Below are 57671 nucleotides of genomic sequence, written 5' to 3' on the forward strand. Positions count from 1 at the left end.
GTATTAGGCACGCCGCCAGCGTTCATCCTGAGCCAGGATCAAACTCTCCAATAAAGTTAGTTTGTCTAGCATCTAAAATAAAAATTGACGTTTCACGTTGTTTGTTTCGTTCAGTTTTCAAAGAACTTGTTTGCCGCTCATTTGCGACTTCCTTATGTTAACATCTTCGTTTTTCGATGTCAACTAAGTTTTTTAATTTCTTTTTTCGCTTTCTGCTGTTTCGCATCAGCGACGGTTATTAATATAGCATGTAGAAAAATGAAATGCAACACCCTTTTAAAACTTTTTATAAAAAATAGCCAAGTTTCTCTATTTACGTCATATAATTAATATAATATATATCCATTTTGATTTTCTAACATATAAATCATTGCTATTACAGAACAAGAAGTGACCTGCATTCGGTTCCTCTCTTTACTTTCACTTGGCATGGGGTTGGAAGAGGGGCTGACCGCTTCTATGCATGGATGGATTCTCTCTCCCGCCTAAAAAAGGTTTGTGTAAGTTTTTCAATTTGTATTTATATAGAATATTCTTCTTTACATACAGCCCATCTTCCATCAACACAGTTTTTCTCTACATTTCAATTCGTCTCAACGCGTTTATAACTTCTTATCCATATTCTTTACAAAGATACAATTCACAACTTTATAAGATGAACTTTCTATTGATAGATTGTCATCACCACTACATCGAACAAACTTACAAGGAGGAATATACATATGGACTATACCGATTTACTAATCAAGTTAGGTCTCTCTGCTATTTTAGGATTTGCTATCGGTTTAGAACGTGAATTGAAAAGAAAACCACTTGGTTTAAAAACGTGCTTAGTCATTTCAATTATTAGCTGTCTCCTCACGATTGTTTCTATTAAATCAGCTTATAACTTACCTCATACAGATCATATCAACATGGATCCCCTTCGCCTTGCAGCTCAAATTGTATCTGGAATTGGTTTTTTAGGCGCCGGTGTTATTTTAAGAAGAGGAAATGACAGTATCGCAGGCTTAACTACCGCCGCTATGATTTGGGGAGCTTCCGGTATTGGAATCGCTGTGGGGGCTGGTTTTTATCTTGAAGCAATTTTCGGCATGTGTTTTCTTATGATTAGCGTCGAACTCATTCCATTAACAATGAAAGTTTTAGGTCCTAGGTCACTCCGGCAACGAGATATCGCTGTCAAACTTGTTGTAAGCAATATGAACAATATCCCTATTGTTATTGAAGAAATAAAAGCAATGGACATAAAAGTAAAAAACATGAAACTCAAAACATTAGAAAATGGTTCACACTTTTTACAACTAAAATTGTCTGTCGATCAAAAAAGACATACAGCTGACGTCTATTATGCGCTGCAACATTTAGAGAGTGTACAGCAAACGGAAGTTGAAAGTATGTAGTATTCCTTATGAACTACTGAAAAAACTCTCTTACAAAACAGAGAGTTTTTCTTTTTTTCATAATGGTAACAATGTAGCTATACAAAATGAGGAGGAATATAAGTTTGAAATCACGAGCTAACCTAGTAGATGTATTTCGCGACTCCATTATTTTCCGCTTAATTAGCTTCATTGTTGTACTTATTACTGTTTTTGGTTTTCTAATATATAAATTAGAACCCACTTACTTTTCTACATGGTTTGATGGAATCTGGTGGGCGCTTGTTACAACCTTTACTGTCGGTTACGGTGATTACGTTCCACATACACCTGCAGGAAAACTTACAGGCATGATTCTCATTTTATTAGGCACAGGTTTCTGCTCCTATTATATGGTATTATTCGCTACCGAAATGATTAGTAAGCAATATATGAAAATTAAAGGCGAAGAAGCTGCTTCTTGTCATGGTCATATGATTATTGTCGGCTGGAATGAGCGTGCAAAACAAGTCGTGAGCCAAATGCATGTGTTACAACCAGACCTTGATATCGTACTCATCGATGCAACCCTTTCCTTGCTTCCAAAACCTTTCCATCACTTAGAGTTTATTAAAGGATGTCCACACCATGATCAAACTTTATTAAAAGCAAATATCAAAACAGCCCATACGATTTTAATAACGGCAGATAAAGAAAAAAATGAAAGCTTAGCTGACACACAATCAATTTTAAACATTTTAACTGCTAAAGGACTGAATCCAAATATTCACTGTATCGCTGAACTACTCACTTCTGAACAAGTTCAAAATGCAACTAGAGCGGGAGCGACAGAAATTATAGAAGGAAATAAATTAACAAGCTACGTCTTTACTGCATCTCTTTTATTCCCTTCTATTTCAGGTGTATTATTTACACTTTATAATGAAATCTCGGAAAGTAAATTGCAGCTGATGACTGTTCCTACATCTTATAGCGGAAAAACTTTCGAAGCTTGCAGTAGCCTCCTTTTAAAACAAGGCACCCTACTGCTAGGTGTACAGCGGAATGAACAATATCACATCAATCCCATTCATTCCTTCGTTACTATTGAAAGCGACGTATTTATCGTAATTAAACATTAATGAGATGCTTTTCCAACTCTTTTACTAATGCCTTTCCAATATCAATATATTTTCTTTTTATATTCCCATCTGCATCTTGTGGCTCTGCAAATTGATCTAACCCACTTGCTCCAGCTGCTAATGTATTTACCTGATCATCCAGTTCGTCTTGGTATACATGTGAAAGAAGATACGGTGTATCAAGGCGAACAACTACTCCTGGTACATCCAGCTCTCCTTCAACTGCTGTAAATGGTACTCTTAAAAATTGATACCCATCTTCCTCATCTACTTTATAATCGAAGCATCCTTTGTCGTAATCCCAATTGCCGCCGATACTATAACCAAGCGGTTTTAATACTTCTTCTAATTTAAAAAGGGCATATGTATGGCCTTCTAAATTTGATTGAATTGGAATCAAGCTATTCATCCTTCCTAGACTTTTTCCTTAGCATGCCCGATTCGTATTTGTTCTAATATCGATATATCGGTGATTCGACACAACTTATCGACTATTCAGTAACATTCGACAAGTCTCATCCCAATCTTTCCAATAAAAAAAGCTATCGGGACTATCCCGATAGCTTTCTCCGCTTTTCTTTTATCCAGCTACAGCGGCTAGAACCTTCGGTCATTTCGCTCTCTCGGTCGAAGTAAAAAACACTTCTTCGTCGAGAACTCCAATGCCTTGCGGTTCTTAGCAAGCCGCTTCCGCTTTTCTTTTATCCAGCTACAACGGCTAGAATCTTCGGTCATTTCGCTCTCTCGGTCGAAGTAAAAAACACTTCTTCGTCGAGAACTCCAATGCCTTGCGGTTCTTAGCAAGCCGCTTCCGCTTTTCTTTTATCCAGCTACAACGGCTAGAACCTTCGGTCATTTCGCTCTCTCGGTCGAAGTAAAAAACACTTCTTCGTCGAGAACTCCAATGCCTTGCGGTTCTGAGCAAGCCGCTTCCGCTTTTCTTACTTCAAACGTTCTTCTAATTCTGCTTTTAATTCTTCGAATCCTGGTTTTCCAAGAAGAGCAAACATGTTTTTCTTGTATGCTTCTACACCTGGTTGGTCAAATGGATTTACACCTAATAGGTAACCGCTCATCGCACATGCCTTTTCAAAGAAGTATACAAGGTAACCGAATGTGTATTCATTTAATTCTGGAATGTTTACGATTAAGTTTGGTACCCCGCCATCACTATGAGCTAGTAATGTACCTTCGTATGCTTTTGTGTTTACGAAGTCTACTGTTTCACCAGCAAGGTAGTTCAGACCATCTAAATCGTTCTCATCTAATTCAATTTTTAGTTCATGTGTAGATTTTCCTACTTTAAGAACTGTTTCAAATAAGTCACGACGTCCTTCTTGAATATATTGACCTAATGAATGTAAATCAGTAGAGAAGTTTGCTGAAGATGGGAAAATTCCTTTTTGATCTTTCCCTTCACTTTCGCCAAATAGTTGTTTCCACCACTCAGCAAAATATTGAAGTGCTGGCTCATAGTTAACAAGCATTTCAATCGTTTTTCCTTTATTATATAGAGCATTACGTACAACTGCATATTGGTAAGCAGGGTTTTCTTCCAGCTCAGATTTTGCAAAGTCATCATGTCCGGCAGCTGCACCTTGCATCATCTCTTCAATATTTAAACCACTCACTGCAATTGGTAATAAACCAACTGGTGTTAATACAGAGAAACGACCGCCAACATCATCTGGAATTACGAATGTTTCGTATCCTTCTTCGTCAGCTAATGTTTTTAAAGCACCACGCGCTTTATCAGTTGTTGCATAAATACGTCTACGCGCTTCTTCTTTTCCATATTTCTCTTCTAACAATTTACGGAAAATACGGAATGCAATTGCAGGTTCTGTTGTTGTACCTGATTTGGAAATAACGTTAATGGAGAAATCTTTACCTTCTAATACATCCATTAAATCTTTCATATAAGTGGAGCTAATGTTTTGTCCAACAAATAGCACTTGTGGAGTTTTGCGTTGTTCTTTAGAAAGCGTATTGTAGAAAGAATGGTTTAACATTTCAATTGCTGCACGTGCTCCTAAGTAAGAACCACCAATACCTATAACAAGTAAAATGTCAGAGTCATTTTTAATTTTCTCTGCACTTTTTTGAATGCGAGCAAATTCTTCTTTATCATATTGAAGCGGAAGCTCTACCCACCCAAGGAAATCGTTCCCAGCTCCAGTTTTTTCATGGATTGCATGGTGTGATACTTTTACTGCATCACGTAAATAAGTTAGTTCTTGTTCACTGATGAACGATAACGCTTTAGAATAATCGAACGTCACATGTGTGCTCATTTTTTTCCCTCCAATTATGTATATGTATTTCTGTATTCACTTTAGCGAAACTGGGATTGTAAATCAAGCAATTGGAGAATTGTAAACGTAACCAATATGTATTTTTTAAAAAAAGTTCATTTTTTGCATAAAAATTCGCATTTTTAAGTATAGATGTATATACATCCTGTAATGAATATTTTTTGTGTATAAAAACAACAAAGGAGAGTCATTCTATAAGAGAGTTAAGTTGTAGAAGGCGCACTTCCATTTTCGGATTTCGCTTTATACCCACCAACCTCATATAGGTGGATTCTTACTACTCACGAAAACTAAAGGCTTGCTTATGCTTCAAATTTAAGGAGGGTTACTCAAGATGAGTACTTTACAACGTATTGCTTTAGTATTCACTGTAATTGGTGCCGTCAACTGGGGACTAATTGGATTCTTTCAATTTGATTTAGTAGCAGCTATCTTCGGTGGGCAAAGTTCAGCACTTGCACGAATCATTTACGGTATCGTTGGTATTTCTGGGCTGATTAACCTTGGTTTATTATTTAAACCATCCGAAAATCTCGGAACACACCCAGAAACACGCGAAGTTCGATAATAAGCGAAGCACGGACTTCGCACTTCCCATCCGACATACGAATATGATTGCATGCAATCATATTTGCTAATATATATCATAATAAAATAAAAGAGAATCGCTAATTTAGCGACTCTCTTTTATTTTGTTAACTGTGATTCTTCAATCCACTCTGTTAACTTCTCGCGAAGCGTATTGAATCCTTTATCAGATGGATTTGGTACGATAATTCTTCCTTGCTTACGCTTTGCTGCTTTTAACGATAAACTCATTTTTCTGTGTTCTTCATCAATTGAAAGTACCTTTACTTCTACTATATCTCCAACCTTTAAAAAATCATGAATATCTTTTACATACCCATTTGTAATTTCAGATATATGCACAAGTCCTTGTGTTTCTTGATCCAATGCTACAAATGCACCGTAATCTTGAATTCCAGTTACTTTCCCTTTTACAACCACTCCTGTTGTGTATTGTTCTGACATATGAAACACTCCCATACGTTTACCAGTTTCCCTGCTATTTGCAGGTTGCAGTAAAAGTACCCACCTTAACATTTAAACGCATGTATACGCAAAGTGAGTAACTGCTCATAAATATCCAATTGGTGAAGACTCATTCTCAAGCGGAAAGAAATATCCCACTTGAGAAAAACTTCACTCTATATTAGTAAATTATACCACCAGCTCCCATTTCATTCAAAATTCATGAAAAAGTTTCCTTTAGTAAGTATAATTTTCAAATATTGGGATAGAATACTAACACATGGCTTTCTAGTATTCCCCCCCTTTTATGGACAAAACGTATTCTGTTTTGTCCTTTTTTTATTTTCTACAAATCGTTTCATTCGCTTCATGGCTTCCATTAATTGTTCAAGCGAAGTTGCATATGAACATCGAATAAACCCTTCACCGCTCTCACCAAACACACTTCCAGGTACAACTGCAACTTTTTCTTCTAGCAATAATTGTTCCGCAAATTCTGCTGAGGATAATCCTGTTGAAGAAATCGAAGGAAACACATAGAATGCTCCGCCTGGCACATGACACGTTAAGCCCATTTCATTAAACGATGTCGTCATAAAATTACGGCGCTTTTTATAACTTTCTCTCATTCGAATGACTTCATCATTTCCAAAACGAAGCGCTTCTAATGCTGCAAATTGTGACATCGTTGGTGCGCACATCATTGAATATTGATGAATTTTCAGCATCAACTCTGAAAATTGGACAGGAGCCGCAATCATTCCAAGGCGCCATCCAGTCATCGCAAATCCTTTTGAAAATCCTGAAATTAAAATCGTATGATCACGCATATTTTTAATGCTCGCAAAACTCGTATAAGCCTCGTCATATACAAGCTCCGCATAAATTTCATCAGATAATACAATGAGATTATACTTTTCAACGATTACTGCTAACTTTTCTAATTCAGACTTGTTTAAAAGTGCTCCTGTTGGATTATTTGGAGAACAAAGTAAAATTGCTTTTGTTTTTGTTGTAATCGCTGCTTCAATTTGCTCCGGCTGTACTTTAAATGCATTCTCTAATGAAGTTGCTACCGGAACTGGCACTCCTCCAGCTAATGTAACAAGTGGGCCATATGATACAAAGCTCGGTTCAATGATGATCACTTCATCGCCAGGATTTACAATAGCGCGCATCGCAACATCTAACGCTTGGCTCGCTCCAACTGTAACAATAATTTCTTCATCTGCATTATAGGAAACATGAAATTGCTTTTGAAGATACTTTGCTATTTCTTGACGTAATTCCAATAATCCTGCATTCGCAGTATATGCTGTGTATCCTTCTTCTAACGAACGAATACATGCCTGTCTCACATGCCATGGTGTAACAAAATCCGGCTCTCCCACCCCTAGTGAAATAACACCTTTCATACCTGCCGCTAAGTCAAAAAACTTACGGATACCGGATGGTTGTAAAGATTCTGCTGCTCTTGATAGTTCAAACTGCTTCATGGTGCCACCACAATCCGTTTATCATCATCAGTTTTGTCATAAATAAGTCCCTCATGTTTATATTTTTTCAAAATAAAATGTGTTGTTGTTGACACAACTGATTCAATTGTTGCTAACTTTTCAGAAACAAAACTTGCCACTTCACTCATACTTTTTCCTTCCAACGTAATAGAAAGGTCGTATGTCCCTGACATTAAATAAACCGATTTCACTTCTGAATAACGGTAAATTTGTTCTGCAACAGAATCAAAGCCAACACCGTGCTTCGGTGTAACTTTCACATCAATCATAGCTGTTAAACCGCTATGTTCTTTTACTTTTGTCCAATCTATATGTGTAACATAATCAACAATGATTTTTTCTCTTTCTAATTTCTCAACCATTTCTTTTACTGCTTCTACTTTTATATTTAACATTTTTGCTAAAGTTTCTACGGATAAACGACTACTTTTTTCAAGACAAGCTAATAATTCTAATTCTTTTTCAGTCACCATATTCTTCATCCTTCCTTTTGTTTGTTTTTAAATTATACAGACACCTTTTTATGTTTGAAAAGAAGATTTTTTTAGAGAATTATGTGAAAATGAAAAAGAAAGGGGCGGAAACCGTGAAACCAAAAGTATATATCGCTGAACGCGTTCCAAAATTTGTAGAAACATATCTCTCCGAGCATTGTGAATATGAAAAATGGGATAGTAGTGAAAAGATTCCTCGTGAAGTTCTATTAGAAAAAATAAAAGATAAACATGGCTTGCTTAACTTTGGGACAAAAATCGACGAAGAGTTATTGCGAGCAGCTCCTCACTTAAAAATTGTGAGCAACATTTCTGTTGGCTATGATAACTTTGATTTAGAAGCGATGCAGGGCAGAAACGTGATTGGAACAAATACTCCATATGTATTAGATGATACAGTGGCCGATCTTGTTTTCGCTCTTATGCTATCAGCCGGACGACGCGTATGTGAGCTTGATTCTTATGTAAAAGACGGTAATTGGAATGCCGAAATTACAAAAAAGCACTTCGGACTGGATGTACATCATAGTACAATTGGGATTATTGGAATGGGGCGAATTGGAGAAGCTGTTGCCAAGCGCGCAAAATTTGGATTTGATATGAATGTCCTTTATTATAATCGGCGTCGTAAGGAAGAGGCCGAACAAAAATTTGATGCCGCGTACTGTGATTTACACACACTACTAAAGCAATCTGATTTCATTGTTCTTTTAACACCATTAACAGAAGAAACATATCAGCTCATTGGAGAAAAGGAATTTTCATTAATGAAAGAAACAGCTATTTTCATTAATGCTTCCCGCGGGAAAACAGTTGATGAACCTGCATTAATCGACGCACTGAAACAAAAGAAAATCTTTGCAGCAGGTATCGATACATTTACACAGGAACCGGTCGAAAAAGATAATCCGTTATTATCTTTAACAAACGTCGTTACGCTGCCGCACATCGGATCTGCGACATTAAAGACAAGACACCAAATGGCAATGACTGCTGCAGAAAATTTAGTTGCAGGGTTACAAGGAAAAACACCGCCTAATATTGTACGAGGATAACACTTAGCACTGAAAAAGGTAGGATGGACCCCATCTTGCCTTTTTTTGTTAACATAAATCTTTTTCTACTAGGAGATGATATGAAAAAAATCAATGGAGTGAAAGAAAATGAAACATGAGCTAGAGCATCCCTACTTCACTTTTTCCACTCGCGGCACTACTGTTCATTACGAATTGTATGAACACCAGAGTAATGAGGAAAAACCAACTTTTGTACTCGTTCACGGTTTTCTCTCATCCTCATTTAGTTACCGACGACTTATCCCACTGCTTGCAAAAGAAGGAACGGTTGTCGCACTTGATTTACCACCGTTCGGAAAAAGTGATAAGTCCAACCAATTTATATATTCCTATCATAATTTAGCAACTATAATTATCGATTTAATGGAACACTTAGCACTCCAAAACATTGTGCTAGTCGGTCATTCAATGGGCGGACAAATCTCACTCTATGTGAATCGCATACGTCCTGATTTAATTACAAAAACAATCTTACTATGTAGCTCAAGCTACTTAACACGAGCAAAGTTTCCGCTCATCTACTCTTCCTATTTACCGTTCTTTCATTTATACGTAAAAAATTGGATTATAAGAAGAGGCATCGTTCATAATTTAATGAATGTCGTTCATGACCACTCTTTAATTGATGATGAAATGATGGAAGGGTACGCTGCTCCCTTTTATGATAACCGCATTTTCCCTGCTTTAACGCGAATGATCCGGGACCGAGAAGGAGATTTATCATCAGCTGAATTACGAAAGATCGAGACCCCAACCTTACTCATTTGGGGTGAAAAAGACCGCGTTGTTCCTGTTCATGTCGGGCACCGGCTACACAAAGACTTGCCAAACTCTACATTTATTTCATACGAAAATACAGGACACTTGCTACCAGAGGAAAAGCCAGAACATGTATATGAAGAAATCATAGCATTTTCAGCACAATAGTATTCATATACACATCAGCGCTTTTTAAAATATATCGGCGCTTCGACACAACATATCAACCATTCTAAAAGGTACGATATAAAGTGAAACTTTATTCAGTGGAAGGTCTTCATCCCCGATCTAATTTCTTTGCTTTCGCTGAATTTTGAGGTGGGAGTGCTACTGCCAGTTAATGCGGGATAAACTTCCTACTAAAAAAGCTGTCGGAACTTCCGACAGCCTACAATGAACAACTTCCGCCTTCTTTTAATACGAGTAATTCCTGTGCTAATTTCTCGCATTTTTCAATAGCGGGTACTTCTTCAAACGACATAAAATAAATATGCTGTATTTTTTTTGCAATATATTTCGGATCGTCAAACGCACTTACCACGTACACAACATCGCTTGCTTCTGTTTCATAAAATTCCGGTCCCATTTGAAAAGGATCCCAATTCTTCACCATTTCCACCATCTTTTCATATGCGCCCATCTACTTCCCGCCTTTTCCTATTTTTCACTCTTTTCTTTATCGTATCACATCAGCTATTCTAGAAGAAGGGAGGAACTTTCACAAAATTATAGATTCAAGTAGAAGGGAGCAAAAAAGATGCAGCAATTTCATAAAACTGTAAACCGCCGGGGAACACATAGTGTAAAGTGGGATACATATAAGAATGAAGAATTGTTACACGCATGGATTGCAGATATGGATTTCCCTATTCCACAGCCAATTCAATCTGCACTGCAAAAACGCCTTGGGCATCCTATTTTCGGATATACAATGCCACCTGAAGAAATAACAGATATTATTTGTCGTTGGACAAAAAGTGCATACAATTGGGATATAAAAGAAGAATGGATTGTATTTAGTTCAGGTATCGTTCCTGCTCTTAGCACTAGTGTACAGGCTTTCACAACTGAAAATGATACCGTACTTGTACAACCACCTATTTATCCCCCATTCTTTGACATGGTCACAAAAAATAACCGTCATGTATGGGAAAGTCCATTACTTTTACAGGGCGGCACATACACAATGGATTTTGAACATTTGGAAACACAGTTTCAGCAAGGTGTAAAACTTATGTTTCTTTGTAGTCCACACAACCCGGTTGGTCGCGTTTGGACAAAAGACGAGCTTACAAAACTCGGCACGCTATGTGAACAATATAATGTAACCGTTATCTCAGATGAAATTCATGCAGACCTTATTTTCTCAGGTCATACACACACGCCATTTGCTTCATTGTCAAAACAATTAGCAGCGCGTACAATCACTTGCATGGCGCCAAGTAAAACATTTAATATCGCAGGCTTACAGGCATCTATTATTATTATTCCTGACAAAAAACTTCGAAATGCCTTTACAGCTGTGCAACACCGTCAAGGCTTTCATGGGTTAAATACATTTGCTTATGTAGCAATGCAAAGCGCCTATACAGAGTGTAACGATTGGCTAGCAGAAATGCGTTTATATATAGAAGAAAATGCCCGATTTGCTTGTGAATTTATCAAGCAGCATATCCCTACCCTTTCCGTTATTCAATCAGAAGGTACTTTTTTACTATGGGTCGACTGTTCTCGCCTTGACCTATCTCAAAAAGAACGAACAAAACAGCTTGAAGAAAACGGGAAAATTATCGTTGAACCAGGTGAAAAATACGGAGCAGGTGGAGAACAACATATTCGGATTAACATCGGCTGTTCAAGAAGACAACTTGAAGAAATACTACATAGACTTAAGTGTGCATTTTCATAATTAACTGAAAAAAGCTACCCTTTCAAAGGTAGCTTCTACTTTTTCTTAGCGGCTGCCTTTTCTACAATGACGCCACAAGCAATTCGATTCCCTGAATTTCCAGCAGGTTGCGTCATACCATCATCAGGCTTTTCCGTAATAATGATAGACGCACCATCTTTTCGATGCAGCGTTGTTTTCCCTTCTTGAAGTGATACATTAGGCGCTTCAATCTCCGCCTTAATCTTTCCTGTATCATCCGCAATAACATTCGGCAAATCACCATTCTCTGCACCTTTTGGATTCATAAGTCCATGTTTCTTTTTCTTCTCTAAATTAAAATGATTACCAGCTGATATAAAACGTGGTGCTTTACACTCTCCAATTTCATGAATATGTAATCCATGTACACCTGGCGAAAATCCTTCTGCCTTAATGGATATTTTCACACCACTTGTTTGCTGCTTCACTTTTGCTGTTCCAACTTTATCACCAGAAGCATTATATAATTTCACATCGATTTCTTTCGGATTTCCTTTATCACAACCTGCCATAAGAAACAGCAAACAACACCCGAATAAAAGCTGCTTTTTCATCACAATTCCCTCCAGAATACATTCTGCCCTTAGATTGTCCGAGCATAGAGGGAAACATACAAAAACGAATTAGTGTTTCTTTTCCGCTAACAGCTTTCGCTCCACTTTCTCCAAACGTTCCGCCTCTCTCTTTGATACGCGAATAAACATGCGCCATGTTGCAATCGCACCGATTATAAATAAAACACAAACAATCCCTGGAATAATATATTCTGTTTTATCTTCTGGAAAATATAAAGGCATCATGAAGATCACTCCTCCCTACAAGTTTAACGTCCCAATTTTTTATTCTTCCAATCGAGTTTACTCTATTCAGTAAATCCCACGGCAAAAATACATCTATACCTGTGAATTCATCGAAGCAAACGATACATACCTTCATCCTTTCGATTCCTCAGAATTTTCTGTTATATCATTTCGAATTATAACATTTCTCTGATCACAATCACACCTAACTTCTCAAAATCATTCTCCAGCAAATGATTTCTTTGACTCTATTCCCCACTTTCCTTACTATAAAATTGAGGTGAAAAATATGAGCGAAACATTCCAAATTGGTGATATCGTTACTGGTATCTATAAAACAGGAAAGTATATCGGTGAAATTACAAACAGCCGTCCTGGAAGTTACGTTGTGAAAGTGTTAGCTGTTTTAAAACATCCGACGCAAGGTGATTTACATAATGTAAAACAAGCGGATGTTCCATTTTTCCATGAAAGACGCGCTTTAGCATTCAGGGAGCAAACAAATATCCCGCAGCAAATGGTGAAAAAATACGAGGGCGATATTCCGGATTATAAAGAATCCTTACAATCCGCACTAGAAGCACAAATGAATGAATTCTCAGAAGATGATGGTCCGTTTGCGAGGCGTAGTTTGCAGGCACTCCAGCAGTTAAAACAAGATTACAAGCTGTAAAAAAACAAAACGACCAAATTACACAGTTTGTAATTTGGTCGCTATTGTGTACTCACTTTCTTTAACACCTTTGAAAAATCGATGAGCTCACCTAAAGTCGGGGGAGATGGCTTTACTAAATATTCTTTATCCTTTTCAACCAGTTTAAAAATATTATAGGTCGTTATCGCATCATCAAGCGCGCAATGATGCTTTCCTGTTCCTACTTTCCCATACGCTTCAATCGCTTTCCATAATCCAGTTTGATTCCGTTCGCCAAAGAAACGTTTATACTCGAGTGATAAATCTCGGCATTGCCCCGAAAAAGGAAACTCGGCACCTATGGCCTCACAATTATGCTTCAATACTTTCATATCCATATTGCCCCACGTTACAATTGTTGTTTGACAACGTTTTTCATATTGTACAAGTTTCTCGACAAGTTCCAAAAAAGAAATTCCTCCGTCTACCGCTTCCTGATTAATTCCTAAAAATTTTTTACACCGCTCTGTTAAGCATGAAAAAGTTTCCGGTCGTACATACGATGAATACGTATCTTCCACTACACAATCAACAACTGATACGAGTCCTACCTCAATAATTTCTGGAAAAAACCCCTTTGGTTTCTTCCTATTTTGAGGCATCGTGAACTCAAAATCCAAAAATAAAAATTGTTGTCCATCCATACGATCCCTTCCTTATCATTCTGTCTACTTTGTACTCCTACACGAACAGGCTCGAATGCTATTACATAAGATACATTCAGATTGATGTATCTTATGTATATGTCAAATAACCACAAATATTTTTAAAAAGAAGAAAAATTCATTTGTACAGAAAATATGACAAAACAAACCCTTTCATTTACATCCGACATTTTTCTACTTTATAATGGCTTTAAGTGTGTTTCTTCCAGAAATTTATGACACACTAAGAAAAGTTACCCGAAAGGAGATGGAATTTTTGCACGAAACAACGCAAGAAATCGCTAACTGGCAATATTACTTTGCAATCGCAGTCTTTCTAATTACATATGCCATTATCATTTCAGAAAAAATTAACCGTGCTGTTATCGCACTTCTCGGTGCAGCACTTATGGTCATCTTTGGTGTCGTCGACTTGCACAACGCTTTTACAAAACATATTGAATGGGGAACCATCACGCTACTGATCGGTATGATGATATTAGTAAACATTACAAGTAAATCAGGCGTATTCCAATATGTTGCAATTAAAGCCGCTAAACAAGCACAAGGAAATCCAATTAAAATCTTAATTTCTCTTTCTTTGCTTACCGCGCTCGGTTCCGCATTTCTAGATAACGTAACAACTGTACTTCTTGTTGTTCCCGTTACTTTATCTATTACGCGTATTTTACAAGTAAATCCTGTTCCATATTTACTTTCCGAAATTATTTTTTCAAATATTGGGGGAACTGCAACATTAATTGGTGACCCACCAAACATTATGATTGGTTCTGCAAACAAGCATTTAGATTTTAATGCTTTCTTATTCAACTTAGCCCCAATCGTACTAATTATTATCGCTGTTACCGCGACAATGATTTACTTTATGTACCGCAAGCAGTTAATTGCTGACCCTATACAAATTAAAAAACTAATGAGCTTAGACGAAAAACAATACATTAAAGATGCTGTACTAATGAAAAAATCTTTAACTGTACTTGGACTTACAATCCTCGGTTTTATGACTCATTCTATTTTCCACATTGACGCCGCAGTAATCGCATTAACAGGTGCTACTGTACTTATGCTAATCGGTGTAAAAGAGCATGAAATTGAAGAAGTATTCGCTCACGTAGAGTGGATTACAATTTTCTTCTTTGCCGGTCTATTCGTACTCGTTGGTGGACTTATTGATATCGGACTTATCAAAATGTTAGCCCAAAAAGTAATCGGTTTAACAGGTGGAGATGTTTCTTACGCATCCATCCTTATTTTATGGGTATCCGGCATTGCTTCAGCAACAATCGATAACATTCCGTTCGTTGCAACAATGATTCCACTTATTAACGATATGGCAGTCGGTCTTGGTCTATCACCTTCTGATGCACAAATCGATGTATTATGGTGGTCATTAGCATTAGGAGCCTGTCTAGGTGGAAACGGAACATTAATCGGTGCTTCCGCTAACGTAATCGTTGCTGGAATCGCAAGCCGTGAAGGACACCGATTTAGCTACGTGGACTTCTTAAAAGTTGGTTTCCCAATTATGATCGTTTCATTAATTGTTTCTCACATTTATATTTATCTGCGTTACTTAATGTAGGTATAAAAAGCGGGAGTGGTTCGCTTAGAATATGAAGGGGATGGAACTTCTTCCGCCGAGGCGCTCTTTGCCTCGGCGGAAGAAGCGAAGCCACCGAACATTCTAGCCACTGGAGCTGGATTTCATAAAAAGCGGAAGTGGCTCGCTTAGAATCACTATCCAAAAAAGGCTATCGCTAGATGCGATAGCCTTTTCCCTTTCTATTTTCCATCATATATCGGCGGTTCGAAACAACATATCGACCGTTCGACAATATGCAACATGATTATTCATAATAAATTCTAATATTTCGTTGGCTCATTTCGAATCAAAAACAAGTGAATCGGAAGAAAAATAGAACATGTTATCACATGGATGACTGTAAATAATATTGCGTTCGTACCATAACGATCCAAAATGGCGTATACTAAGTAAATCGACAGAACAAGTACTACAACACTTGCTAAAAGGCTTATGATTGGAATGAAGTTCAAAATAAAACAAGCAACGTATATACCGAATACTTTCCATCCAGCCCCTTCTTTCAAAAAGTCAGGTAACTTCTCCCTTGCCAAATCCCCCCATACTTTACTATTTAAAAATGGAATAAAAGCAAGAATGCCATCTTCAGCACCATCATTTTTTGCCATTGTATAGAGTGCAAATGCAGTTAACAAATACGCAATAAATGCCCAGATTAAAATAATAACAATAGCAACAAAACTAAGAGCAAAAAAACCCGCTAATATACTTTGATCTTCCATCGCTCCCTCTCCTTTCTACTGTCATCGGATTTCTTATATCCATTTCATATCACTTCTTTATATAATATGAACAAAGACCATGAAAGGAGAACAATTTTATGCACCCATTTGTAAAAGCCTTACAGCAACAGTTTATCGCACATCAAAATCATGAAAAAGCAGAACCAATGGCTCGTTATATGAAAAATCATTTCCCATTTCTCGGTATTCAAACACCGGAAAGAAGAAAGCTATTACGTGAAGTCATACAAGTACATAAACTTCCAGACAAAGAGGACTTTCAAACCGTCATCCGTGGACTTTGGGATTTACCAGAACGCGAATTCCAAGCCGCCGCTCTCGATCTATTACAGAAATATAAAAAGCATCTCGATAAAACTCACATCCCGTTCTTAGAAGAACTCATTATAACGAAATCATGGTGGGATTCCGTTGATGGCATTGTTCCTACTTCCCTAGGAAGCATTTTTTTGAAACATCCAGAAGCCATTCAAACATACATCCCGAAATGGATTGCTTCAGAAAATATATGGTTACAGCGCTCCGCAATCTTATTTCAACTAAAATATAAAGAACAAATGGATGAAAAACTTCTCTTCTCAATCATTGGACAACTCAAATCTTCAAAAGAATTTTTCATCCAAAAAGCAATCGGCTGGGTACTTCGTGAATACGCAAAAACAAGCCCAGAGGTTGTATGGGAATATGTTCAAAATCATGAACTTGCTCCTCTAAGCAAACGTGAAGCAATTAAACATATTCGCTCTACTATGAGCACCTCTTCAGATTGAACTACCCCCACCTTCACTTCATTTAGAGGAAGGGGGTCTTCTCGGTTAAAATGATAAAGAATAGTAAAATAGGCGAAACTCTATCATATATATCCATCTTGATTTTCCAACATAGCAGTCCCTGCCATGAAAACAAAAGAAGATATCCACTTATTTTCTCCTTTTGTTTTCACTTGGTAAGGGGCTAAAAAAGTCACTGTCCGCTTCTAGCCATGGGCGGACGCTCTCTCCCATCTAAAAAAGAAAGGTTTTCTATCCTTTTTTCAATTTGTATTTATACAGATACAATCGTTCCTCTATTGTGATTTAAAAAGGAACATGATAGAATATGGTCATTATTATAAAATATAGTAGCGATGACAGACTTATAAGTACTTGCACAAAAAGCGATTCAGGGATAGTGAAAGCCTGAAAAAGCAAGGAAACGGCAGTCTCGAGCAATACGTGATAAAGTGGTTGTGTGTTTACGCACACATCAACTAGGGTGGAACCGCGGGTATACAAGCTCGTCCCTAGGCAAAAATGCCTAGAGACGAGCTTTTTTGTATTTCAAGGCGCAAGCGGCTTGCTTGAGAAATTGCCATTCAACAAGTACATCCAGTCATCGCCAATACGTTAACTTTTAAAAGGAGGATTTTATTATGTATTCAATGGAACAAGTTGTAAACTTAGCGAAGCATCGCGGTTTTGTTTTCCCTGGTTCTGAAATTTATGGTGGTCTTGCAAACACTTGGGATTACGGTCCACTTGGTATCGAATTAAAAAATAACGTTAAAAAAGCTTGGTGGAAAAAATTCATTCAAGAATCTCCATACAACGTTGGTTTAGACGCAGCGATTTTAATGAACCCAAAAACTTGGGTAGCTTCTGGTCATGTTGGTAACTTTAACGATCCAATGATTGACTGTAAAAAATGTAAAGCGCGTCACCGTGCTGATAAATTAATTGAAGATGCTTTAGATGCAAAAGGCATCGAAATGATCGTTGATGGTCTTACTCTCGATCAAATGGCTGGATTAATGAAAGAACATGAAGTAAAATGCCCAGATTGCGGTAGCGAAGACTTCACTGAAATCCGTCAGTTCAACTTAATGTTTAAAACATTCCAAGGTGTTACAGAATCTAGCACAAACGAAATCTTCCTTCGCCCTGAAACAGCACAAGGTATTTTCGTAAACTTCAAAAACGTACAACGCTCTATGCGTAAAAAACTTCCATTTGGTATTGGCCAAATCGGTAAAAGTTTCCGTAACGAAATTACACCTGGTAACTTCACATTCCGTACACGTGAATTCGAACAAATGGAGCTTGAATTCTTCTGTAAACCTGGTGAAGATTTAGAGTGGTTCACATTCTGGCGTAACACTTGTAAAAACTGGTTACTATCACTTGGTATGCACGAAGAAAGCATGCGTCTTCGTGACCACGGTGAGGAAGAGTTATCTCACTACAGTAACGCAACAACAGATATCGAATTTAAATTCCCATTCGGCTGGGGCGAACTTTGGGGCGTTGCATCTCGTACAGACTTCGACTTAAAACGTCACATGGAACATTCTAACGAGGACTTTAACTATATCGATCCACAAACGAACGAACGTTACGTACCATACTGCATCGAGCCATCTCTTGGCGCAGACCGCGTAACATTAGCATTCTTATGTGATGCATACGAAGAGGAACAATTAGAAAACGACTCTCGTACAGTTCTTCGTTTCCACCCTGCTTTAGCACCATACAAAGCAGCAATCTTACCACTATCTAAAAAGCTATCTGAAGGCGCTGGGGAAGTGTTCGCAGAACTAGCAAAAGACTTCGTGGTAGACTTTGACGAAACTGGTTCTATCGGTAAACGTTACCGTCGTCAAGACGAAATCGGTACACCATTCTGTATCACTTATGACTTCGACTCAGTTGAAGACAAAGCAGTTACAGTACGTGACCGTGACACAATGGAGCAAGTTCGTATGCCAATTAGCGAACTAAAAGGCTTCTTAGAGAAGAAAATCCAGTTCTAATGATAGAAAGGCTGCCTCTGGGCAGCCTCTTTTATTGCTCACGCTTCTCTTTAATTGCAACTGTACATCTTGAAATGCAAAGTAAATCATCATTTTCATCAATGATGCGCACATCCCAAACCATTGTTGTTTGTCCTTTATGAATCGGCGTACCGATTGCTGTTACGATTCCATCGCGTTTCGCGCGAATATGATTCGCATTTATTTCAAGACCAAAACAAATACACTTTTCTTGATCAATTAAATTATAGGAGCCTACGCTCGCTACAGTTTCTGCTAATGCAACTGATGCGCCACCATGTAAAAAACCAAATGGTTGATGTGTGCGTCCATCTACTGGCATAGTTGCTACTACTTTTTCTTCTGTCATTTCTAACAGCTCAATCCCAAGTGCATCCATTAATGTTTTCGACATACTACTTCCTCCTTTTTCTTGTTTAAAAATGTATAATTTTCCCTATTTATTTTCAAACTACCTATAGCACTTATATAAGGAGGTTCTATCTACATGAAAAACAAATTCTATATTCTATTACTCTTAGTCTCCTTGCTCATTATTGTACCAAATTATACGAATGCAGCCCACCCTTCTAACCTGACAATCGATATTAAGCCTGTCACACAAAAAGGTAAGAAACCTTATCTTGAATATCAAATTAGCAGACCTTATTTTAGTAATTTTTACGATGCAAAATTTCAAAAAAAGTTGAATACATACTATAAAACAACTACTGATCGTTTTAAAACAACATTAGCGAAAGAAGCAAAAAAATATTATACAGAGGCTCAGGAATCAAATGCTCCTTTTCATCCATATGTTGCAAATGTTGACTATAAAGTAACATTGCAAAAATCTCCCTTACTCAGTCTCTATGTAAATTATTATCAGTATACAGGCGGAGCACACGGACTATATACATGGAAGGCGAATACATTTGATTTAAATGAAAAAAGATTACTTAATTTGGACGACTTATTTCAAAAAGACAGTACGTATCAAGATATCATCCGCACAGAAATCGTTAGACAAATTAAGCAAAATGAAAGTATCTATTTTCCAGATGCAACTGAAAAAGTCATGAGTACAAAGAAATTTAACTATTATTTGGAACCCGATCATCTTGTCATCTATTTCTCATTATATGAAATAGCTCCTTACTCAAGCGGTATTCCACAATTTCGCATTCCATACACTTTACTTAGAGAAGCACTAAAGCCTAACTACCAAAACATTTTAATTGACAACGGATAAATGGATTCGCTACTATATTGTTAACCAAATAACAACTGGAGGTTAACAATATGAGACAATTACGTGCTTTAGATTTAGCACTAGCTGCCATGTTTGTTGCGCTCATGGCGATTGGTGCGAATATCGTATCCTGGGCACCGTTTTTACAAGTGGCTGGTATTCCACTTTCCATGCAACCATTTTTCGCAATTTTAGCAGGTCTTCTTCTTGGAAGCAGACTTGGGGCCTTATCTATGACTGTTTATATGCTTGTTGGTATTGCAGGAGCACCAATTTTCGCGCAGTTCAAAGCTGGATTTGGCGCACTTTTAGATCCTACTGGTGGTTTTATTATCGCATTCATTATCGTTGCTTACGTATCAGGAAAACTAGTAGAACAAAGAGAAAAACCACAATTCAGTACCTTTGCAATCGCGTCTTTTACAGGAATTATTTTAACCTATATCATTGGTACTACTTATATGTATGCAGCTGTAAACTTCTGGATGGGCGGAAATATGAGTTACAAAGCGGCTTGGACAATTATGATGTGGTTCGCGGTTAAAGATATGCTCTTTACAATTATCGGTGCTATCATCTCACCTCGCATATATTATGCTGTACGTCGTTCTGCTTATCAGCATTCTCATTCGAGACTATAATAACGAAAAAGGAGCTACTTAAAGTAGCTCCTTTTTGTATTAAGACTCTTGTTTCATTTGTTCTTCTAAAATTTCCTTCATCATAACAAGCATGTCATCTCTTAATTCTTCATGCTGAAGTGCCATTTCAATTGTCGTTTGAACAAAGCCTAGTTTTTCCCCAACATCGTAACGCTTTCCTTCAAAGTCATAAGCAAATACACGTTGAATTTCATTTAAACTTTGGATTGCATCTGTTAATTGAATTTCACCACCTGCACCAACATTCTGGTTTTCTAAGAACATAAAGATTTCAGGTGTTAAGATGTAGCGTCCCATAATCGCTAAGTTTGAAGGAGCTGTACCTTGCGCTGGCTTCTCAACAAACTTTCGAACTTGATAACGACGACCTTCTTGTTCTAGTGGATCAATAATTCCATAACGATGTGTTTCTGCTTCTGGAACTGTTTGCACACCAATAACAGAAGAAAGTGTTTTATCATATTCTTCAATTAATTGACGTAAACATGGTTTTTCAGCTTGAACAATATCATCACCTAATAAAACAGCGAATGGTTCATCACCAATAAACTTACGTGCACACCAAACCGCATGCCCTAATCCTTTTGGCTCTTTTTGACGGATATAATGAATATCAACCATTTTAGAAGAAGCTTGTACTTTTTCAAGTAACTCATATTTTTTCTTCTCTAATAAGTTTTGTTCTAATTCGAACGCATTATCGAAATGATCTTCAATAGAGCGCTTTCCTTTACCAGTAACGATAATAATATCTTCAATTCCAGATGCCACAGCTTCTTCTACAATGTATTGAATCGTTGGCTTATCTACAATTGGAAGCATTTCTTTCGGCATCGCTTTTGTTGCCGGTAAAAAACGCGTTCCTAATCCCGCAGCGGGAATAATCGCTTTTCTCACTTTTTTCATAACAAATACCCTCTTTTCTGTTCTAATCGTCCAGTACCTTTTCTTATTGTATGGTGTAATTCTCTATTTTCTATAAAGTGAACCTTTCATCCACCTTCAGCAAGCGAATTTTTTCCATATGCAAGAAAAGAGGAGGCCGTTCTACGTTCTCCTCTTTCTTCCTCCATTAATGGAAGTAACACTCTATCTCATTATAAACGATTCATGATATCTTCTTTAATAGCAAGTAACTTTTGTTCACTATTTTGTAAGGAATCATCTTTCACACCAAAATAAAACTTGATTTTTGGCTCTGTTCCAGATGGACGTAGGCAGAACCAAGAACCATCCGCTAATTGATATTTTAACACATTTGATTTCGGTAAGTGAATTTCTTCCTTATTTCCATCTATTAGTGATGTAATGATGCTTGCTTTATAATCTTCTACAGAATTCACTGTTAAGCCAGCCACTTCTTTTGGTGGATTTTCACGGAATGATGCCATCATCTCTTGAATTTTCTCTGCACCATCTTTTCCTTTTAGCGTTAACGATACAAGGTCTTCACGGAAGAAACCGTATTTCGCAAACACTTCTAATAAACCATTGTATAACGTTTTGCCTTGTGATTTATAATATGCTGCAACTTCACATGCAAATAAAACAGATTGTACTGCATCTTTATCACGGCAGAATGGACGAATTAAATAACCATAACTTTCTTCATAGCCAAATTGAAATTCATATTGTCCACTTTCTTCATACTGCTTAATCTTCTCACCGATAAATTTAAACCCAGTTAATGTATCTACTGTATCTAAGCCATACGCTTTCGCAATTGTACGACCAATTTCAGAAGTTACGATTGTTTTTAACACAACACCGTTTTCTGGAAGTGTACCGTTTTGTTTCTTTTGTGATAATAAGTAATCAAGCATTAACGCACCCGTTTGGTTTCCTGTTAACACTTGATACTCACCAGCGTGATTACGAACAGCTACGCCAAGACGATCTGCATCTGGATCTGTTGCGATTAGCACATCCGCTCCCACTTTTTCTCCGTCACGAATCGCAAGTTCAAACGCTGCGTGCTCTTCTGGGTTTGGTGATTTTACTGTTGAAAAGTTTGGATCTGGTAACTCCTGTTCTTTTACAACTGTTACGTCTGTAAATCCAACTGCTTCTAAACCACGACGCGCTGGAATATTGGATGTTCCATGTAGTGGTGTAAAGACGATTTTTAAATTTTTTCCAACTTCTTGTACCATTTCTTTATTGATGATGACTGTTTTTAACTGTTCTAAATATGCATCATCTACTTCTTGTCCAATGATATGTAATAAGCCATCCGCTTTCAATTGTTCCACATCAGCAACTTCTACTGTTAATTCATCTTCTACTTCATTTACGTAGCTAATTAATTCGTCTGCTTCTTTCGGAGGCAATTGTCCACCATCTTCTCCATATACTTTATAACCGTTATATTCAGGTGGATTATGACTTGCCGTAAGAACGATTCCACTTACTGTATGTAAATAACGCACTGCGAAAGAAAGTACTGGCGTTGGGCGTAAACTTTCAAATACATATGTTGTAATGCCATGCGCACCAAGGGTAGCTGCTACTTCCATTGCAAATTCAGGTGATTTATGACGAGAATCATACGCGACAACAACGCCACGTTTCTTCGCTTCTTCACCTAATTTTTCAATAAAGTGCGCCAATCCTTTTGTTGCTTTCCGAACTGTATATACGTTTAAACGGTTCGTACCAGCACCAAGTTCTCCGCGCATACCACCTGTACCGAATTCTAAGTTTTTATAGAAGCTATCTTCTATTTTCTTTTCATCCTGCTTCATATTTTCTAGCTGTTCTTTTAGTTCTGCATCTAAGTTTACATAGGAAAGCCAGCGACTATATTCTTGTTTCCAATCCATTTTCTTATCTCCTCTCGCATGTCATAACTACATTATATGAAAAAAACGACAAGTATCTCAATATATTTTAAAGTATAGCAGGATTTTACTATTGTGATTTGCACACACTAATGCTATATAATTCAAACAAAAAGGTGAGAAAAATGGAAGAATGGGGATTATCAGACGAATTAAAAATAAAAACGAAACAAATGATTGAGGTTGTAGAAGCGGAATTACGGAGCATGAAACAAACGATTGAACAAGACGGTGAGTGCATTTTATGTAAAATGGAAGAAATTCATCATCTACTAAGCAATGTTCAAACCCTAGCAGCTTCTTATTATTTAAAGGCATATTTATCACCATTTACATCAGGTTATGCTCCCCTTACAACAGCAATTCATCATTTAGGTGATAGGAAACATGGTGCGTTAATTGTTGTAGAAAGAAATGATTCACTTGATTCCCTTATTCAAACTGGAACAAGACTTGAAGCTTATTTAACCGTTCCACTACTGGAATCTATCTTTTATCCAGGAAATCCTCTTCATGACGGAGCTATTCTCATTAGAAGTAATCATATTGTTTCAGCGGCGAACATTCTCCCTCTAACAAAAAATATAGAGATTGATTCAAAACTTGGAACACGCCACCGAGCTGCAATAGGTTTATCCGAAAAAAGCGATGCACTCATATTAGTTGTCTCTGAAGAAACAGGCCGCACATCTTTTGCGTTAAACGGAACGTTATATACCATTTCTTTATAAGAAAAGGCAGCGTAATCCGCTGCCTTTTCAAAAACCTCTTATTCTTCTCCAAAACGGTCAACCAGTGTTGCAAGTGTACGAACCATTGCACCTGTTGCTCCTGCTGGCCCCAAATCATGTGCACTCGTTGTATCAGAAGTTCCAGCGATATCTAAATGTACCCATGGCGTTTCTTCTGCAAACTCACCAAGGAATGTTCCCGCCATTACCGCATGACCTTCACGGCCTGGTGAGTTATTTAAATCTGCGAATTTACTGTTACGAACACGCTCTTTATCGCGCTCGAAAATCGGTAATTGCCAAATCGGCTCATCTGTTTCCATCGATGCTTCTAGCACTTGTTCAAACAATGTTTCATTGTTTGTCATTGCACCCGTTGTATGGTTTCCAAGCGCTACAATGACACCGCCTGTTAACGTTGCAATATCAACAAGATAGTTTGCACCAAGTTTCTTCGCATACGTAATACCATCAGCTAATGCTAGACGGCCTTCTGCATCTGTATTTAATACTTCAATTGTTTTACCGCTCATAGATGTAATCACATCATCTGGCTTAAATGCTGTACCGCTCACAACATTATCTGTTGATGGGATAACAGCAACTACGTTTTGTTCTGGGCGAAGTTCTCCTATAATTTCCATTGCCCCAAGAACAGCTGCAGCGCCGCCCATATCACCTTTCATGCCAACCATACCTTCACGTGGTTTTAAAGAGTAGCCCCCTGTATCATATGTAATCCCTTTTCCTACAAATCCGATAACATCCGTCCACTCTTCTTTTCCTTTATAAATAAGAGCAATCATTTTTGGTGGCTCTGTAGAACCTTGGTTTACTGCAAGTAATGCACCCATACCAAGCTCTTCCATCTCTTCTTTCTCAAGTACTTTATAATCCATATCATATTTCTCAGCTAATTCAACTGCATACTCTGCAAGTTTTGTTGCTGTTAATACGTTTGGCGGCATATTTACAAGTGTACGAGCTGAATTTGTCGCACGTCCATGCACATACCCTACTGTTAATGCAGCTTCGATTTCTTTTGCATCTTCTGCTGTAATAACCGTAAAGTTTTCTAACTCTACACTTTCTTTTTTGTCCGTTTTATATGTTTGTAAATCATATGTACCAAGGCAAGATACTTCATTGGCAATATGCGCAACATCAATTGCGTCTAACTTATCAGTTACGAAAGAATCAAGTAAAATTGCTGCATCTTTTACTTTGTCAGCTTTTAATGTTTTAAATGCTTTACTAAGTGAAGTACGTAATGTTTCTGTTGAGTATGCTTCTTTTTTGCCAAGACCGACAAAATAGTAGCGTTTTACATTTGTTTTTCCTAAGCTATGTAGTTTGGAAATGGATTTTTTCTTTGCACTAAGCTCTTTCTCTTCTAATAAAACTTGTAATTGTCCTTCAAATGCTTTGTCCAATTCTTGTACAAAGCCGCTCGTTTTCTCTTCTTCAAATAAAGCAACGATTACTGCTTCATGGCTTGCTAATTCTTTTTGTACTTGAAACATGTTCAGCCCCCCTAGATTTCTCTATTGTCATTATAACTGCATTTTCCCTAAAATGCGATAATTCTAACTTCTCTTTCACTTCATATATAGAATGTGCTCCGGTAATGACGGTAAATTATGTATTTGTTCATATGGGACTTTCTCTACCTTTTCAGGTATGATTTTCCGGCAACTTTGAATAAATACCACGACTTCGTTCACATCTAAATTCCAATACAAAGGGCAGTACGGCCTCAAATATTGCTCCGCCACTTCCAACATAAGCCGCGCTCCTTTTACATTTCCATAGCTGTAATGATACTGAGCAACTACCATCTGTAATAAGCCTTTTAAAAATAAATTGCTCCGCTCTTCTAGCCACATTTCTTCGAGTAAATCATGGCACGTATAATAATCTTCTTCATTATATTTCACGAAAAACTCATAATACGCCAAAGGATAGTCTTCCACTTCCGCACCTCGTTTTTCTTATATTGTGAATGAAGACAAATAAAAAAGTCTAGTGTCAATCTCACTAGACTATTTCTGTTTCAAATATTGACCGCGGAATACTTGCAGCGTTTCATCTTGATTGAGCATCGTTAACTGTTCTTCTGTTAACTTACCGTTCCCCATTTTCACTACATATACATTTACTTTTTTCTTGCCCCACTCACTATATACATCCTGAACAGTTTCATAATATAAATCGAGTCTATTTCCTTTTATGGCTCCGCCTTTATCTGCTACCACACCATATCCATAGCCTGGTACAAAAAGAATGGTCCCAATCGGAAACACACGTAAGTCAGCTGCGATTGTAGAATATATATCCCTTTTTGCCTTCACACCTGAATATGTAATGCCATACTCCGGATGCCCAGGTCTTTTACCGGTTGATTCTATCCCTGACGTATAACCAGTTGCTGTCATTTCCATTACACGATATTTAGACCAGTCTTTTCCCTGTTCTAAAGCATTTATCACTTCTTTACTCGGAACAACTTGTTGCCCTCTTTCTGCTGCATGTACTTCTTTTACATTGCCTTCTTGATATGTTTTTACAACCTCTAGTAGAGAGACTCCTGTGAACGCTTGCCATGTCACACATAATGCTGCTACAAGTAAACAAGTCATCATAATGCGAATACCATATCGTTTTAACATTTTAATATTCCACACTCCTTCATCGTTAGTCATTCCCCATATGATGTAGAAATATGCAAAAAAATAATCCCCAGAAAACTGGAGATTAAAACATTTGATACCCGCTTTGACGTAGTTTCTTTATCACAACACCAGACAAAATTGCCCCGATTAATCCAGTTGATAAAATAAAAAGATCGGCTTGTCCAAGATGCGAGACACTTGTTCCAAATGAAGAAAATGTTTCTTTCGGTTTTGAAAAGTAATCCCAGACACCTGCTTTATTAATGATCAGTATACAAACAATCGGATAAATGATAACCATCACCCAAGTAGCACGTAAAATCATATTGAGTAAAAATCCAATTCCAAAAAATAAAATAAAAAACAGCATCATTGAAATTAGTAATACTGGAATACTCATGTTTCCCCACTCCTTCTATTTCTTATCCCCTGCCGTAAATACATGATAAGATGTATATCCAAATTGATCTCCTGGATTTAATGTTGCATCCATCTCAAGAAGCTGTGCCGTATTCCCTTCTAATAAATATCGAACTAATATAGAAGTATTTTGATCGTCTGCAATATCGTTAGGATTTAAAAACGCTACTTCAAACAGCTCATCTTCTTGAACAATAACTTTTTCTCCTTCTGGTTCCAGTAGAAAAATAATCATATTATCACTAATCTCATCACGTATGACACCAGAACGAATGCCAATCACTCCTTTTACATGTGCAACAATACCTGTCTCTTCTAAAATTTCACGCTTAACAGCTTGGTCAATTGTTTCGCCCTCATTTACGAAACCAGCGGGCAATGACCATTTCCCTTTTAAGCCTCCGTATTTTTTCTTAACGAAGAGCCAGCGACCATCTTTTGTGGCTACAAGTCCACTTACAGCTAGCCAAACATTCCCACGCTTCCCCATGATGTAAAACTCCTTTCAGCTGAAACAACAGAATATTCATTCTTTTCTATGTATTATACTATATTTTTCAGTAAGAATAATATAATCTTCCTTATTCCTTATGGAGTTAACTCATTTTCCATATATTTGATATAATGAGAATATAGGGTAGGAATTCTTTGTAAAAAACACCTTGAATTTCTTCAAAGTTCTTCTTTGGATGCTGCTCCGCAAATAATCATTGAGAAAGGAGTGTGAAAAATTATGAGAAATCAATCAAAGAAATCCGGTATTGTATTCGTAACCTTAGTTTCTGCATTACTCTTCTGCTCTGTATTAGTCTCAGCTTCCCTTTCTCCACTCTCAGATTTAGGATCTAATGCAAATAAATTTAACTCTTTAGGGATGTGGACATCAATCGGCGAGATTTTAGTATTTTATGTCGTACCTCTCCTTCTTTATATAGCAGGAATAAAGGTAATGAGATTCATCATGGCAGTTCTTTGCGGTATGGGACTATTCATAAATCTTGTGATACTTGCATCCGTATTTATTATAATGCGCGTAAATGACTATAGCCTTTCTTCCGTCTTAGGAGTCATCATTTTTTGCTCGGCGGTATCACTCACAAATATAATTTGGTTTTTTGTTGCTTTTCGATCAAACAAAATGTCCACTTATACACTGAATGTTCGTTGAAACAGAACTTTAAGAAAAACTTGTATTACATGAAAAAAGCAGAAACGACTCATAGCCGTTTCTGCTTTTTTCTACTATTTGTATTTATATATTAAAAGAACTTCAATTTACCTTTTTTAAGAACTAATAAAGGTCCACCAAGTAAGAATAAGTAACGGTTGTCGATTACTTTCTTCATGAAGGAAGCTTTCCATCCCGTTAACTTTTTACCCATAACAACGCCCATTGCATCGTCATGTCCTAATGAACATACAGATCCTTTGTTATCGAACACGAATTTTTTCATTTCGCCTTTACCGCGAATTAACACGGATAAGTTATGTGCGATGTTGTAACCTTGTTGAATTGCAATTTGTGCTGTTGGAGGATATGGACGGTTAATCTCTTCATTAATAATTAACGCTGCGTCACCAACCATGAATACATCTTCATGGCCTGGAGCGTGCATATACTCATCAACTTTAATACGTCCGCGCATTGCTTCAAAACCAGACTCTTCCACAATACCATTACCACGAACACCCGCAGCCCAAACAACCGTTTCAGATTTAAGTAATTCTACGTCGTCACCGTTCGCAACTAGAATACCTTCTTCAGTTGCTTCTTTAATTGCCGTGCCGATACGGAATTCTACACCTTTTTTCTCTAACTGTTTTACAGCGTACTCAACTAATTCTGGATCGAAGCCAGGAAGTGCCGACGGAGCAGCTTCCACACAGATAATACGTGCTTTTTCACGTGGAACATCATACTCTTTGCAAAGTTCAGGAATACGGTTTGCAAGCTCACCTACATACTCGATACCTGTAAATCCTGCACCACCAACAACGATTGTCACTAACTCATCGCGCTTTTCAGTCGCATATTGAGAGAACTTGTATTCCATATGATCACGAATTTGGCGAGTGGCATTAATGTTAGTAATAGAGAATGCATGCTCTTTCAGTCCTTTAATGCCAAATGTTTCAGACTCGAACCCAAGACCAATTACTAAATAATCATACTCTAACTCAGCATTTTTTAAGATAACGCGTTTTTCAGCTGCTTTAATTTCTACAACTGTATCTTGTACAAAGTTTACTTTATTTGTATCAATAACGTCTTGAATGTCGAGACGGATTTTATCATGATGTAATGTGCCAGCTGCACTTTCATGTAACCAAGTTGCTTGGTAGTGATAGCTGTTGTTGTTTACTAACGTAATTTCAGCTTCACTTACAGATAATGTTTTTTGTAGACGAACAGTCGTAATCATCCCACCATAACCTGCACCCAAAACTACGATTTTTGGAGTTTTCACTAAATCACAACCCTTTTCTTTATATAATAGTAAATAAGCATAAGACCAAAGTATTAAACACTTATTTTGTCAAGAATGTGGAATTCCTCACATTCTTAACCATAACAAAACGTGTTCAAAAAATCTTACGAAATTTGTCATAAAAAATTAACATAATACTTTCCTATATTAGTCGGTTTTATTTCAGAATTCAAGCACCTAGAGAATTATCAATATTTTAAAATAACATAGCGTTTTCAAGGGTTTTTCAGCCTTTTTTTCATGTATTTTCCTACTTGGTATATTTTATACATTTTCATCCTATCTATGCAAAAGCTTACATATAATTCAGTCATTTCTTGCAGTATTCTAAACTGAAATATGGTATCATTTTTATTGTAAAGTGCAATCTTATTTGCAGGATTTCCGTATACATATGAACAATATATGGAATCAATATCGAAATTCCATCTATAGGGGGAATAAATAGTGACAGAAATTCAAAAAGTTTACGACATAACGATTATCGGTGGAGGTCCAACAGGATTATTCACAGCGTTTTATGGCGGAATGAGACAGGCAAGTGTAAAAATTATTGAAAGCTTACCGCAGCTTGGAGGACAATTATCCGCACTATACCCTGAAAAATATATTTATGACGTAGCGGGATTCCCGAAAGTACGCGCGCAAGAACTTGTTGATAATTTAAAAGAACAAATGAAAAAGTTTGAACCGACTGTTTGCTTAGAAGAAGCAGTTGATACACTTGAAAAGCAAGCTGATGGCGTATTTAAGCTTGTAACAAATAAAGGAACACACTATTCTAAATCTGTCATTATTACAGCTGGTAATGGTGCCTTCCAACCACGCCGATTAGAACTAGATAGTGTAGAGAAATTTGAAAAGAAAAACTTACACTACTTCGTTGATGATATGAATAAATTCGCTGGAAAACGCGTCGTTGTATTTGGCGGCGGTGACTCTGCAGTGGACTGGACAATGATGCTAGATCCAATCGCTGAACAAGTAACAATCGTTCATCGCCGTGATAAATTCCGTGCTCATGAGCACAGCGTAGAAAACTTAACGAACTCTCGTGCAGACGTAAAAACACCTTATGTTCCAGTTGAATTAATTGGTGAAGACAAGATTGAACAAGTTGTTCTGCAACATGTAAAAACAGAAGAAAAAGTTGTTATTGACGTTGATGATGTCATCGTAAACTACGGCTTCGTCTCTTCTCTTGGTCCAATTAAAAACTGGGGCCTAGACATTCAAAAGAACAGCATCGTTGTAAACTCTAAAATGGAAACGAACATCCCTGGTATTTACGCAGCTGGTGACATTTGTACATATGAAGGAAAAGTAAAGCTGATTGCATGTGGCTTCGGTGAAGCACCAACAGCAGTAAACAATGCAAAAGCTTACTTCGATCCAAATGCAAAACTACAACCAATGCATAGCTCTAGTATGTTTTAATCCATAAGTATGATAGCAAAGCCGCAATTTCTAAAGCAGAAATTGCGGCTTCTTTATTCTATAGATAAAAACCTCATTAGGTGAATTTTATTACGCTAAGATACTTTATAATTTTAAAGCGTCTGTCTATTATCAATTGTATATATTTGTCCTGTAATAGATTCTTGAGTCAATTGAAACAAGACTGCTTCTGCACTATCTTCTGGTGTTGAAATTCTGTTAAGCGGCAAGGTTCCCGCAAGTTGGTACATCTTATCTTCATTACCTGACCACCATCTCGTATGAACTGCACCAGGAGCAATACTGTTTACTCTAATGTCAGGTACCAATGCAATAGCGAGCGATTTTGTCATCGTATGAATGGCGGACTTTGTTGCTGCAACATTTCTTCCAAATTATTGAACTACGCACACCTCCCTCTACACGAGCTTTGAAGTGGGGGATTCTCCTTTTTCTGCCCTAGCAAAAAAAGTTCCCCTCGATAAACAAATCTCCCTCTTCCCTTCATCTGTATAATTATGGTACAATCAAATAAGAACATTTGTTCTTATTTGAAAAGGGGGAGTATAAAACATGAGTCAACCAAAGATTATTAAAAAAGAAGCTTTCCAAGCGATTGGCATCTCCGCTACAACAAAAAATGAAATTGAAATGTCCACTGAAGGAAAGATCCCCAAGCTATGGACCGACTACTGCCAAGGTCAAATAACAGATCAAATTCCTAACAAAAGGAAGCAAAGCGAAACACTAGCATTGTATTCAAACTATGAGTCCGATGAAACTGGAGCCTATACATATACAATCGGTATGCCAGTCTCTTCATTAGACACAATCCCTGAAAATATGACATCTCTCACAATACCTGCTCAGACATATGCGGTATTTACGACTCGCAAAGGCCCAGTATCAGAGGTCATCGTAGAAACATGGCAAGACATTTGGAAGTGGTCGAAAGAAAACAAACGTGCTTTCACAACAGACTTTGAATTGTATGATGAACGAGCGATGGATCCAAATAATGTGCAAGTTGATATCTATATTGCATTAGCCTAAACCATATAATAAGAAGGTGCTTTCGCATCTTTTTATTTTTTTGCCTTAAAAAATCCACTGGGCAAATGTGCTATTATTGTCTACAATGAAAAAGTGCAGTATAGAAATATTAGAAACTGTATAAAACGAGTGTTAACAGGATTTTATATCCACTCAAAATTGTTACATAGAAAGGAAGCAATATGGAGGAACTACAACAAAACAAATCTGCTCCAACAGAAGGCGGGACACCTTTACTACAAAATACAAACTTCCTATTTCTCTGGGCAGCTACTCTATTTTCAAGCTTTGCTTTAGCTTTTTTTACCTTTTCCCAAACATGGTACATAGCGAAAACATTAAATCTCGAAGCTTCACTAGGTGTTGTCTTTGTTGCACTTAGCGTCCCAAGACTTATCTTTATGATTGTCGGCGGAGCTGTCGCAGATAAATTTCCGAAAAAAAATATTATGTTTTACTCAAATATCATTCGTGCACTTCTTGTCGCAACAATTCTAATCTGGTTTATCGTTGGTCATGTAACGTTATATACGTTTGCTTTGTTTGCTTTGTTTTTCGGATTAGCGGACGCCTTCTTTTGGTCAGCAGACGGTTCCATTCTCCCTGAACTTGTAGAAAAACATCGTTTAACACAGGCGAATTCACTTACCCAAATGACGAACCAAGCATCCGTAATTTTAGGACCTGTACTCGGTGGCATTCTCATCAAGTTTAGTAACTATGAGACCATTTTTACTATTACTATTCTGCTTCTCATTATTGCTGCTATACTCGTCCAAAAAATCCAATTTACATTGCAAGAAAAAACGGATACAGACAAAGGAATGTTTACCTCTATTAAAGAAGGCATTTTGTACGTAAAGGAATCGCCTTTTCTTTCAACATTTCTTATCTGTAGCGCCTTTCTAAATCTATTTTTAATCGGACCAATGCAAGTTGGCTTCCCGTTATTTATCAAAAATGTACTGCATGGTGACTCGCTTCAATTTAGTTATTTAGAAGCAGCTGTTGGAGGCGGAATGGCAATTGGTGCTGTCATTGTTGGCCTTAAAAACATTAATCGTAGACGCGGCTTGTTTTGCATCATTATGATGCTGTTATCTGGCGTTTTCTTCTTATCCATTAACTTCAGCACAGCACTTTGGCAAGCATTATTAGCAGGCGCATTTTACGGCATTACAATTGCCATGGCTATCGTTCCGTTAATGGCGATGATTCAATCTACTGTCAAAGAAGAAATGATGGGGCGCGTCATGAGCTTGCTGATGCTATCATCTATGGGCTTCATCCCGCTTTCCTATGCATTCACATCACTCGCACTTGCAGCTGGTATTCCGATTGTGACGATTATGAAAAGCGGCGCAATCGCAGTGATTGTCTTTGTATTATTTGTTGCGATTCGCGTTCCTGTTGTAAGAAAATTCGATTAATCAAGGGGAGTCATGTATCATACGCATGACTCTTTTTTGAATGGATCAAATAAGGTCACCTTCCTGCTCCTTCTTATAGCCGCCCCCCATTCTAATCCAACATCTAAAAATAGAGCTCGCATCGTACTATACAAAAGTGCTCTAACATCTTTACGAATCTCCCCACATTTATACGCTCTTACCACACTTTTCGTACGACAGATAAGTTGCGTACAAGTCTCCTCATCCGTAATCAATTGCTCAAAAAACACCCCTTGTTCTAATAAACCACTCTTTTTATAAGCAAGTTCCACTTTACTCCAAAGCACATTAATCGTTTGTGGATTTCTCGACATTGGAACAATTGCATCTACAAATGCAATTGGAATATCATGACGACAATATGTTTCATCAAGTTCATACGTTTCTCTTTTCTTTTGTACTTGAGAAAAGTTTTTAAAAAGAATAGTTTCCTCCTTCTCTGACACCTCTTCCTTCTTACGCCCCTCTACATGTAGGCTCTTTTCACATGCGGTCATTTTCATACGGTCATCCATACGGTCAACAGCTGCTTTACGAAATACATATAAGTTCGCACTATATCCCCCGCGCTTATATCTTTCTTTCGTAGGAATCCGCTCAATAATCCCGAGTTCCTCCAGTTTGGCAACAGAGCGACGCACCGTACGAATACTTTTTCCTATTTTGGTCGCAATTGTTGCCATTAACGGACAAGCAACTCCAACTGTTTTTTGCTTTTCATTAATCGCATATCTCCCTAAAAAACGAATTACTAAAAAGTCCGTTTTATTTATGTTTGCTTGATAACAGATTAAAATTTGCTGCTGGTATGTATTAAACTCTTCTTTACTTTGAAATTCGCTATATGTTTTCATTAAATGATAGAAAGTTCCCATTTTTATCACCCCATATATAAATAGGTGCGATAAAGCAGAATGGGCGATTTTTTTAATTTAATGATTTAAAAGCGTAAAACATAAAAACAGGTCGCATTACATCATGCGACCTGTCTTCCTTATCAATCCCGCTTACTATCTATCATTAACCAATCCAAACACCATTATTATTAAATTTGTAATATTTACCATCAATCCATCTTGTTCCCGTTACCATCGTACCAAAAGAATCAAGGTAGTACCAGCTTCCATCAAGCTTTAACCAGCCTTTGTGTTCAGATCCATTGCTGTTAAAGTAGTGCCAGTAATTACTGATTTTTTGCCATCCTGTTTGCATTGCCCCACCGTTATCAAAGTAGTAATACGTATTGTTTATAAAACGTTTTCCTGTTTCCATTATTCCGTATGGTCCAAGGTAATACCATTTCTCTCCAGTTAATAACCAATCTGTTTGTCTTGCTCCATTATTATTAAAGAAATACCAAGATCCTTTAATTTGCACCCAACCTGTGTGCATTGCTCCCGTGCTTTCATTGAGATAGTAATATGTATATTTCTTGGTTTTTTTATCTTGTATTGGCATCCACCCGGTTTGCATAATTCCAAAAGGGCTAAAGTAGTACCATTTTCCTCCAGTTGATAACCAACCTGTTACCTTCCTACCATTTTTATCATAGTAATACCAGTTTCCATTTTGTTTTACCCATCCTTTAGCTTGGCTAGCCTTACTTACACTTGCAACTTTAGGAGTAGCAGTAGAATTTTGAATCGTCTTGTTTTCTTCTGCATGAGCAATAGCTGGAATTAATAGTGCAGTAGAAAGTACAGAAGTAGCAATCATCTTTTTCATTTTATTTCCCTTTTTCATTCTCTTTCCCCTTTTCAAAAAATAGATAATTTATACTATTTTATCAATTTTATCAAACAAATTAAATGTTTTTTTACAATATATATACAAATAAATTGTACGATAACTATAGAATTAGTAGCAGCGACGCCATGATAGCATGATAGAAAATATAAAAGCATACAAGTTTATATTTACAATGATTGCATGACATAGATTGTTATAAGATGAAACTTCCATATCATATAAATGTCATCCTTAAGGTGACATTTTCATTGACAGAATCTTTTTTAGCAAAATAAAACAGGTCGCATTACATCATGCGACCTGTCTTGCTTATCAATAAGGACTATTTCTTACAATTAACCAACCCAAACACCGTTATTATTGAAATGGTACCATTTGTTATTAATAAATACCCAGCCTGTTCTCATATCACCAAAAGAAGCATCGAGGTAGTACCAGCTTCCACCAAGTTTTAACCAACCTCTGTATTCTGATCCATTTTGGTTAAAGTAGTACCAGTAATTGCCCCATTTTTGCCAACCGGTTTGCATAGCACCAGTGTTATCGAAGTGGTAATATACGTTGTTTATAGAAACTCTTCCAGTTTTCATTTCTCCGAAGGATGAGTCAAGGTAATACCATTTTCCACCAGTAGATAGCCAGCCTGTTTGTTTTACTCCATTATTATTGAAGAAATACCAAGATCCATTAATTTGCGCCCAACCTGTTTTCATAGCACCAGTGTTTGTATCAAGATAGTAATACGTATATTTTCCTGTTTTTTTATCTTTGAATGAAGTCCAGCCTGTCTCCATAATTCCGTAACCGCCAAGATAATACCATTTTCCTCCAGTGGATAGCCAGCCTGTTTGTTTTACTCCATTATTATTGAAGAAATACCAAGATCCATTTACTTTCGTCCAACCTGTGTGCATTGCTCCCGTACTTTCATTGAGATAGTAATATGTATATTTCCCTGTTTTTTTATCTTGAATGGAAACCCAGCCTGTTTGCATAATTCCATAAGAGCTAAAGTAGTACCATTTACCACCAATAGATGACCAACCTGTTACCTTTTTCCCATTTTTATAGTAGTACCATTTTCCCTGTTGTTTTACCCATCCTTTTGCTTGAGTAGCCTTACTTACACTTGCAACTTTAGGAGTAGCAGTAGAATTTTGAATCGTCTTGTTTTCTTCTGCATGAGCAATAGCTGGAATTAATAGTGCAGTAGAAAGTACAGAAGTAGCAATCATCTTTTTCATTTTATTTCCCTTTTTCATTCTCTTTCCCCTTTTCAAAAAATAGATAGTTTATACTATTTTACCAATTTTATCAAATGAATTAAATGTTTTTTTGTAATATTTGTACAAACAAATTACTAGATGGTTATGAGCTATAGATTGTTATAAACAAATTACTAGAGAATTTTTTTAAATTATGTAAGTTTGATAACGCTCTAAAATTCGCTATATGTTGTCATGAAATAATAGAAATCTCTCCTTTTTGATGACTTGAAAGCATAAAAAATAAAGCAGGTCGTATTTAATCCCACGACCTGCTTTACTTATCGATAAAGACTATTACTTATAATTAACCAATCCAAACACCGTTATCATTAAAATAGTACCAGTTGTTATCAATAAATTTTTGACCTGTTACCATTTCTCCATAAGAATCAAGGTAATACCATTTACCACCATTGGATAGCCAACCTGTTTGTTTTACCCCGTTATTATTTAAGAAATATATTACATTCTTCTTTACTTTGAAATTCACTATATGTTTTTATTAAATGATATAAAGTTTTTATTCTTATCATCCCGCATATCAACAAGAGAACAACAGTAAAATTAGAAATTATTTCATAATCTTTAATGAACTGAGGTAAAAAACATGATTGTAATTAGTGCTTGCTTAGCTGGTATTGCTTGTCGTTACGATGGAAATGACAATCTCATTTCAAAAATTGAAGAGCTATTACAAAAAGAAGAAGCTGTTCTTGTTTGTCCAGAGGTATTGGGAGGCTTACCTACACCTCGTCCATCAGCAGAAATTATCGGAGGCAATGGTGATGATGTACTAGATGGTAAAGCAAAGGTAATGGACAACGAAGGTAATGATGTAACAACAGCTTTCGTACATGGAGCTTATAAAGCTTTGAAAGAAATACAAGATTTAAATCCAGAATACATCATTTTAAAAGAACGAAGTCCTTCTTGCGGAAGTTCTACCATTTATACAGGAGAATTCAACGAAAAAAAACGAGATGGATATGGTGTAACAACTGCTTTATTTCGCAGACATGGATTTACAGTAATTTCAGAAGAAGACTTTGCAAGCAAATAAAAGAGTTGACCATTCGGCCAACTCTTTCTTCATTATTTCACGCCTAATTTTTCTTTCACTTTTGCAGGAAGCTCGTCCTTCTTCACTTCTTCCCAAGCTGCTACACCTTTTTTATCGGAGTAGAATACACGTAGAAATGCTTCCTTACGAAGATTCTTCACAGCTGTAAATTCCATTTCTTTTTCTTTACCATCTTTATCAAATGCAGGTAACTTATACTCAAATGATTTGTGAGACTGACCATTATCAGCTTTTTCATTTTTTTCCGTTCCATCAACTGTAATTTGAACATAGTACTCATCTTTTCCCATACGGTTTAAATCACAACCAACTAACTAGCTAGCAAATACAATTAAAATACTAAAAAGTGCAATATATCTTTTCACGTTATTCACCTCATGTGTTTTTTATTATGTTGTTATCATAATCTCTTTTCTTCAGAGGAGAAATTCAAAAACGTGACATGAACATTACACTTTTGTAAGATTAAACACTGAAAAAACAAAAAAGATAACCAACTACTGCACCTAGTCGATTATCTTCTTTTTTGTATATCAACAAAGTTTTCGTATCTTAATTAGGAAGCCGATTTATTAAGTGTATACCGTTGTTCAATACGTTGTTCAATTTTTTCCATCTCTTGTTTATCATTCAATATCTTTTGTTTATTTTCTTGTACCAATTCTTTAAACGATTTATGAAGTAATTTACAACGTTTGTTCGCCATAATCATTTCTCCTTATTGTCTGTGTAATCACAGATATAAAATAAAATTTTCCAATCACCATAAATTTTTTGTCTTTATTTGTCGAAAAATTATTCTTAATTCAAGAATACTATAACTTCCGAGTTTTTAGACCTATTTGTTTGAACATTATGTGAATTTAATAAAAAAAATTATATACAAATACAAATTGTAAAACGAATATAAAAATCCTTTTTCAAGGAGAATCGAGAGGATTTCGAAGAGGCCAGATCCTTTTTCTGCCACATGCGGCGGTAAAGTAAATAGAACAAACGAGTGCATATCATCTTTTGTTTCACATAACCGCAACGTCCATGTTCAATAAACAAAATGAATTTATCCCGCATTAACGGGCAGTAATACTCCCACCTCAAAATTCGGGGAAAGCAAAGAAGTTAGGTGGGAGATACAATACGAGTTATTGCCCAAGCTACTACAGATGGTAATACTGTTCCCGAACCGCTTGAAAATACAGTACACCTCATGCACTTTGAAGTAGCTAGATTCCCCTCTCCAACATCATAAAATAGGTTATTCTCTTAACAATCAATAACACTAATTATATGAATAAAAAAAGAGCGTCCGTCTTCGGACACTCTTCTCCTTTATAGCGAATTAAATAAGCGCTTGATTAAGTCTGCAAAACTCAATCATATCTCGATACGAAAAGCATTACATTAGCACTCTTCCGGCTTACCAGCATTCGACGCTGTACGGAAAGATGATCCACATCCGCATGATGCGATTGCATTCGGGTTATCGATTGTGAACCCGCCGCCAAGCATAGATTGCTTGTAATCAACTTTTACTCCTTTTACAATCGGAGCACTTTCTTTATCAATAACAAATTCAACACCGAAAAACTCAAGCACTGTGTCGTCTTCATTTGGTTCTCTTTCAAATCCTAGACCGTAAGAAAGACCGCTACATCCACCGCCATGCACAGCAAGGCGAACGTACTTCTCTCCATCTTCAGCATCTTTTAACATATCTTTAATTTGATATGCTGCTTGTTCTGTTACATCAATCATGAAATCCACCTTCCTTTCTTCTCTCGTTCTATTATACATCTTTACGCCTCTATCTTGTACTCATACACTCCGCGGCAAATTACTTCCGCTGGACCTTTCATCAAAACGTTCCCTTCTTCTGTCCAGGCAATCATTAAATCTCCGCCTGCTAAATGAACCGTAATTTCTTCACCGCGTTTCATTTTTTCATTCAACACTGCTGCAACAACTGCTGCGCATGCTCCTGTTCCACATGCCTGCGTCACACCTGACCCACGTTCCCAAACGCGGAAGTTCATTTCATTGTCATTTACAATTTCAATGAATTCAACATTCACTCGTTCCGGGAACATTTCATGAGTCTCAAGTACCGGACCTAATGTTGTAAGCGGAGCTTCTTCCACATCATCAACAAAAATGACCGCATGCGGATTTCCCATTGAAACAGCAGTAAACGCATAGCGATGATTATTGTATAGGAAGTCTTCACGAATAAACGGTGTTTCTCCCTCGCCAAGCATCGGTAACTCTGCACGAGTTAAACGAGGTGCTCCCATGTCAATTTTAGCTAATGTAACGATACCGTCTTCTACTGTCACTTCAGCCGTTACAATTCCAGCCAATGTTTCTATTGTAAAAACAGTCTCTTCTACTAGTTTATGCTCATACGCATATTTCGCTACGCAACGCAGTCCATTTCCACAGCTTTTTCCTTCTGACCCATCATTATTAAACATGCGCATTTTCACTGGTGCTACTTCAGACGGACAAATTAAAATCATTCCATCTGCGCCAATTCCAGTGTTGATATTCGACACTTTTTCCGCTACAAGAGATAGTTCCTCTTCTGGAATTTGCTCTTCAAACATATTTACATATATATAGCTATTCCCAAGACCATGCATTTTTGTAAAAGAAAATTTATTCATCCTCATTCACTCCAAAAAAAATTTGTTGTTTTAAGTATAAAATGCATGCTTTTGGAACACAATAAGAACGTCCCCCGTTTCTCATATTTGACAACGTTTTGATGGCTTTTATATAAGAGCCGTTCTTACACAAATTGTGTAAGAAAAAAGCCCTTCTCGGAAAGGGCCTTTTTTTATTTCACACAAACATTCCTGCAATTGCAGCACTCAATAAGTTAGCAAGTGTTCCAGCTACAATTGACTTTATTCCAAATTTCGCAATATCACTACGACGGGTTGGCTCCATTCCCCCAAGTCCCCCAAGTAAAATGGCAACAGAAGATAGATTCGCAAATCCGCAAAGTGAAAAGGTAATCATTGCCATTGTTTTCTCTGAAAGTTTCCCCATATGAGGAGCAAAATCAGTAAACGCTACAAACTCATTTAAAATTAACTTCTCCCCAATAAAACTTCCCGCTGTAATTGCTTCTGTCCACGGTACACCAATGACAAACGCAAGCGGTGAAAAAATATATCCTAATATAAGTTGTAGGGATAGATCTGGATAACCGAAAAGACCACCAATCCCACCAACAATTCCATTCAAAAGAGCGCTGATGACAATAAAAAAGACGTCGCTCATTTGCAACGCCTTAAAACATTGGATTTTCATCTAAGTAATCATATACATTTTTCACAAGTTCTTCTACCGTTGCACCTTGTACGACTTCCCCGTTTACAAGTGCAAAAGGCCCTTCAAAACAAATGCCACAATATCCTAGACAACCGTACTCCATAACATCTAAATTTGGATCTTTTTCAAATTTTTCTAGCGCTGCTTGTGAGCCACTCGCAAGATTACCTACACAAAATTCGATTAATGGCTTAATCAAAACAATCCCCCCCCTGTATCTCCAAAAAATAAATCTATAATAAGAAAACTAAGCTGTTTCTTGTTGTTTTAATTACACCTAATAAAATATTTAGCTACTTTACTGTTTCATTTCGAATCAGAAGATCTTCTCTATATAAATCCATGTTGATTTCCCAACATACACTTCACTGCTATGAAAACAAAAAAAGATCTCCACTCATTTCATCCTTCTGGTTTCACACGGCTTGGGGCCAACAAGGGCACTGACCGCTTCTATCCATCGGCGGACGCTCTCTCTAACCTAAAAGAACGGGTTTCTATCGTTTTTTTATCTACATGTTGATTTCCCAACATACAAATTAAAACAGTTTGTCCACTTTTCTTCTTATTGTACAACAGAGTACACATTCATGCATTGTTATTTGTTCACAAATTCGATATAATTTGAGTGAGTAAAGTCAAAATATTTTTTCAATATATAATTGTATGATTAGGGGATATTTCAACAGAAAAGGGGTAATCCATCATGAAACACCTCGTATTACTGGGTGGCGGCTACGGTGGAATGAGAATTCTACAACGGCTTCTTCCAAACAATCAACTCCCAGATGATGTCCAAGTGACATTAATCGACAAAGTACCATACCACTGTTTTAAAACAGAATATTACGCATTAGTAGCGGGTACAATTTCAGAAACACATATTCGCATTCCGTTTCCAGAACACCCGCGTCTCAACATTCAATATGGCACTGTAACGAATGTTGACCTTGAAAACAAAGCCGTTCATCTCGATGGCGGTGAAGTTGTCGAATATGATGACTTAATTATCGGCCTTGGCTGCGAAGACAAATATCATAACGTTCCGGGGGCGAAGGAATATACACATAGCCTTCAATCAATTGAACAAACTCGTAAAACGTATGAACAATTAAATAGTTTAGAACCAAACGCAACGGTCGCTGTTGTCGGTGCTGGTTTAAGCGGTGTTGAAGTTGCAAGTGAACTTCGTGAAAGCCGTTCTGATTTAAAGATCTACTTATTTGATCGAAAAGATCGCATTTTATTCCCGTTCCCAGAAAAATTAAGTAGATACGTAGAAGAGTGGTTCGTAAAGCATAATGTTACAATTATACGAAACTCTAACATTACGAAAGTAGAACCAAACGTTGTGTACAACCATGACGAACCACTTCAATGTGATGCAATCGTATGGACAGCTGGTATTCAAGCAAACGAAGTTGTTCGAAACCTTCCAGTCGAACAAGATAGTAGTGGTCGGGTTGCATTAACAAAATATCATAATATTCAGAATAACGAACACGTTTATGTTGTAGGGGATTGTGCTGCCCTTCCGCACGCACCTTCCGCACAGCTTGCTGAAGGCCAAGGTGAACAAATTGTCCAAATATTATTAAAACGTTGGAACAATGAACCCCTTCCTGATGAACTACCTGTTATTAAATTAAAAGGTGTTCTCGGTTCTCTCGGTAAGAAACACGGATTCGGATTATTAGCAAATCAACCATTAATGGGACGAGTTCCTAGACTTCTTAAGTCGGGTATCCTTTGGATGTATAAATATCATAATGGTTAAAAAACAAGAGCTTATCGCTCTTGTTTTTTTCTATTTTTCTCCTTTTTGATACGATATAAATATGTAAGTACAAATTGAAAAACCGGAATAAAACCTAATCTTTAGATGGGAGAGAGCATCTAGCCATGCATAGAAGCGGTTAGGGCCTTTTCCTGCCCCATGTCATGTTAAAACAAAGGGAGTAAACGAGTGGAGATCCGCTTTTGTTTCCATAGCCGCGTTTTATATGTTGGAAAATCAAGATAGGTTTATATAGAATCCCTGATTAACACACCTGGTATATTAATCCAATTTACGGATATTATAGTAATAAATCTTTAGATTTGTATCGTTCTATAATGGAGGTATCGGGTATGTATTATGTTAAATTAATTCAGGGACAATCCTTCTATGCTTTTGATCATCGCTTCTTGCTAGATCAAGAAGAACAAGTTACACAAAGAATTTTTAAATACCTGTGCAAAAATGAGTTTTTCGAAGTACGTAAAGACGAGAATACTTCCACAGCATAATAATGAGTAGCTTAGTAGTGTGTACGTTAAGCACTAACAAATCCCTTTATCTACAAACTGAGCAGCCATACTATTTGTAGTATGGCTGCTTTTTTATCCTTCCCATTTCCTCCGGCACTCCTCTATCCCACTAAGCACATACTTCTTCGTCATATGTGCCCGCTTCCAAATGGAAATCATTCGTTTCGCTCTCTTATTATGACGCATCCGCTCTACCTCTTGTAACAAAGGTATCCATTTTTCACTAGACGCCCTCATCATATATTGTAATCCCTCATCTTTTGAAACAATTGTTTTATGCTCTAATGTATACAAAATGCGTCCCATCGTTACAACAGCTGATTCTACCCATTCTTCAATTAAAAATAAATATGGCCGTGATGCTTTTTCACTCCAGTACTGTTCTACATTATATTTCATTGTTTCTACCACATCACTCCATGGCGTTTGAAACGGAAGCTTACTTGCTTCCTCCCCAATTACAGTAATCCCTTGATTTTTTAACGTCCACCACGTTACAGCATTCACATCCCAATGTCCTGTGTGAGCTTTTCCATCTGCACAATAGACATACTGCGGCATTTCCTCATTGTATTTCCCTAAATCAGCAAGTGGAATATACATACCGTCCATTCGTCTTCCTAACATGCTTTTACTCATTTTTTTGTGTAACTCAATTATTTGTATGTTCTGGGTTTCACTGACCGACTCTCTCGTTACTGTAACAAAATCAACGTCACTCGTTTCTAAATGAAATGCTCCTAATGCAATTGAACCATATACATATACTCCAATTAATTGTTCGTTTAAAAAAATATCTTTTAATCCAATCACATATTGCTCCATTAAGACCTTTACTTCTTCTGGAAGTCTATGTTTCACTACCCCTTTCACACGCATACCTCCTTGATAAGATTACCTATAACGGTTATTTTTTCCATATAAACATGTAAGAAAAGCCTTTGCTACCGCAAAGACTTTTTTGTATTATAAATATTTCTCAATTTCTTCGTATACGTCCTTTAAACGAGGATTTCCTTCTCCAACGATTTCTCCGTTTACAAGAACAACTGGATAAAATAAATCCTCTTCAATTACGTGCTCTGCAAAAGCTTGTTTCTCAGCATCTTCTTGCTCTTCCTGAATATCAATGTATTCAAACTTGAATTTATCATCTTGTCCTTCATATTTGCGACCAATTGCCGCTTGTAGCCATTCAAATGTTTCAGCCGAAGACGGCATTCCAACGCAGCTTGCACAAATTACTTTTGCACCATATACTTGAACATTTACCATTACTTCTCCCCCACTTCTCTGTTCTAACAGTATGCCTAGATGACTTACCTTATAAGCACATCTCTTTACAAGTTTAATTCTTGTCCTCTATACTGAAAAAACACATTGTAAACATGATACAATATTTCGACAATAAAACAAGAACAGAAAAAATAGATTTTCCCCTGTATCTTGATTATAATAAAATGGATGAAAGGAGTCGATAAAAATGGAAAACCCAAATATGCAAGAACAAGTACTAGAAGTATTAGATAAATTACGTCCGTTCTTACTTCGTGATGGCGGTGACGTTGAATTAGTAGATATTGAAGAAGGTATTGTAAAACTACGCCTTATGGGTGCATGCGGTAGCTGCCCAAGTTCTACAATCACATTAAAAGCTGGTATCGAACGCGCACTACTTGAAGAAGTACCAGGCGTTATCGAAGTAGAACAAGTATTTTAAATTTAAAGCGGCAGCGGCTCGCTTAGAATTGCTTCCACTGGATAATTTACAAAAAAGAGACCACTATGGTCTCTTTTTTGTAAATTCGTATTAAGATAACCAATCCAACTTTCGAATTCCGAGCTTATCAACAGGCAAGCGAAGAAATTCATAAAAATGCTTCATAAATTGCTCTGAACGGTTCACATCGTGTAAAATGTCTTCTAAGCGATCTCGATACATACTTTTTTGTTCTTCATTTCCCGTCAGATAGTACTGTTCTACCGTTTCAAAGTAGCGAAGTGGAAAGAGAAGACGCGCAAATAGTAGACGCCAGCCAAAAGAAGAAAGTGCATAATTTTTCTCATAATCCGTTACAAACTGAAAAATTGTTTGTTCCCAATCTTTCTTCTTTTCCATCGATACATATCGAATCCATTCCGCCAAATCTCTACTTGGATGATCATATACCCAATCGATGGGGATTTTTAATTTATTAGTTTGCTGCCATAATAAAGGGGTAAAGCGTTCTTGACAGATTGTTGCTGCATCGGCAAGCTGAGGTGTATCATCTATTTCTGTATCAACAACATATTGAATGGCATTTTCAGCAATGCCTAAATAGTATGGGAAAGACTCAATAAATAGTTGATCAAATACATCTGATGGCTGATTCATAAGTTGTGATTGCCAAAATCTCTCTAATTGATCGAGCCTTTTTTCCCACAATGACTTCCATTCACCAATGCGACTTAATTGTTCTATTTCTTCTGGAAAAAAAGCGCCTCGTTTATGGAATAAGGAAAGCTCACTACCTAACGAAGTAGCATGTCGTTCAAGCAAACGCATACCTTTTAATAAACAGTAATTTTTTTCTTCTATCTCACTTACATAGTAACCGTGCACCGTCGGAACGAAAGTCGCAACAGTAATATCCCCTTGCTGGTTCATATAATCGCTTAATTTTTTCATTTCAACAAGTACATCTTCCTCCATATTTCCAATCGGAAGAAGTACATAAATTTTATTGCGAATCCAAAAGCTTTTATAGGGGCCAAGGGGGATTAATTCTTTGACATGCATTTGATAATGCTCATAAATATGCTGAATCATCATAGTCGCCACCTATGGTTTTTCTTTATATATATGAGCTTGTGCTCGCCTTTCATTCCTATGCACATGATAAAGCAGTAAAACGTATACAAATAATAAAAAGAAAAAAAGGTGATAACATGAAAGAATCAAATCAACTACAAGAAAGAGCATTACAACTTCTACAAGAACGTGGTGTAACAATCGATGATATTGCGGAGCTTGTTCATTTTCTTCAAAAGAAATACCATCCAAATTTAGAGATGTCAGAATGTCGTTACAACGTAGAACGTGTATTATCCAAACGCGAAGTACAAAATGCACTCATTACAGGAATTGAATTAGATGTCCTTGCCGAAAAAGGAATGTTAAGCGAACCATTACAAGATATCGTAAAACGGGATGAAGGATTGTACGGAATTGATGAAGTCATCGCACTTTCTATCGTAAACGTGTATGGCTCTATCGGCTTCACAAACTTTGGATATATCGATAAATTAAAACCAGGTATTTTAGAATACTTAAATGATAAATCAACTGGGAAAGTCCATACATTCCTTGATGACATTGTTGGCGGTATTGCCGCTGCCGCTTCTAGTCGTTTGGCACATCGCGCGGAGCATGGGGAATAAAGTAAAACAATAGTCAGCATAATTTTACGTAATACTTTCAGTTGAAAATGTTATAGAAAACATAACGGACCATGTGAAAAAATCATGGTCCGTTATGTTTTTCTTTCTTTTCAAGATTTTTTCATACTCCTACCATTTTTTTATTTACACGAATAAACAGGAATAGCCTAAAAAGTAGCGAATGAATAAGCTTAATGGTTCTGTTTGATTGGGATCTGAATATTAGTTAAAGATATGCGAATTACATTCCTTTCAGTAATAAAAAAAATGATTCAATAACAGGAGGAGCAATTTATATGGATAATATTTTAAAAGTATCATCAAAATCCAATCCCAATTCAGTTGCAGGTGCCATTGCCGGTGTATTAAGAGAAAAAGGTAGTACAGAAATTCAAGTAGTTGGAGCTGGTGCTTTAAATCAAGCAGTTAAAGCCGTTGCTATTGCAAGAGGATTCGTAGCTCCTAGCGGCATTGACCTTGTTCTCATTCCAGCATTTACAGATATCACAATCAATAACGAGAAAAGTACAGCAATCAAATTAATTGTCGGCCCTAGAAAAATTAGATCGTAGAAAAAATGATAGCTTATCATTCAAACCATCCATACAAAAATTATGAAAGAACATCCCCGCTCAACTACATTCTTTTATTAGATTTATAAATACCAATTGTTAAATGATATATGAAAAGACTGATAACAATCAGTCTTTTTCCTATTGTATCAATTCTTCAGTTTCTCTTCTTCCTACAGAAATATGTCATCAAAATAAACTCTCTTCCTCTATCATCAAAAGTTTTTTCTGCTACAAAACCTACCTGTTGATATAACCTTATTGCACGTTTATTAAAACCTGCAACACTTAAACGAAGTCTATCCGGTTGGATTTGCTCTTCCGCCAAATTTATTCCAGCTTGCAAAAAGGCTTTCCCCAGCCCCCGCCCCGTTAGCTCTGGCTTCATTCCAAGCCCAATATCTACAGTATCTTCTCCCACGTATAACTTCGCATTTCTTCCCCCTGGCACTTGTGCGTTTTCACCAAAACAAAAATAACCTATTAATTCTCCATGTTCATTACAACAGCCATAATATGTACCATCTAATAGTTCTTCTATTGTCTCTTCACTGCCTGAAAAGCTGTATAACGAATATAGTTCCTCATACTGCCATGTATTGATTTCTTTTGCTTCTGCCTCTGTTAGTTTGTGTATATTCATTTTTCTTCTTCCTTTCAAAAAAACAATTCCCTAACAAATTTCTACATTTATCTTATTATCTCACTTTGTTTTTGAAAAGTTTGTAAAATTTTAAAATACTAAATTGGAAAACTTTTCTTAGCATGTTACGATTGGATTAACTATTCTAAAAGAGGTGAAATCAAAATGCCCCTACAGTTATGTAAAGGACAAAAGGTAGATTTAACAAAAACAAATCCTACATTAACTCATATAAAAATAGGTCTCGGCTGGGATCTTCCTACAAATTCAAATTCACATGCATTCGATTTAGATGCTGCTGCTTTCTTATTAGATGGAAATGGACGCTTAACAACAACAGACCATATTATATTTTATAAACAGCAATCTGCTTTACAAGATGCGATTACACTTTCATCAGACAATCGTACAGGAGCAGGATCTGGCGATGACGAGGAAATTTCCATCTCCCTTTCCAAACTCCCATCTCATATTGAACGTATTATTTTCACTATTACGATTCACGAAGCACAAACTCGTCTGCAAACATTTGGACAAATAGCTCACTCTTACGTCCGCATTCTAAACTCCGCAAACAATGACGAAATGTTCCGCTATAATCTGGAAGAACAATTCTCATCCGAAACTGCACTAATCGCCTGTGAAGTCTATCGTTACAAAGGAGAATGGAAATTTGGTGCCATCGGTCGCGGTTTGCAAAGCGGACTTATCGAACTTTCTAAACAATTTGGTTTATCCCATACACCACCTGATTTTTTTGCAAAGACAACCGCTGCACCTTCTCCTATTTCAAAAAGTATTAACCTTTCTAAAATTGAATTAAAGAAATCTGGAGATACGATCAACTTACAAAAAACGGACAAGCCTCTTGGCGAAATTGCAGTGAACTTAAACTGGGGTAAACAAAGTACACCAAAACAAAAAGGATTTTTTTCATCCTTAACTGCAAATAGCTCCCCTCAAATAGATTTAGATTTAGGCTGTTTGTTTGAATTTAAAGATGGTTGGAAAGGTGTTGTACAACCACTTGGAAATATATTTGGTTCATTTTATAACGAGCCTTACATTCATTTAGATCAAGACGATCGCACAGGTGCTTCAAATAAAGGAGAAAATTTACGTATTAACGGAGACATGATTCATGAAATAAAAAGAATATTAATTTTCTCTTATATTTATGAAGGTGTAGCTAACTGGTCACAGGTTGATGGTATTGTCACATTAAAACAGGAAAATGGCCCAGATATTATTGTAAAAATGGATGAGCACCGTAACGGTTTCAACACATGTGCAATTGCAATGCTCGAAAATGTAAATGATGAGACATTCAAAGTACAAAGGCTTGTGAAATATTTTAGAGGGCACCTAGAAATGGATCGGCATTACAAATGGAACATGGACTGGGTCGCAGGTTCAAAATAAGGTGGTGACAACTTGAAGCATTTTTCCTATCTGTCTTCTGAAGAAAAGAAAAAACTTTTCTATCAAGAGCCAATAATCTTTTCCAAAGATATCACAAAAGAACAATTGGCTTACGCATTAGGTGCTACTCTATACACACCTGGTACAAAGGATACAATCGCAGTGGATATTGCCGCGAAAAAGCACGAAGGTGCTACATCAATCGTACTTTGTTTAGAAGATTCCATTAGTGATGGAGATGTGAAACTTGCCGAGCAAAATGTCGTCATACAAATGCAACTACTGGCTCATATGATTGATGCAAACAGGCTTCTTCCATCAGACGTGCCACTTCTCTTTATCCGGATTCGTGAACCGAAACAGATGCGTTCACTCATTCATGAACTAGGTAGCGCCGTTCATTGTATGAGCGGTTTTGTCTTTCCTAAATTCACACCTGCGAACGGAATGTCTTACATTCATGAACTACAGGATATAAACGAAACATATTCACTTTCACTTTACGGGATGCCTATTTTAGAGTCTCCTGAAATTATTTATAAAGAAACTCGTATTGATACGTTACTAGCAATTAAAGCAATCCTAGATTCTTATCGCGCTTTCATTTTGAACGTACGAATTGGTGCCACCGACTTTTCTGGCATATTTGGCATTCGCCGAAATAAAGATACGACAATCTATGATATTGCTGTTATTCGTGATTGTATTTCTGATATTATTAATATTTTTTCTAGAAAGACAGATGAATACGTTATATCTGGTCCTGTGTGGGAGTACTTCGGAAACAGGCAGCGCGTACTAAAACCACAGCTTCGGCAAACACCGTTCCGTAAATCATTCGGAAGCGCTGGAGTAACAATGCGTGAGGAAATGCTTCATCGTTATGAGGACGGGCTCATTCATGAAGTATTGCTCGATCAAGCAAATGGATTAATTGGAAAAACGGTCATTCACCCTTCTCACATTAAACTCGTACAAGCCTTGCACGTTGTAACACTAGAAGATTATTTAGATGCAAAAGCTGTTTTTGAAGCTGCTCAGACGTATAACGGCGTTATGAAAAGCAGCTTTTCTAACAAAATGAATGAAGTGAAGCCACATTATAATTGGGCGCGTAAAACACTTCTGAAATCTAATATTTATGGGGTGCTACATGAACAACAAACTTTCTTCGATCTCCTTACCGAACAGTCAAAACAAAACGTACACGTACCACATTTCAAATAAAATAACAGTTCATATAGATGTGCTACATAATCCATATTTGTTATTACCAGATCAACTATTTCAAATGGCCGCAAGAATGAATAAGAGGCGCGGCTTTTTATTTGTGAGTACCATTTTAGGAAAACATCTTCCTGTTCTACCTGCAATCTCTTTAGCTGGAGGCTGTGCTCTTGCTGCAAGATATATGGAAGTGCTACATCGTACAAATCATCCATCTCAAAAAGAAATTCTTAACCTGATTTCTTCTAAAGACAGTACCAATAATGAGCTAGAGGCAATTCTCCAGTATCAATTCCCTCTAGAAAAAGAAGTATTATTTATCGGATTTGCAGAAACAGCTACCGCATTAGGCCACTCGATGTTTCAATGTTTTCAAAATGCAAAATATGTTCATACAACAAGGGAGATGATCTCACAAATCGATCCTATCATTACATTCGAAGAGGAACATTCTCACGCGACATCACATCGTTGCTATGTGAACAAAAGCTATTTTCAAAATGAACAGCCCATCGTCCTTGTGGATGATGAAATGACAACAGGAAAAACCGCACTTAATATCATTCGATCTATTCAAGAAAAGTTTCCAAGAAAAGAATATATTATTGCTTCTTTATTAGATTGGCGCTCAGATGCGCATCGAAAACAATTTACAGAACTCGAGCAAGAACTTGATATTACGATTCATGTGATTTCTCTATTAAGCGGTTCAATCGACGTAATTGGTAGTCCTGTTACTACTTCTTCTTCACATGATGAGACAGTTTATAAATCAATAGAGTCTAAGATAGAAAAACATATGATTTCATGTCCTATTTTACCTTATACATCTATAAACCATGATGTCAGTTACATAAACTACACAGGACGTTTTGGCATTTCATCCGATGATCAAAAGGGTATCCACTCTTTTGCTAAAAAGATTGGTCATGATTTAAGGAAAAATCGAAAAGGTCAACAGACACTCTGCTTAGGAACTGGCGAGTTTATGTATCTTCCAATGCGAATCGCAGCTGAAATGGGAGAAAACATTTCCTATCAATCAACAACACGAAGTCCTATTCATCCTTACGCGGGTGATGTACAATACGCTATTCATAGTCGTTTTTCCTATGAAAGCCCTGAAGATAAAGTAGTTACAAGTTATTTTTATAATATCCAGCCTGGGGACTACGATGAAGTCTTTCTTTTTATAGAGCGTGATTTACAGGAAGATGCTTTCCATCCCCTTCTTACACAATTACAAACAGTTATTCCGCTCATTCATATCGTTTCATTTAAAGGTTTAGTAGAAAGTGAGGGTGAAGAAATATGACCGAGCCCAAAACATTACAGCTTATCGGTAGTTATGCGAAAGAGGATGCTATTTTTCTATTAAAAGATATTAGTGATGTCATAGAAGAAAGCGTAACAGAAGAAAGAGAACGAGCAATTCAATCGGGCACACATTACTCTGAAATGCTTCCAATTGAATATAAACCATCTAAACCTTATATGGATTTATTTTTTGCTTCACTCGAGCAATACAAACGTAAACTAGCCATTGCAGCCGGTGTAGTAGCCGAGCAAATTATAAAAACGAAAGGAAAGAAGCTTGTTCTTGTTTCACTAGCGAGGGCCGGTACACCAATAGGTATTTTAATAAAACGATACATTCGCTATCAATATAATATCGACTTGCCGCATTATTGTATTTCCATTATTCGTGGCCGCGGCATCGATGAAAATGCCCTTCATTATATTCTGCAGCAGCATCCAAACCAAACGATTCAGTTCATTGATGGCTGGACTGGAAAAGGTGCGATAAAAAAAGAACTACGCCAATCTGTGCATACATTTAATGAAAAGAATCATGAATATATTTCAGACTGCATGGCAGTGCTTGCTGATCCGGGCCATTGTACTTCTATATATGGAACACGAGAAGATTTTCTCATTCCAAGCGCTTGTTTAAACGCGACCGTATCAGGGTTAATCAGCCGCACTGTTTTAAATGAAACTTATATTGGTCCAAATGATTTCCACGGCGCCAAATATTATCGAGAACTAGAAACAGAAGATTTATCTAACTTCTTTATTGAAAAAATCACAGCGTTATTCCCTTCCATTAGCGCTGGCGTAACAACGCAACTAGAACACATTATTGCTACCTATACAGAACCATCTTGGCAAGGTATGCAAGACATCGCCTCTATTCAAAAGCATTTTGGAATAGAAAATATAAACTTAATTAAACCAGGAGTTGGAGAAACAACGCGTGTTTTACTAAGACGAGTACCATGGAAAATTTTAATCCAGGGCGAAAACAATCCAGATTTAAAGCACATTTTACTTTTAGCAAAAGAAAAAAATGTGCCAGTAGAAATCTATAAAAATATGACGTATTCGTGCTGCGGCATAATTAAACCTCTAAGGAGGACGTCTTCATGATTTTTGCAAGCGATCTTGATCAAACGCTCATTTATTCTCGGAAATCATTTCGAGCTAACATAGAAGACGAACATATTAAGCTCATCGAGACTTTAGATGGGAAAGAGATTTCTTTTATCACACACAAAACGATTTCTTTATTAAAACAACTACAATTACAAGCACAATTCATCCCAGTTACAACTCGAACGATTGAACAGTTTCAACGTATTACACTATTTCAAACAGAAGTCATTCCGGAATATGCGATTACAAGCAATGGCGGTAATATCCTTCATAACGGTAAGCTAGATGACACTTGGGAAAACATACAAACGGAGCGATTAGTAGCATGCATGGAAAAAGAAGATGTTCTAACAGAATTTCAAAATATTTCTCATGAAGAATGGGTCATTTCACAAAAAACAGCTGATGATTTATTTCACTACTGCATCATTAAGCGTGACAATATTCCATACGACGAATTACAATCATTCACCACTTGGCTCGATAAACAAGGATGGACTCATTCATTGCAAGGCAGAAAATTATATTTTGTGCCAAAGCCTGTGAACAAATGGGATGCTGTTCAGTATGTACAAGAAAAACTTCAGGAAAAAACCGTAATTACTGCTGGAGATTCCTTACTTGATCTATGCATGTTAGAAAGGGCGAATCATGCAATCGCACCTCTTCATGGTGAACTTGAAACAAAACAAGGGAGTTTATTACCCCATATTGTAAGAACAAATGAAATTGGTATATATGCAGCGGAGGAAATTGTAAGTAAAGCACTTCAAATGGTCCATAGTTCTCTTCCTACTGCGTAATCTATACATACTTCAAGAACCGGCATCTTTGTTACATGATAAAAAAAGGAGCGATTATACTTGAGTACAATTACTTTAAGAAAAGAAGCAGTACGCGTTGTATTAGAGAAAAAGAAATTAACAGGCGTTGTCGCAAAAGTTGCGCTCGTATTAGACATTTCTGGGTCTATGCGAACACTTTATAAAAACGGTACTGTCCAAGAAGTTGTTGAACGTGTTCTTGCTGTAGCAAGTCAATTCGATGATGATGGTTCATTAGATATTTGGGTGTACGATAATGAGTTTTCAAGATTACCAACCGTTACCGAAAAAGATTTTGCTGGTTATGTTGAAAAACATATTTTAAATAACACTTCCATTCATAAATTTGGCCGAAATGATGAGCCACAAGTAATGGAAGATATCATAAAAAAATATACGATTGAAGAAAAAAGCACAGAGCCTGCCTTTGTTATTTTTATTAACGATGGAGGCTGTAAAAAAGGAATTCAAAAACCGGTTGTATTCTCTTCTAACCAACCGATTTTTTGGCAGTTTGTTGGAATTGGAAACGGCAAATTCGACGTTCTTAGAAAGCTTGACGAAATGGAAGGGCGTTTCATTGATAACGCAAACTTCTTCTACATTCGCGATATCGAAAAAACAACAGATGAAACGTTGTATAACAATTTGTTGAATGAACTTCCGATGTGGATAAAAGAAGCGAAGGAGAAAAAGGTGATACTTTGAAAATAGGAGAAAAGATACGCCAAATCCGGATACATCGCGAAATGACACAAGGGGAATTAGTAAATGGAATTTGTTCTATTCCATATTTAAGTCGAGTTGAAAATGGAACGGCAAAACCTTCTCATTCTTTTTTAGAGAAGGTTTCAGCCAAACTGGATATTAGTGTGGATTATCTCACAGAGCAAAGTAAAACTGACTTTGAGGCAGATATAATAGCGATTACGATAAACTATAAAGAGAATAACAAATTGACTGAAAGTGAAATTTCTTTTTTAGAGTTACATACTCGGGAAATGCATCCACTCCCAATTCTTTTACATATTTTTGGTGTACTACTCCATTATTACGCTCGTACTAGTTCACCCAAAAAAGGTGATTCCATTTATCAACAAGCAATAAATTTAATACCTAATCAGCCTAATCAAATGTTTGCTGAAGACTTTTCCTATTATTACATAGCATGTGGTAATTATTTTTATATGAAACAAGATTTTATTAAAACAAATGAATACTACGAGCAAGCAAATCAATTATTAACTACGGAAGAAAACTTACAAAGAGCTAATTTATACTATAATATGAGCCTAGTTAAACAACGTCTCATTAAAAACCAAAGTGTGAGCCGGAAATATTCAAAAAAAGCATATGAAATATATAGCAAGTTAAATAACAAAGTTTTCATATCAGATACGCTTATTACAATTGCTGTACAATATCATCTCGATGAAAGATACGAAGAATCCTTACAATACTTAAAAGAAGCTGAACAATATGTAAAAGAACTTCACGATCCTGCTATGTATTTTGCAATGATTTATTACAATTACGGAAGAGTATATCAAGGGTTAGAAGAATTCGATACAGCAATTCAACACTTCAAGCGTTCCTTGAAAATAAATATAGCAATCAATCAGCAAGAGTCAAATATTTACGCATTGCGAAGCCTTATTGAAATTTACTTACATTTAAAAGAATGGGAGCAAATCAATAAAGTCATGCCGGAAGCCATCAAAATCTTAGAAACTTACGATATGCCTTCTGTTTATATCGAAATTTATACATATAAAGCGCATCTCTATAAGCTTCAAGGTGACCATCAGGGCTACGAGAAAGAAATGCAGAGAATTATTGATTTTGGAATGGGTAACAGACAATATATACAGGTTAAAAAGCTAGCTACTGAATTAGGAGATCATTTTTATGAATTACGTGCTTATAAATTAGGAGCAAAATATTTTAAAATCGCCTTACAATGCGACCTTGATATAGAAGATTTTTAAACTAATTTCTAAAATGGCAATTCCCCTCTTTGCACACAATCAAAGAGGGCGAAAATTGTAATTAAAAAACAAAACTCTTCTGTTTTATCCTCTGTGAACAATTCTCTTCTCTAGGAGCGATTTCTATCGTAATTAGCCCATAATAGTAGGCCCGAATTCCAATTTCTACACGATGATGAATGTTCCATTTTTCTTTAATAGAAGCTATTATCTCCCCTACCCTTCTCCGGCTAATATACAACGTTTGAGCAATTTCTTTATCCTTCATTCCGTTTGAGACGAGAATGGCTACTTCTTTTTCTTTTGCACTTAATCTGACACTCATTTTTTCATTCTCCTTCCTCTACTCCTATCGATTTACAATCCATTGACATAAAAAAACGGGAGATAGATTGTTCTCATATAATAAAACATCTTCCTTAACAGCAATTTCAAAAGAACATGTTAACTCACCATGGATATCCAAAAATTTCTTTATTCTCTTAATCATATACAGAAGCATTTTTTCTACTTCTTTATCTAATAATCGCTCAAGTCTACTATGCTGGATTGTATAGCCGATTGCTAATGTTGCAACCTCATTTTGAAGACGATCAACATCACAAATATACATGAACTCATCACAAACAAAATTCATTGTATATATCCCTGGAACATAAATACTTTGAACTGCTACAGGGTTAGAAATAATAAGAACGGGAACAACAGGAGAATTGGTTAAATCGATTTCTTTAAATGCTTCATATAACAACTGAGCCAAAATATTAATATGGACATTCAATACCTTTCCATCACCTTTATCATGCAATGAAAAAAGTTTGTCCGAAATAATACGCTGATACAATCTAACCGTCTGTTCGTTTCTAATGAATAATTCGTTATGAATCATGAATGGATCACCTCCACTTTCAAGTCCTTACTATTACTTTATAACGTGGAGTTAGTTAATTTATAGTAGTTAAAAATACTGAAAAAACAGAAGTAATTTTTATTATTTCATAGAACGATTTAACCAAACTCATAAAAAAAACCGCTATAAAAGCGGTCTTTCTTACGCTGATAATTCCTTGAGCGTGTCACTTAGATTAAATTTTCTTAACTGGGATGAAGCAATCATTGCTGCACTTGTTCCGAGTATAACGCTCGCTGCAGCCAGTAATAAAACTTGATTGTATGGAATCGTAATAACGGTTAGTTCTAAACTCGTTAAGACAATATAGCTAAAAATCACACCGCCTCCAATTCCTATACATCCAGCTATTGCACCGAGTAATGCACCTTCTAGCCATACAATTCTTCGCATTTGCCCAGGAATTGCTCCTACTGCACGAATCATACTTATTTCAGCGCGTCTTTCATGTAAGCTTGCCACAATCGCATTCATTAAGCCAATACCCGAAATAACAAAAATAATTACAACCAATAAACGAATGAGCATAACCATTTGAGATAACAATTGTTCTTGC

At 36.7% G+C, this 57671-nt stretch carries 65 protein-coding genes and 4 pseudogenes (1 of these 69 running past the window's edge); 31 read left to right on the forward strand and 38 right to left on the reverse strand.

Translation table 11 applies throughout. The features are described from left to right. Positions 1–722: 722 nt before the first annotated feature. Together ORL93_RS20670 and ORL93_RS20675 are read left to right on the forward strand one after the other, a co-directional pair. Positions 723–1403: an MgtC/SapB family protein gene (locus tag ORL93_RS20670; RefSeq protein WP_003201638.1), complete on the forward strand. Its 681-nt coding sequence runs from the start codon at positions 723–725 to the stop codon at positions 1401–1403. Positions 1404–1507: 104 nt separating this feature from the next. Then, positions 1508–2503, forward strand: a complete 996-nt coding sequence (locus ORL93_RS20675; protein ID WP_097794074.1) for a potassium channel family protein — start codon at positions 1508–1510, stop codon at positions 2501–2503. Here ORL93_RS20675 and ORL93_RS20680 read toward each other — a convergent pair. Beyond that, positions 2493–2903, reverse strand: coding sequence for a YugN-like family protein (locus ORL93_RS20680; protein WP_018782835.1), 411 nt, complete (start codon positions 2901–2903; stop codon positions 2493–2495). The two genes, ORL93_RS20675 and ORL93_RS20680, sit on opposite strands and share 11 nt — an antisense overlap. Positions 2904–3444: 541 nt before the next feature. Continuing rightward, complete coding sequence (locus ORL93_RS20685) at positions 3445–4797, reverse strand: glucose-6-phosphate isomerase (RefSeq protein ID WP_003201635.1); 1353 nt, start codon at positions 4795–4797, stop codon at positions 3445–3447. A 355-nt stretch (positions 4798–5152) separates the two neighbouring features. On the opposite strand from ORL93_RS20685, the gene ORL93_RS20690 reads away from it, so the two are divergent. Next, positions 5153–5386, forward strand: coding sequence for a DUF378 domain-containing protein (locus ORL93_RS20690; RefSeq protein ID WP_003201633.1), 234 nt, complete (start codon positions 5153–5155; stop codon positions 5384–5386). 119 nt (positions 5387–5505) lie between these two features. On the opposite strand, the gene yugI is transcribed toward ORL93_RS20690, so the two are convergent. The 3 genes from yugI to ORL93_RS20705 form a co-directional block, all read right to left on the reverse strand. Beyond that, positions 5506–5850 (reverse strand): S1 domain-containing post-transcriptional regulator GSP13, encoded by a 345-nt coding sequence (gene yugI / locus ORL93_RS20695; RefSeq protein ID WP_018767503.1) that lies wholly within the window; start codon positions 5848–5850, stop codon positions 5506–5508. Positions 5851–6155: 305 nt separating this feature from the next. Beyond that, positions 6156–7346: an aminotransferase gene (locus ORL93_RS20700; RefSeq protein ID WP_097794075.1), complete on the reverse strand. Its 1191-nt coding sequence runs from the start codon at positions 7344–7346 to the stop codon at positions 6156–6158. Then, positions 7343–7840 (reverse strand): Lrp/AsnC family transcriptional regulator, encoded by a 498-nt coding sequence (locus ORL93_RS20705; protein ID WP_003201624.1) that lies wholly within the window; start codon positions 7838–7840, stop codon positions 7343–7345. The genes ORL93_RS20700 and ORL93_RS20705 overlap by 4 nt, the downstream gene beginning before the upstream one ends. A gap of 83 nt (positions 7841–7923) precedes the next feature. On the opposite strand from ORL93_RS20705, the gene ORL93_RS20710 reads away from it, so the two are divergent. Continuing rightward, positions 7924–8916, forward strand: a complete 993-nt coding sequence (locus tag ORL93_RS20710; RefSeq protein WP_097794076.1) for a 2-hydroxyacid dehydrogenase — start codon at positions 7924–7926, stop codon at positions 8914–8916. 108 nt (positions 8917–9024) lie between these two features. Continuing rightward, a complete protein-coding gene (locus ORL93_RS20715; RefSeq protein ID WP_006096364.1) occupies positions 9025–9864 on the forward strand; it encodes an alpha/beta fold hydrolase in 840 nt (279 codons plus the stop codon). Between the two features lie 220 nt (positions 9865–10084). On the opposite strand, the gene ORL93_RS20720 is transcribed toward ORL93_RS20715, so the two are convergent. After that, on the reverse strand, positions 10085–10336 hold the full coding sequence (locus tag ORL93_RS20720) for a DUF1871 family protein (protein WP_003201618.1): 252 nt from the start codon (positions 10334–10336) through the stop codon (positions 10085–10087). Positions 10337–10453: 117 nt separating this feature from the next. Here ORL93_RS20720 and ORL93_RS20725 point away from each other — a divergent pair, with 117 nt between their 5' ends. Next, entirely contained in the window at positions 10454–11605 is a 1152-nt protein-coding gene (locus ORL93_RS20725) for a MalY/PatB family protein (protein ID WP_265959433.1), read from the forward strand. A 35-nt stretch (positions 11606–11640) separates the two neighbouring features. Here the strand turns inward: ORL93_RS20725 and ORL93_RS20730 are convergent, their stop codons facing one another. The 3 genes and pseudogenes from ORL93_RS20730 to ORL93_RS20740 form a co-directional block, all read right to left on the reverse strand. Then, positions 11641–12180 carry a superoxide dismutase family protein gene (locus ORL93_RS20730; protein WP_018767499.1) on the reverse strand — a complete coding sequence of 180 codons (540 nt, stop codon included), beginning with the start codon at positions 12178–12180 and terminating at the stop codon, positions 11641–11643. Between the two features lie 69 nt (positions 12181–12249). After that, on the reverse strand, positions 12250–12426 hold the full coding sequence (locus ORL93_RS20735; protein WP_003201612.1) for a hypothetical protein: 177 nt from the start codon (positions 12424–12426) through the stop codon (positions 12250–12252). Continuing rightward, positions 12425–12562 (reverse strand): annotated as a pseudogene (locus ORL93_RS20740) (ThiJ/PfpI family protein); the annotation flags it as partial. The pseudogene ORL93_RS20740 and the gene ORL93_RS20735, both read right to left, overlap by 2 nt. Before the next feature lie 153 nt (positions 12563–12715). On the opposite strand from ORL93_RS20740, the gene kapB reads away from it, so the two are divergent. Continuing rightward, positions 12716–13099 carry a kinase-associated lipoprotein KapB gene (gene kapB, locus ORL93_RS20745; RefSeq protein ID WP_018767498.1) on the forward strand — a complete coding sequence of 128 codons (384 nt, stop codon included), beginning with the start codon at positions 12716–12718 and terminating at the stop codon, positions 13097–13099. A 41-nt stretch (positions 13100–13140) separates the two neighbouring features. On the opposite strand, the gene kapD is transcribed toward kapB, so the two are convergent. Continuing rightward, a complete protein-coding gene (gene kapD, locus ORL93_RS20750; protein WP_003201608.1) occupies positions 13141–13764 on the reverse strand; it encodes a 3'-5' exonuclease KapD in 624 nt (207 codons plus the stop codon). 277 nt (positions 13765–14041) lie between these two features. Here kapD and ORL93_RS20755 point away from each other — a divergent pair, with 277 nt between their 5' ends. Beyond that, entirely contained in the window at positions 14042–15367 is a 1326-nt protein-coding gene (locus ORL93_RS20755; protein WP_018767497.1) for an ArsB/NhaD family transporter, read from the forward strand. A gap of 15 nt (positions 15368–15382) precedes the next feature. Continuing rightward, entirely contained in the window at positions 15383–15517 is a 135-nt protein-coding gene (locus tag ORL93_RS20760) for a hypothetical protein (RefSeq protein WP_018767496.1), read from the forward strand. 131 nt (positions 15518–15648) lie between these two features. Here the strand turns inward: ORL93_RS20760 and ORL93_RS20765 are convergent, their stop codons facing one another. Beyond that, entirely contained in the window at positions 15649–16110 is a 462-nt protein-coding gene (locus ORL93_RS20765; protein ID WP_018767495.1) for a hypothetical protein, read from the reverse strand. A gap of 98 nt (positions 16111–16208) precedes the next feature. Between ORL93_RS20765 and ORL93_RS20770 the strand changes: the two genes are divergently transcribed. Both ORL93_RS20770 and ORL93_RS20775 read left to right on the forward strand, forming a co-directional pair. Further along, entirely contained in the window at positions 16209–16901 is a 693-nt protein-coding gene (locus tag ORL93_RS20770; RefSeq protein WP_018767494.1) for a DNA alkylation repair protein, read from the forward strand. A 641-nt stretch (positions 16902–17542) separates the two neighbouring features. Further along, positions 17543–18919 carry a glycine--tRNA ligase gene (locus ORL93_RS20775; RefSeq protein WP_265959434.1) on the forward strand — a complete coding sequence of 459 codons (1377 nt, stop codon included), beginning with the start codon at positions 17543–17545 and terminating at the stop codon, positions 18917–18919. A gap of 31 nt (positions 18920–18950) precedes the next feature. On the opposite strand, the gene ORL93_RS20780 is transcribed toward ORL93_RS20775, so the two are convergent. Then, on the reverse strand, positions 18951–19334 hold the full coding sequence (locus tag ORL93_RS20780; protein WP_006096373.1) for a hotdog fold thioesterase: 384 nt from the start codon (positions 19332–19334) through the stop codon (positions 18951–18953). Between the two features lie 93 nt (positions 19335–19427). On the opposite strand from ORL93_RS20780, the gene ORL93_RS20785 reads away from it, so the two are divergent. Both ORL93_RS20785 and ORL93_RS20790 read left to right on the forward strand, forming a co-directional pair. Next, positions 19428–20171 (forward strand): DUF3298 and DUF4163 domain-containing protein, encoded by a 744-nt coding sequence (locus tag ORL93_RS20785; RefSeq protein WP_018767493.1) that lies wholly within the window; start codon positions 19428–19430, stop codon positions 20169–20171. A 50-nt stretch (positions 20172–20221) separates the two neighbouring features. Then, the gene (locus ORL93_RS20790; protein ID WP_018767492.1) at positions 20222–20812 is read left to right on the forward strand and encodes a biotin transporter BioY; all 591 of its coding nucleotides are present in this window, start codon (positions 20222–20224) and stop codon (positions 20810–20812) included. Between the two features lie 39 nt (positions 20813–20851). Here ORL93_RS20790 and galU read toward each other — a convergent pair whose 3' ends face one another. Then, the gene (galU, locus tag ORL93_RS20795; protein WP_265959436.1) at positions 20852–21739 is read right to left on the reverse strand and encodes a UTP--glucose-1-phosphate uridylyltransferase GalU; all 888 of its coding nucleotides are present in this window, start codon (positions 21737–21739) and stop codon (positions 20852–20854) included. 191 nt (positions 21740–21930) lie between these two features. Then, positions 21931–23655, reverse strand: coding sequence for a phospho-sugar mutase (locus ORL93_RS20800; protein WP_018767489.1), 1725 nt, complete (start codon positions 23653–23655; stop codon positions 21931–21933). Between the two features lie 143 nt (positions 23656–23798). Between ORL93_RS20800 and cdaS the strand changes: the two genes are divergently transcribed. Continuing rightward, positions 23799–24404, forward strand: coding sequence for a sporulation-specific diadenylate cyclase CdaS (gene cdaS / locus ORL93_RS20805; protein ID WP_018767488.1), 606 nt, complete (start codon positions 23799–23801; stop codon positions 24402–24404). Between the two features lie 38 nt (positions 24405–24442). On the opposite strand, the gene ORL93_RS20810 is transcribed toward cdaS, so the two are convergent. The 5 genes from ORL93_RS20810 to ORL93_RS20830 form a co-directional block, all read right to left on the reverse strand. Next, positions 24443–25927 carry a leucyl aminopeptidase gene (locus ORL93_RS20810; RefSeq protein WP_006096377.1) on the reverse strand — a complete coding sequence of 495 codons (1485 nt, stop codon included), beginning with the start codon at positions 25925–25927 and terminating at the stop codon, positions 24443–24445. 75 nt (positions 25928–26002) lie between these two features. Next, on the reverse strand, positions 26003–26377 hold the full coding sequence (locus tag ORL93_RS20815; RefSeq protein WP_018767487.1) for a DUF309 domain-containing protein: 375 nt from the start codon (positions 26375–26377) through the stop codon (positions 26003–26005). Between the two features lie 69 nt (positions 26378–26446). Then, entirely contained in the window at positions 26447–27073 is a 627-nt protein-coding gene (locus ORL93_RS20820) for a 3D domain-containing protein (protein ID WP_018767486.1), read from the reverse strand. An 85-nt stretch (positions 27074–27158) separates the two neighbouring features. Next, a complete protein-coding gene (locus ORL93_RS20825; RefSeq protein WP_006096380.1) occupies positions 27159–27476 on the reverse strand; it encodes a YuiB family protein in 318 nt (105 codons plus the stop codon). 15 nt (positions 27477–27491) lie between these two features. Then, the gene (locus ORL93_RS20830; RefSeq protein ID WP_003201575.1) at positions 27492–27986 is read right to left on the reverse strand and encodes an NUDIX domain-containing protein; all 495 of its coding nucleotides are present in this window, start codon (positions 27984–27986) and stop codon (positions 27492–27494) included. A gap of 243 nt (positions 27987–28229) precedes the next feature. Between ORL93_RS20830 and ORL93_RS20835 the strand changes: the two genes are divergently transcribed. Continuing rightward, entirely contained in the window at positions 28230–28664 is a 435-nt protein-coding gene (locus ORL93_RS20835) for a DUF5391 family protein (RefSeq protein ID WP_018767485.1), read from the forward strand. A gap of 91 nt (positions 28665–28755) precedes the next feature. Here ORL93_RS20835 and ORL93_RS20840 read toward each other — a convergent pair whose 3' ends face one another. Beyond that, entirely contained in the window at positions 28756–29964 is a 1209-nt protein-coding gene (locus ORL93_RS20840) for an NAD(P)/FAD-dependent oxidoreductase (protein ID WP_016132155.1), read from the reverse strand. Between the two features lie 468 nt (positions 29965–30432). Between ORL93_RS20840 and ORL93_RS20845 the strand changes: the two genes are divergently transcribed. Then, positions 30433–31422, forward strand: coding sequence for an NAD(P)/FAD-dependent oxidoreductase (locus tag ORL93_RS20845; protein WP_265959439.1), 990 nt, complete (start codon positions 30433–30435; stop codon positions 31420–31422). 113 nt (positions 31423–31535) lie between these two features. Here ORL93_RS20845 and ORL93_RS20850 read toward each other — a convergent pair. After that, positions 31536–31802, reverse strand: a pseudogene (locus ORL93_RS20850) (SDR family NAD(P)-dependent oxidoreductase); the annotation flags it as partial. 193 nt (positions 31803–31995) lie between these two features. Here ORL93_RS20850 and ORL93_RS20855 point away from each other — a divergent pair. Then, positions 31996–32475 (forward strand): GyrI-like domain-containing protein, encoded by a 480-nt coding sequence (locus ORL93_RS20855; RefSeq protein WP_003201568.1) that lies wholly within the window; start codon positions 31996–31998, stop codon positions 32473–32475. Positions 32476–32657: 182 nt separating this feature from the next. Next, positions 32658–33905, forward strand: a complete 1248-nt coding sequence (locus ORL93_RS20860) for an MFS transporter (RefSeq protein WP_003201565.1) — start codon at positions 32658–32660, stop codon at positions 33903–33905. Between the two features lie 17 nt (positions 33906–33922). Here ORL93_RS20860 and ORL93_RS20865 read toward each other — a convergent pair whose 3' ends face one another. The 4 genes from ORL93_RS20865 to ORL93_RS20885 form a co-directional block, all read right to left on the reverse strand. Further along, positions 33923–34801 (reverse strand): helix-turn-helix domain-containing protein, encoded by an 879-nt coding sequence (locus ORL93_RS20865; RefSeq protein WP_097794079.1) that lies wholly within the window; start codon positions 34799–34801, stop codon positions 33923–33925. A 145-nt stretch (positions 34802–34946) separates the two neighbouring features. Further along, complete coding sequence (locus ORL93_RS20870) at positions 34947–35669, reverse strand: cell wall-binding repeat-containing protein (protein ID WP_006096385.1); 723 nt, start codon at positions 35667–35669, stop codon at positions 34947–34949. Positions 35670–36010: 341 nt separating this feature from the next. Further along, on the reverse strand, positions 36011–36937 hold the full coding sequence (locus ORL93_RS20880) for a cell wall-binding repeat-containing protein (RefSeq protein ID WP_006096386.1): 927 nt from the start codon (positions 36935–36937) through the stop codon (positions 36011–36013). A 310-nt stretch (positions 36938–37247) separates the two neighbouring features. Continuing rightward, on the reverse strand, positions 37248–37433 hold the full coding sequence (locus ORL93_RS20885) for a hypothetical protein (protein ID WP_003201556.1): 186 nt from the start codon (positions 37431–37433) through the stop codon (positions 37248–37250). Positions 37434–37550: 117 nt separating this feature from the next. On the opposite strand from ORL93_RS20885, the gene ORL93_RS20890 reads away from it, so the two are divergent. Beyond that, positions 37551–38003 carry a 2-thiouracil desulfurase family protein gene (locus ORL93_RS20890; RefSeq protein ID WP_003208914.1) on the forward strand — a complete coding sequence of 151 codons (453 nt, stop codon included), beginning with the start codon at positions 37551–37553 and terminating at the stop codon, positions 38001–38003. 32 nt (positions 38004–38035) lie between these two features. On the opposite strand, the pseudogene ORL93_RS20895 reads toward ORL93_RS20890, so the two are convergent. The 6 genes and pseudogenes from ORL93_RS20895 to ORL93_RS20920 all read right to left on the reverse strand — a co-directional run bounded on the left by ORL93_RS20895 (position 38036) and on the right by ORL93_RS20920 (position 41559). Beyond that, positions 38036–38389, reverse strand: a pseudogene (locus tag ORL93_RS20895) (YxeA family protein). Positions 38390–38580: 191 nt separating this feature from the next. Next, complete coding sequence (locus ORL93_RS20900; RefSeq protein ID WP_006096389.1) at positions 38581–38736, reverse strand: FbpB family small basic protein; 156 nt, start codon at positions 38734–38736, stop codon at positions 38581–38583. A gap of 689 nt (positions 38737–39425) precedes the next feature. Next, complete coding sequence (locus tag ORL93_RS20905; RefSeq protein WP_003201551.1) at positions 39426–39779, reverse strand: HesB/IscA family protein; 354 nt, start codon at positions 39777–39779, stop codon at positions 39426–39428. Between the two features lie 41 nt (positions 39780–39820). Next, positions 39821–40687 carry a diaminopimelate epimerase gene (gene dapF, locus ORL93_RS20910; RefSeq protein ID WP_006096391.1) on the reverse strand — a complete coding sequence of 289 codons (867 nt, stop codon included), beginning with the start codon at positions 40685–40687 and terminating at the stop codon, positions 39821–39823. 178 nt (positions 40688–40865) lie between these two features. Next, positions 40866–41294, reverse strand: a pseudogene (locus tag ORL93_RS20915) (nucleoside transporter C-terminal domain-containing protein); the annotation flags it as partial. Between the two features lie 25 nt (positions 41295–41319). Continuing rightward, positions 41320–41559: a YuzB family protein gene (locus ORL93_RS20920; protein ID WP_000595023.1), complete on the reverse strand. Its 240-nt coding sequence runs from the start codon at positions 41557–41559 to the stop codon at positions 41320–41322. A gap of 507 nt (positions 41560–42066) precedes the next feature. Between ORL93_RS20920 and ORL93_RS20925 the strand changes: the two genes are divergently transcribed. Beyond that, entirely contained in the window at positions 42067–43137 is a 1071-nt protein-coding gene (locus ORL93_RS20925; RefSeq protein WP_265959443.1) for an NAD(P)/FAD-dependent oxidoreductase, read from the forward strand. Positions 43138–43490: 353 nt separating this feature from the next. Further along, positions 43491–43649 (forward strand): YqbF domain-containing protein, encoded by a 159-nt coding sequence (locus ORL93_RS20930; protein ID WP_016112359.1) that lies wholly within the window; start codon positions 43491–43493, stop codon positions 43647–43649. Positions 43650–43742: 93 nt separating this feature from the next. Here ORL93_RS20930 and ORL93_RS20935 read toward each other — a convergent pair whose 3' ends face one another. Together ORL93_RS20935 and ORL93_RS20940 are read right to left on the reverse strand one after the other, a co-directional pair. Further along, complete coding sequence (locus ORL93_RS20935; RefSeq protein WP_371389013.1) at positions 43743–44549, reverse strand: nucleotidyltransferase domain-containing protein; 807 nt, start codon at positions 44547–44549, stop codon at positions 43743–43745. An 87-nt stretch (positions 44550–44636) separates the two neighbouring features. Then, entirely contained in the window at positions 44637–44945 is a 309-nt protein-coding gene (locus ORL93_RS20940) for a YuzD family protein (RefSeq protein WP_003201537.1), read from the reverse strand. 208 nt (positions 44946–45153) lie between these two features. Between ORL93_RS20940 and ORL93_RS20945 the strand changes: the two genes are divergently transcribed. Continuing rightward, positions 45154–45390, forward strand: coding sequence for a NifU family protein (locus ORL93_RS20945; protein WP_000431179.1), 237 nt, complete (start codon positions 45154–45156; stop codon positions 45388–45390). A gap of 90 nt (positions 45391–45480) precedes the next feature. Here ORL93_RS20945 and yutH read toward each other — a convergent pair whose 3' ends face one another. After that, complete coding sequence (gene yutH, locus ORL93_RS20950; protein ID WP_018767383.1) at positions 45481–46482, reverse strand: spore coat putative kinase YutH; 1002 nt, start codon at positions 46480–46482, stop codon at positions 45481–45483. A 119-nt stretch (positions 46483–46601) separates the two neighbouring features. Between yutH and ORL93_RS20955 the strand changes: the two genes are divergently transcribed. Further along, complete coding sequence (locus ORL93_RS20955) at positions 46602–47093, forward strand: phosphatidylglycerophosphatase A family protein (RefSeq protein ID WP_018767382.1); 492 nt, start codon at positions 46602–46604, stop codon at positions 47091–47093. A 296-nt stretch (positions 47094–47389) separates the two neighbouring features. Next, positions 47390–47665: a stage V sporulation protein S gene (locus ORL93_RS20960; RefSeq protein ID WP_003201532.1), complete on the forward strand. Its 276-nt coding sequence runs from the start codon at positions 47390–47392 to the stop codon at positions 47663–47665. 157 nt (positions 47666–47822) lie between these two features. On the opposite strand, the gene ORL93_RS20965 is transcribed toward ORL93_RS20960, so the two are convergent. Next, positions 47823–48308 (reverse strand): GNAT family N-acetyltransferase, encoded by a 486-nt coding sequence (locus ORL93_RS20965; RefSeq protein WP_097794083.1) that lies wholly within the window; start codon positions 48306–48308, stop codon positions 47823–47825. Positions 48309–48473: 165 nt separating this feature from the next. Here ORL93_RS20965 and ORL93_RS20970 point away from each other — a divergent pair, with 165 nt between their 5' ends. From ORL93_RS20970 to ORL93_RS21000, 7 genes are read left to right on the forward strand one after another with little or no spacing between them, the layout of a single operon-like run. Next, entirely contained in the window at positions 48474–49730 is a 1257-nt protein-coding gene (locus ORL93_RS20970) for a TerD family protein (RefSeq protein ID WP_097794084.1), read from the forward strand. A gap of 12 nt (positions 49731–49742) precedes the next feature. Further along, the gene (locus ORL93_RS20975) at positions 49743–50957 is read left to right on the forward strand and encodes an HpcH/HpaI aldolase/citrate lyase family protein (RefSeq protein ID WP_265959445.1); all 1215 of its coding nucleotides are present in this window, start codon (positions 49743–49745) and stop codon (positions 50955–50957) included. Continuing rightward, a complete protein-coding gene (locus ORL93_RS20980; RefSeq protein WP_265959446.1) occupies positions 50884–52272 on the forward strand; it encodes a phosphoribosyltransferase family protein in 1389 nt (462 codons plus the stop codon). Before ORL93_RS20975 ends, ORL93_RS20980 begins: the two co-directional genes overlap by 74 nt. Next, positions 52269–53387: a cysteine protease StiP family protein gene (locus ORL93_RS20985; protein ID WP_265959447.1), complete on the forward strand. Its 1119-nt coding sequence runs from the start codon at positions 52269–52271 to the stop codon at positions 53385–53387. Before ORL93_RS20980 ends, ORL93_RS20985 begins: the two co-directional genes overlap by 4 nt. Next, a complete protein-coding gene (locus ORL93_RS20990; protein ID WP_018782862.1) occupies positions 53384–54196 on the forward strand; it encodes an HAD family hydrolase in 813 nt (270 codons plus the stop codon). The genes ORL93_RS20985 and ORL93_RS20990 overlap by 4 nt, the downstream gene beginning before the upstream one ends. A gap of 60 nt (positions 54197–54256) precedes the next feature. Continuing rightward, positions 54257–54925 (forward strand): vWA domain-containing protein, encoded by a 669-nt coding sequence (locus tag ORL93_RS20995; protein ID WP_097794088.1) that lies wholly within the window; start codon positions 54257–54259, stop codon positions 54923–54925. Continuing rightward, positions 54922–56205, forward strand: a complete 1284-nt coding sequence (locus ORL93_RS21000) for a helix-turn-helix transcriptional regulator (protein WP_097794089.1) — start codon at positions 54922–54924, stop codon at positions 56203–56205. The genes ORL93_RS20995 and ORL93_RS21000 overlap by 4 nt, the downstream gene beginning before the upstream one ends. Before the next feature lie 61 nt (positions 56206–56266). On the opposite strand, the gene ORL93_RS21005 is transcribed toward ORL93_RS21000, so the two are convergent. The 3 genes from ORL93_RS21005 to ORL93_RS21015 all read right to left on the reverse strand — a co-directional run. Beyond that, positions 56267–56530 (reverse strand): response regulator transcription factor, encoded by a 264-nt coding sequence (locus ORL93_RS21005; RefSeq protein ID WP_003208890.1) that lies wholly within the window; start codon positions 56528–56530, stop codon positions 56267–56269. Between the two features lie 24 nt (positions 56531–56554). Continuing rightward, the gene (locus ORL93_RS21010) at positions 56555–57094 is read right to left on the reverse strand and encodes a hypothetical protein (RefSeq protein WP_003208889.1); all 540 of its coding nucleotides are present in this window, start codon (positions 57092–57094) and stop codon (positions 56555–56557) included. Positions 57095–57256: 162 nt separating this feature from the next. Beyond that, positions 57257–57671 carry the end of an FtsX-like permease family protein gene (locus ORL93_RS21015; protein WP_265959448.1) on the reverse strand. It continues 2159 nt past the right edge of the window, so 415 of the gene's 2574 nt are visible here — the last part of the coding sequence; the start codon falls outside the window, past its right edge; it ends in the stop codon at positions 57257–57259.

It is taken from the genome of Bacillus sp. DHT2 (assembly GCF_026241455.1).
Taxonomy (GTDB): domain Bacteria; phylum Bacillota; class Bacilli; order Bacillales; family Bacillaceae_G; genus Bacillus_A; species Bacillus_A pseudomycoides.

Coding starts and splice junctions, on each gene's coding strand:
- ORL93_RS20700 (WP_097794075.1), bottom strand. CDS start 7,346: ATGAAGCAGTTTGAACTATCAAGAGCAGCAGAATCTTTACAACCATCC.
- ORL93_RS20690 (WP_003201633.1), top strand. CDS start 5,153: ATGAGTACTTTACAACGTATTGCTTTAGTATTCACTGTAATTGGTGCC.
- ORL93_RS21010 (WP_003208889.1), bottom strand. CDS start 57,094: ATGATTCATAACGAATTATTCATTAGAAACGAACAGACGGTTAGATTG.
- ORL93_RS20985 (WP_265959447.1), top strand. CDS start 52,269: ATGACCGAGCCCAAAACATTACAGCTTATCGGTAGTTATGCGAAAGAG.
- ORL93_RS20940 (WP_003201537.1), bottom strand. CDS start 44,945: ATGGTAAATGTTCAAGTATATGGTGCAAAAGTAATTTGTGCAAGCTGC.
- ORL93_RS20765 (WP_018767495.1), bottom strand. CDS start 16,110: ATGGAAGATCAAAGTATATTAGCGGGTTTTTTTGCTCTTAGTTTTGTT.
- ORL93_RS20955 (WP_018767382.1), top strand. CDS start 46,602: ATGAAAGAATCAAATCAACTACAAGAAAGAGCATTACAACTTCTACAA.
- ORL93_RS20870 (WP_006096385.1), bottom strand. CDS start 35,669: ATGAAAAAGGGAAATAAAATGAAAAAGATGATTGCTACTTCTGTACTT.
- ORL93_RS20705 (WP_003201624.1), bottom strand. CDS start 7,840: ATGGTGACTGAAAAAGAATTAGAATTATTAGCTTGTCTTGAAAAAAGT.
- ORL93_RS20860 (WP_003201565.1), top strand. CDS start 32,658: ATGGAGGAACTACAACAAAACAAATCTGCTCCAACAGAAGGCGGGACA.
- ORL93_RS20970 (WP_097794084.1), top strand. CDS start 48,474: ATGCCCCTACAGTTATGTAAAGGACAAAAGGTAGATTTAACAAAAACA.
- ORL93_RS20735 (WP_003201612.1), bottom strand. CDS start 12,426: ATGATGCCTTTATATTTTCCAGAAGATAAAACAGAATATATTATTCCA.
- ORL93_RS20780 (WP_006096373.1), bottom strand. CDS start 19,334: ATGTCGAAAACATTAATGGATGCACTTGGGATTGAGCTGTTAGAAATG.
- ORL93_RS20685 (WP_003201635.1), bottom strand. CDS start 4,797: ATGAGCACACATGTGACGTTCGATTATTCTAAAGCGTTATCGTTCATC.
- ORL93_RS20820 (WP_018767486.1), bottom strand. CDS start 27,073: ATGTTAAAACGATATGGTATTCGCATTATGATGACTTGTTTACTTGTA.
- yugI (WP_018767503.1), bottom strand. CDS start 5,850: ATGTCAGAACAATACACAACAGGAGTGGTTGTAAAAGGGAAAGTAACT.
- dapF (WP_006096391.1), bottom strand. CDS start 40,687: ATGAATAAATTTTCTTTTACAAAAATGCATGGTCTTGGGAATAGCTAT.
- ORL93_RS20730 (WP_018767499.1), bottom strand. CDS start 12,180: ATGAAAAAGCAGCTTTTATTCGGGTGTTGTTTGCTGTTTCTTATGGCA.
- galU (WP_265959436.1), bottom strand. CDS start 21,739: ATGAAAAAAGTGAGAAAAGCGATTATTCCCGCTGCGGGATTAGGAACG.
- ORL93_RS20945 (WP_000431179.1), top strand. CDS start 45,154: ATGGAAAACCCAAATATGCAAGAACAAGTACTAGAAGTATTAGATAAA.
- ORL93_RS20825 (WP_006096380.1), bottom strand. CDS start 27,476: ATGAGTATTCCAGTATTACTAATTTCAATGATGCTGTTTTTTATTTTA.
- ORL93_RS20830 (WP_003201575.1), bottom strand. CDS start 27,986: ATGGGGAAGCGTGGGAATGTTTGGCTAGCTGTAAGTGGACTTGTAGCC.
- ORL93_RS20715 (WP_006096364.1), top strand. CDS start 9,025: ATGAAACATGAGCTAGAGCATCCCTACTTCACTTTTTCCACTCGCGGC.
- ORL93_RS20935 (WP_371389013.1), bottom strand. CDS start 44,549: ATGCGTGTGAAAGGGGTAGTGAAACATAGACTTCCAGAAGAAGTAAAG.
- ORL93_RS20890 (WP_003208914.1), top strand. CDS start 37,551: ATGATTGTAATTAGTGCTTGCTTAGCTGGTATTGCTTGTCGTTACGAT.
- ORL93_RS20905 (WP_003201551.1), bottom strand. CDS start 39,779: ATGATTGATGTAACAGAACAAGCAGCATATCAAATTAAAGATATGTTA.
- kapD (WP_003201608.1), bottom strand. CDS start 13,764: ATGGATGGACAACAATTTTTATTTTTGGATTTTGAGTTCACGATGCCT.
- ORL93_RS20790 (WP_018767492.1), top strand. CDS start 20,222: ATGAGACAATTACGTGCTTTAGATTTAGCACTAGCTGCCATGTTTGTT.
- ORL93_RS20725 (WP_265959433.1), top strand. CDS start 10,454: ATGCAGCAATTTCATAAAACTGTAAACCGCCGGGGAACACATAGTGTA.
- cdaS (WP_018767488.1), top strand. CDS start 23,799: ATGGAAGAATGGGGATTATCAGACGAATTAAAAATAAAAACGAAACAA.
- ORL93_RS20990 (WP_018782862.1), top strand. CDS start 53,384: ATGATTTTTGCAAGCGATCTTGATCAAACGCTCATTTATTCTCGGAAA.
- ORL93_RS20855 (WP_003201568.1), top strand. CDS start 31,996: ATGAGTCAACCAAAGATTATTAAAAAAGAAGCTTTCCAAGCGATTGGC.
- ORL93_RS20670 (WP_003201638.1), top strand. CDS start 723: ATGGACTATACCGATTTACTAATCAAGTTAGGTCTCTCTGCTATTTTA.
- ORL93_RS21005 (WP_003208890.1), bottom strand. CDS start 56,530: ATGAGTGTCAGATTAAGTGCAAAAGAAAAAGAAGTAGCCATTCTCGTC.
- ORL93_RS20880 (WP_006096386.1), bottom strand. CDS start 36,937: ATGAAAAAGGGAAATAAAATGAAAAAGATGATTGCTACTTCTGTACTT.
- ORL93_RS20800 (WP_018767489.1), bottom strand. CDS start 23,655: ATGGATTGGAAACAAGAATATAGTCGCTGGCTTTCCTATGTAAACTTA.
- ORL93_RS20965 (WP_097794083.1), bottom strand. CDS start 48,308: ATGAATATACACAAACTAACAGAGGCAGAAGCAAAAGAAATCAATACA.
- ORL93_RS20930 (WP_016112359.1), top strand. CDS start 43,491: ATGTATTATGTTAAATTAATTCAGGGACAATCCTTCTATGCTTTTGAT.
- ORL93_RS20835 (WP_018767485.1), top strand. CDS start 28,230: ATGAGAAATCAATCAAAGAAATCCGGTATTGTATTCGTAACCTTAGTT.
- ORL93_RS20785 (WP_018767493.1), top strand. CDS start 19,428: ATGAAAAACAAATTCTATATTCTATTACTCTTAGTCTCCTTGCTCATT.
- ORL93_RS20775 (WP_265959434.1), top strand. CDS start 17,543: ATGTATTCAATGGAACAAGTTGTAAACTTAGCGAAGCATCGCGGTTTT.
- kapB (WP_018767498.1), top strand. CDS start 12,716: ATGAGCGAAACATTCCAAATTGGTGATATCGTTACTGGTATCTATAAA.
- ORL93_RS20925 (WP_265959443.1), top strand. CDS start 42,067: ATGAAACACCTCGTATTACTGGGTGGCGGCTACGGTGGAATGAGAATT.
- ORL93_RS20980 (WP_265959446.1), top strand. CDS start 50,884: ATGAACAACAAACTTTCTTCGATCTCCTTACCGAACAGTCAAAACAAA.
- ORL93_RS20865 (WP_097794079.1), bottom strand. CDS start 34,801: ATGGGAACTTTCTATCATTTAATGAAAACATATAGCGAATTTCAAAGT.
- ORL93_RS20900 (WP_006096389.1), bottom strand. CDS start 38,736: ATGATTATGGCGAACAAACGTTGTAAATTACTTCATAAATCGTTTAAA.
- ORL93_RS20770 (WP_018767494.1), top strand. CDS start 16,209: ATGCACCCATTTGTAAAAGCCTTACAGCAACAGTTTATCGCACATCAA.
- ORL93_RS20810 (WP_006096377.1), bottom strand. CDS start 25,927: ATGTTTCAAGTACAAAAAGAATTAGCAAGCCATGAAGCAGTAATCGTT.
- ORL93_RS20720 (WP_003201618.1), bottom strand. CDS start 10,336: ATGGGCGCATATGAAAAGATGGTGGAAATGGTGAAGAATTGGGATCCT.
- ORL93_RS20960 (WP_003201532.1), top strand. CDS start 47,390: ATGGATAATATTTTAAAAGTATCATCAAAATCCAATCCCAATTCAGTT.
- yutH (WP_018767383.1), bottom strand. CDS start 46,482: ATGATTCAGCATATTTATGAGCATTATCAAATGCATGTCAAAGAATTA.